The organism is Ruminococcus sp. Marseille-P328 (genome assembly GCF_964249465.1).
Classification (GTDB): domain Bacteria; phylum Bacillota; class Clostridia; order Lachnospirales; family Lachnospiraceae; genus Blautia_A; species Blautia_A faecis.
Genome location: NZ_CAXUBQ010000016.1, coordinates 57672 through 114279 on the forward strand (window position 1 = coordinate 57672; position 56608 = coordinate 114279).

A 56608-nucleotide genomic window follows, 5' to 3' on the forward strand; every position below is an offset into this window, starting at 1 on the left:
GGTCAAAACCGGCCCCCTCTTTTCGCAGATCAGCAGGTGCCAGATTCACCGTCACCTTCTTAGGCGGCAGACTGATCCCATTATTTTTTAACGCTGTGCGCACTCTGTCCTGTGCTTCTTTCACCTGGGTGCTGGGAAATCCAACCATGGTAAAACAAGGCAGACCGCTGCTTACATCAGCTTCCACCTGAACCGGGCAGACTTCCATTCCGGAAATCGCCGCTGATAAAACACTTGCAAACAATCTTATCCCTTTCTGCAGATACAGTCCTTCCCCATATACGAATCTGCTCTGCCATTTCAATGTATCTCTGGAATAAAAAAGAATAAAAGTAAAAAAGATATGATTAAAAGATATACAAAATTCATTATAGCCCATTTTGCTCTGAATTGCAATAGTGCATTTCGTTCTGATTTATACTTTCTGAAAGGATTCGGGGCCAGACGTTTTTCGTTGTTCGTTACATTTGGTCCCTGCAGACTCTACAGAAGAAAAAGAGGTGAACCTATGAAATTTCAGAGAATTCAAGACCTTCGGACAGACGCTGATCTGTCCCAGAAGCAGATCAGTGATATCCTTCACATCAGCCAGCGTTCCTACTCCCACTACGAAACTGGCTCCAGGAACATTCCAATCGAAATGCTGATCCGCCTTGCAAATTATTATGAAACCAGCATTGACTATCTGGTTGGCCGTACTGATAGTAAAAAAATGCCGTAATTGCAAAGGTACTGAACAGGTACAAAATGAGGGGGATGCGATTTCCCCCTCATTTTCTATACCATAAATAAAGTTATTACCATTCACTCGTAACATTCCGTAAAGTATTTTTCATATATCCGTTACTTTCCTTCACTTCGAAGCTTTCCTTCCGTATCTGCAATTTTCTGAATATTTGCGACTTCATATTCATTAAACACAGAAGTATCTGCATCAAAGGTCTCCGGCTCCACAGTTCCCTTATACCAGGATTTACTGTTAAAATAATCCGCAATTCTCTGTGTCACAAATTTCCTGCCATGTCGGGCGTAAATCTCATTTTTCGCCAGTTCCAGCTGGTCAGATGAATAGCCCGACAAATCCTCATCTGTAAGGTATCGGCTGTTGCTGTCCGGGAATATATAATCCTGGGAAGAGAGATCCGTTTTATCTGTATTATCAGCCGGAGTCACTGAAGGTGCCTGTGTCACAGAAGCGGCTTTCTCCCTTGTAAGGACCCCATCTACCTTTGGTGTCACCCCGGCACCCTCTGCAGGGGAAGCTGTATTAAGGCGCAGATAAAGTTTGCCCTGATCAAAGGTCATATTTCCACGCACCTGGTTTCCCCAGGAATCTGTAAAGGAAAGCTTTGCTGCATTTCCAGCCACTTTTGCAGTGTCCGAAGCTTCCGAAACCTTAGTGCCGGCATTGTCACCAGCCTGAGAAAAAGTAAAAGTAACAGACTTCAGGGTAAGGTCGTCTATAGACAGTGTCACCAGTCCATCCTTGCTGTACCAGGTACCCATATAATCATTTGCCACGAACGCCGGTGCCCGGGTGATCACAGGAGTCGGTGTCACTGTGGCCGTAGGCTCCGGTGTGGGCGTAGCTGTAGCCACTGGAGTCGGTGTCACTGTGGGCACCCTTTCCAAAGCCTCAATAGCAGCCTTCTTCTGCTGCTCCTTCTGAATCTTTTTCTTATGTTCGGCAAACAGAAGCCCCGCTGCTCCAATCATGATAAATATGGCAATCAGGGCAAACAGCGTTGCTTTTAGTACATCTTTGTTGTGCTTTTTCACAGGCAGTCACCTCCTGTTTATTCCTGTCCGTTCCAGCAATAAGTGCAAAGCTTGCACGGTTCAATATCAATTGACTTCTTCAGATCATCCAGACGATGATATTTCAGGGATGTAAAATTCAGTTCCTTGCGGATTTCTTCCAGCATTTCTTTGTAGTTTGTAGAATCCGGATTTGCATAATCCTGCAAAATCCTGTCTGATACATTGTCCCCTTCACGTTTCGCAATGATCCTTCTTGTGATCAGATCCATCTCTGACTTAGAGCGTGAGAAATTCAGGTACTTACATCCATATAAAAGCGGCGGGCAGGCAGGTCTGATATGAACCTCCTTAGCACCATTGTTATAGAGGAATTCTGTTGTCTCACGAAGCTGGGTACCTCTTACGATAGAGTCGTCAATCATAAGGAGGCTTTTATCTTTGATCAGTTTATGTACTGGGATCAGTTTCATTCTGGCGATAAGATTTCGCTGGCTCTGCTGAGTCGGCATAAAAGATCTTGGCCATGTGGGCGTATATTTAATAAACGGACGGGCAAACGGCACACCAGAGCGGTTAGCATAGCCGATGGCATGTGCAATACCGGAATCCGGTACTCCTGCAACCAGATCCGGATTCACTTCTCCGGCATCTCTTCCTGCCAGAATATCGCCGCATTTGTAACGCATTTCCTCTACATTTACCCCCTCATAAGTGGAGGTTGGATATCCATAATATACCCAGAGGAAAGAACAGATTCGCATCTTGTCTCCTGGCTTCTGCAGAACCTGGGCTCCCTCCGGGGTAATAAAATCAATCTCTCCAGGTCCCAGCTCTTTCAGGTCTTCATAGCCAAGATTAATGTAGGCATGACTTTCAAAAGAAGCACAGCATGCATCTTCCTTCTTGCCGATTACAAGAGGAGTTCTTCCATAACGGTCGCGTGCTGCGTAAATGCCCTCCCCTGTCATAAGAAGAAGGGTCATAGAGCCCTCGATCATCTCCTGTGCATAGCGGATTCCCTCAACAATACTATCCTTCTGATTGATCAGCGCTGCAGTCACCTCTGTAGGATTCACACTGCCACCGCTCATCTCCAGAAAATGGGTATGCCCGTCTTTGAAGCATTTCTCTACCAAAGCTTCTATATTATTGATCTTGCCTACTGTTGTAATTGCAAAATTTCCCAGATGGGAACGCACCAGAAGAGGCTGCGGTTCATTGTCAGAAATACAGCCTATTCCAAGATTGCCTTCCATCTCTGCCACATCTTTGTCAAATTTGGTACGGAACGGTGAGTTCTCAATATTATGGATCACGCGGTTAAATCCACTGCTCCTGCTATAAACGGTCATTCCGCCCCTTCTTGTACCCAGATGGGAGTGATAATCAATTCCAAAAAAAAGATCCATTACACAATCAGACTTTGACGCAACACCAAAAATTCCACCCATTTTTCCTTAGTCTCCTTATTTTTTCTCCTTTATAACGCCTTTTCTGTAGGCATCCAAAAGCTGTTTCAGCTCCTGAATTCGTTCTTTCAGTGCCTTACCGTTATCCGTATCTCCCACAAGGGCACGCCTTGGATTATAGCGGACAGCCACACGGTTGGACACAATGTCCCTCTCTGTTTCCACTGCATCTTCCGCCGAAGTAAAAGGCTCATGGGCAGTCAGGCTCAGACCATAGGAACTGTAAACAAGAGTATATCCGGCAATACCGGTCACATTCCGGTATGCCTCACAAAAACCACCGTCAATTACGATCACCTTGCCATCACATTTCACCGGATTCTCTCCCTCCAGCTGATGAACAGGCACGTGACCATTGATAATATGCCCCTCATCCGGATCCAGCCCGAATTCTTCCAGCATACGATTTACTACCTCTTCTTTTTCCCAGAGGTGATAGTAGGCATTCTTTTTCTCTTTGTGTGTCTCTTTATCTGCGATAAAATAACGCTCGAAGGTAGTCATTTTATCTTTTCCATAAAGGGGAGAATTAGGCCCGGCCCAGATATACCACAGAATATCCTGGCTTGCTTTCTTCTCCTTCTCATCTACGGTAAAAAAAGCTTTTCTTACGTAGGCTTCCAGTTTATCATAAAGTGCCTTGCCTTTACAAGTCTCACCGTAAATCTCAACTTCTTTCAGAGTTCCATCCTCGTTCAGCGGAATACTTCCATGGAAAAGAAGGTTCCCGTTATAGGTCTTATAAAGGCCGCCTTTATCCAGAAGCAGCTGCATGTGGTTCTGAAGCTTCTCGCAGTTTCGAAATGCTGAGCTCAGGCGCTCCACTACTTCTTTTTCCCCATCTGTCAGCTCATAAGGATGTTCCCAGTCAATGGTTGGAAAATGGGTGTCCAGAAGATTATGCATACTTCCATCCGGCAGCTGCACAGTGCCCTTCTCCGGATCAATCCCCTCCAGAACGCATCGATTCTCCATATGAAAATCCGGATGTTCTTTCGCCAGTACCCCTTCCAGCTTAAACTGGATAATGGAAATGGCTTTGTGCATTTTCCTGCTCAGCTCTTTCTCAAGAGCATTGTAATTGGAAGGATTGCCATGTACTTCAAATACCTGGCAGGGATCATCCCCGTAAACCTCCATGGCAAAAGCAGCAAGAGGCATCATATTGATTCCATAACCATCCTCCAGAATATCCAGATTGCCGTAACGGATACTGTTACGGATCACTGTGGTCATACAGGCAGCCTGTCCTACAGCGGCGCCCATCCATACCACATCATGGTTTCCCCACTGAATATCCAGAGAATGATAATCCATCAGTCTGTCCATAATAAAATGAGGACCGGGACCTCTGTCATATATATCTCCAAGCACATGAAGGTGGTCTACAACCAGTCTCTGGATCAGTTCAGCAAGAGCGATAATGAAGTTCTCTGCCCTGCCGATATCTATAATGGTATCCACAATGGAATCGTAATAAGCCTCTTTATCCAGAACTTCTGCTTTCTCCGTGATCAGCTCTTCGATCACATATGCATAATCCGAAGGCAATGCCTTACGAACCTTGGATCTGGTATATTTGGAGGCAGTTGTCTTGCACACTTCAATAAGACGGTACAGGGTGATCTTGTACCAGTTCTGCATATCAGACTCTTTTTTCTTCACATAGGCAATTTTTTCCTTCGGGTAATACACGAGAGTTGCCAGGGAACGCTTGTCACTGTTGCTTAAGGTATGTCCAAATACATCATCTATCTTCTTTCGCACAGCTCCCGAGCCGTTTCGAAGCACATGGGAAAAAGCCTCGTACTCTCCATGGATATCGGAAAGAAAATGCTCGGTGCCTTTTGGAAGATTGAGAATGGACTGAAGGTTGATGATCTCTGTAGAAGCCTTCCCGATGGTGGGGTAGAGCTCCGCCAGACGTTGTAGGTAGCGCAGTTCTTCTGTTTTCATGGAACCTCCTAAATTCATATTACTCTTATTTAACCAGCGTTAGAAATCAAACAATGAAATCTGGTTGGATTGTGGAATATCTCCAAATAATCCAAGTTTATCCATCAGATCAATTACGGTCTTGCTGACCTTGGTCCTGTCACGGAAATCATCCTTGGAAAGAAATCTTCCCTGTACAGCAGCATCCACTACAGCATCTGCCGCCTTATCTCCAAGACCCTCTATAGAATCAATGGACGGCATCAGTTTTCCTTCTATGATCTGGAAACGATGTGCCTTCGCCCGGTAAATATCAATGGGCATAAAATCATAACCTCTTGCATACATTTCCTGGACAATACGCATATCTTTCAGGGTATCCTGCTCTTTTTTGGATGCAGCGTCCCCTTTCTTGCGTATCTCTGCCATATAAAACTCCAGCTTTTCTTTTCCCATACACATCAGTTCATAGGAAAAAGCTGTGGCACGGATACTGAAATATGCACCGTAATAAGCCAGCGGCTGGAATACCTTGAACCAGGCGATTCTGTATGCCATCATAACGTAAGCTGCCGCATGGGCTTTCGGGAACATATATTTGATTTTTTTGCAGGACCAGATATACCAGTCCGGAACGCCGTGTTCTTTCATGGTGGTGATCCACTCATCCCGAAGGCCTTTTCCTTTACGGACGCTCTCCATAATAGTAAAGGCAAGACCACTTTCCACACCCTGACCGATCAGGTAGATCATAATATCATCTCGGGTACAGATTGCCGTGGAAATAGTAGCTTTTCCCTCTTCGATCAGTGTCTGCGCATTTCCCAGCCATACATCCGTACCGTGGGAAAGTCCGGCAATACGGACCAGATCAGAAAAATATTTCGGCTTGGTATCCACAAGCATCTGCATGGCGAAATCAGTACCAAATTCTGGAATTCCCAGACAGCCAAGCTTGCAGCCGCCGATATCCTTCGGATCAATTCCAAGAGCTTCTGTACTGGCAAAAAGTGACATAACCGCCTTGTCATCAAGAGGAACCTCTCTTGCATTCAGGTCTGTCATATCCTCAAGGGTACGGATCATGGTGGGATCATCGTGTCCCAGAATATCCAGCTTCAGCAGGTTTCCATCAATGGAATGGTAGTCAAAATGGGTGGTGATAAATCCACTGCTGGAATCGTTCGCCGGGTACTGGACCGGGGTAAATTTCTCTATTTCCTCTCCCATTGGGAGTACAATAATTCCGCCAGGATGCTGTCCGGTGCTTCGCCGGATACCGGTACACCCCTGTACAATACGGTTGATCTCGCAGGAACGCTTGTGCTGCCCCCGCTCTTCAAAATAGTTCTTTACATATCCGAATGCGGTTTTATCCGCAAGGGTACCGATGGTTCCCGCCTTGAAGGTCTGACCTTTTCCGAATATAACCTCTGTATAATGATGGGCATTGGACTGATACTCTCCTGAGAAGTTCAGGTCAATATCAGGCTCCTTATCTCCTTTGAATCCAAGGAAGGTCTCAAAGGGAATGTCAAAGCCCTGTTTGGTCATCCTGGTGCCGCACTTTGGACAGATCCTGTCTGGCATATCGCATCCCGCCATACCGGAAAAGGCCTTGATCTCCGGAGAATCAAAGTCACTGTACTTACACTCCGGATTGGGGCACAGATAATGGGGAGGCAGAGGATTTACCTCTGTAATACCAGACATGGTAGCCGCCAGGGAAGAACCTACAGACCCTCGGGAGCCCACCAGATAACCATCTGCATTGGACTTCCACACCAGCTTCTGGGCAATAATATACATCACCGCATATCCATTGGAAATAATGGAATTCAGCTCTTTGTCCAGACGGTCTTCTACGATCTTGGGAAGCACTTCACCGTACATTTCATGGGCTTTCTGGAAGCACATATCCTTTAAGTCCTGGTCAGAATTCTCAATAACCGGCGGATATTTATCCGGATGGATCGGTGACATTTTCTCTATCATATCCGCAATTTTCACTGTATTTGTAATTACCACTTCCTCTGCCTTCTCGCTTCCCAGATAGGAAAACTCCTCCAGCATTTCCTCAGTAGTGCGAAGATAAAGAGGTGCCTGATTGTCGGCATCCTTGAAGCCGCTTCCAGCCATGATAATACGGCGATAGATTTCATCCTGGGGATCCATAAAATGAACGTCACAGGTAGCAACAACCAGCTTGTTAAACTGTTCACCAAGCTTTACAATCTTTTTGTTGATCTCAATCAGATCCTCTTTCGAATGAACCGTATCATTCTTTTCATCCTCCACCATAAACATATTGTTCCCAAGGGGCTGGATTTCCAGATAATCATAAAAGCTTACCAGCCTTGCGATTTCCTGCTCCGGTGCATTGCGCAAAAGAGCCTGGTAAAGCTCACCAGCCTCGCAGGCACTTCCAATAAGAAGTCCCTCCCGATGTGCCTCAAACACGCTCTTTGGCACACGAGGTCTGTGGTTAAAGTACTTGATATGGGACTGGCTTACCAGCTTGTACAGATTGATACGGCCGGTCTCATTTCGCATGAAAATAACGGCATGGTAAGTAGGCAGTTTCTTAATGGTGTCCGGGGAAACCTTTCCCTGCTCATTCAGCTTGTCTACATCCGTAATATCTCTTTCCCTGCACATTCCCACGAATTTCTCGAAAATACGTGCCGTACACTCTGCGTCATCAACTGCACGATGGTGATGATCTAGGGAAACGCCAACTGCCTTGGCAACGGTATCCAGCTTAAAACGGTTCAGCGCAGGCAGCAGGAATCGTGCCATACCTACCGTATCCACATAGGTGAAATCATTTGGGATGCCCATGCGGTTACAATTCTCTATAATAAAACTCATATCGAAATCTGCGTTGTGGGCTACCATTGTAGCTCCTTCACAAAATTTCAGGAATTCCGGTAAAATTTCTTCAATTGGACGGGCATCCATAACCATGCTGTCATTAATACTGGTCAGCTGCTCAATTCGAAATGGAATTGGAACCTGAGGATTGACAAATGTGGAAAAACGATCTGTGATCTTTCCATTTTCCACCAATACAGCACCAATTTCAATGATCTTACAGGTAAGGGGGGAAAATCCTGTGGTCTCAATGTCGAAAACCACGAATCTGCCGTCCAGGGACTGTTTTTTCGGGTTGGTGACCATACCCTTTAAGTCGTCTACCAGATAGGCCTCCATACCGTAAAGCACCTTAAAATCAGAATCCTTTGGCACGCAGCCTCCCCACGCATCAAAGCAATGGTTTGCCTCCGGGAAAGCCTGCACCACACCATGATCTGTGATGGCAATGGCAGGATGCCCCCACTCGTAGGCACGTTTTACCAGCGCTTTTGCCTCGGTTACACCATCCATATCGCTCATTTTCGTATGACAGTGAAGTTCCACACGCTTCTGAGGGCTGGTGTCCACTCTGGAGCTGCGGAAATCGGAGATTTTCTTAATTCCGGAGATGGAGCCTATGGTAAGCTCACCATCGAAACGGTCAATAGAAGTAACGCCTTTGATTTTCAGGAAGGCACCTTTTTTCACATGCTCTTTGATCTCCGGCACCTGCTCGTTGCGCAGGAACATTTTTACTGTGATGGAGTCTGTGAAATCCGTAACCGGGAAAATCAGTATGGTCTTCTCATTTCGGATTTCTCTCGCTTCCACATCCATAACCTGGCAGCGGATGATAACCTCTCCCATTTCCTGCACAATATTTTCCAATGGAATAGGCTCGTCCTCAAAATCCCTTCCATAAATAACATCCGGATTTGGATCCTTGCGGAAGCCACCACGGAAATCGCCCCATTTGCCTTTCTTTTCGAATGGCTTTTTCTCGAAAGGCTTCTTTTCACTGGCTGCCTCTGCTTTTTTCTCCGGCCTGGCAGCGGCTGTCTTGCCGGCTGCGGCCTCTTTTCCTGTTTTTTCCTCAGCTGCAGGAGCTGGTGCTGCGCTCTCTTTTTCTGTGGAAAGTCTGGCATGCTTCAGCACATTAGCTACTTCCTGACGGATCTGGATAGCTGCATTTTTGCGGTACCTGCTCTCCTCCGTCTGCACATAATCCAGAGAAACTTTCAGGTCCATTCCACAACGCTCGCAGAATACTTTGTGAAGATATTCAATAAGTATCTCACTTTTCTGTCTGGAAATCACAGAATCCGGAAGTGCCATATTCAGGCAGTCATCTTCTGGAAATGTGATCTGTGCCTGCTTGAACAGATTGTATTCCAGCATGTTGTAATTGCGAAGCTCCAGTTCCATGCTGGAGCGGTAGGTATCCAGGAAATTCTTTGGCGTGTACTGTCTGGACAGATGGAACTTCTCGATTACCTTCACACTCACTTCAAGACCAGGAAAGCACTGTCTCTGAATCTGCTCTTCTAGGCTGAAAATATGCTTTTTATGGATCCAGCGGTCGCTTTTCAGGTAAACCCGGACACAGGTTTTGGCAGAGTTGCAGGCAACCTTGGTGACGATCACCTCTTCCAGAAGTTCACTTAATTCCTGTTTTAATTTTAAGTTTGGAAATACGTCAAAAAATTCTTTTTCCATTTATAGAATATACACCTTCTGTCATTTCTGTGTCTTATTGCTATCCCAGTTCATCAATTCTTCTCTCAAGGTATCCAGCAGCTGGTCTTCCGGCACTTTCTTCACAATCTCACCGCCTTTGATCAGAAGACCTACACCTACGCCGCCTGCAATTCCGATATCAGCTTCTTTCGCTTCTCCCGGGCCGTTTACCACACAGCCCATAACAGCTACTTTAATGTCAAGAGGGATATCCTGCACCATAGTTTCTACTTTATTTGCAAGACCGATCAGATCGATCTGGGTGCGCCCGCAGGTTGGACAGGATACTACTTCCACGCCGCCTTTGCGAAGTCCAAGGGTTTTCAGGATACGTCTGGCAGATTTTATCTCTTCCAGAGGGGCACCAGTCAGGGAGACGCGGATCGTGTCACCGATTCCCTGGTATAAAATAATACCAAGCCCTATGGCAGATTTGATATTTCCAGAATAAAGGGTTCCTGCCTCTGTAATTCCCACATGGAGAGGATAACTGGTCTGTTCCGCAATCAGTTCGTGAGCCCTGGCGCACATCATAACATCAGAAGATTTGATGCTGATCACCAGATTGTCGTAGCCAAGCTCTTCGATAATGTGCACCTTGTCAAGGGCGCTTTCTACCAGACCTTCTGCGGTAACACCGTGATATTTCTCCACAAGTTCTTTCTCAAGGGAACCGCTGTTTACCCCAACACGGATGGGAATATTCCGCTCCTTCGCCACATCTACAACTGCCTTGATACGCTCTGTGCTTCCAATATTTCCGGGATTGATACGGATCTTGTCGGCACCGTTCTCCATAGCCGCAATCGCAAGACGATAATCAAAATGAATATCTGCTACCAGCGGAATGTGAATTTGTTTTTTGATCTCTTTCAGAGCCTTTGCCGCTTCCATGGTCGGCACTGCACAGCGGATAATGTCGCAGCCAGCAGCCTCCAGGGCAAGGATCTGCTCTACGGTTGCCTGCACATCCTCTGTTTTTGTATTGGTCATAGACTGGATCAGAATGGGATTTCCGCCTCCAATCTTCTTATTTCCTATCTGAATTACTTTGGTATGGTCTCTGTACATACGAAATTCCTCCATATATTATGAACATGATATTCTTTGATTACTGTTCACTGATAGCATTCTTTGCAGTTCACTTTTACACCGCAGGCGCTTATCAAACTTTTCTATGCAAAAAGGCACAAAAGGGATGTCTCTGACACCCCTGCTGTACAGTTATTTTCACAGCATTCTGCAAGTATTTTCAAACAGGCTCCAGAGCCTGTTTTCTTTGCAATTTAATGCTGGATTTCCAACAATTTATTCTTCAAGTCTTCTTCCATCTTGCGCATTTCCAGTTCTGCCTGGGCTCTCTTGGCGCGGCCCTCTTTCTGAATATTCATGACATCATCCAAAGTAGCGATCAGCTCCTGATTGGTCTGCTTCAGAGTCTCAATATCCACGATTCCGCGCTCAGATTCCCTGGCAGTCTCTGTGGATGCAAGGTGAAGTGCCTCCGCATTTTTCTTCAAAAGTTCATTTGTCAGGTCTGTTACCTGGCGCTGGGCCTGGGCTGCTTCTGTGGAATGGGCGATTCCAAGTGCCAGCACCATCTGGCTCTTCCAAAGTGGAATGGTATTTACAATGGTTGTCTGGATTTTTTCTACCATAAGGGTGTCATTGTTCTGCACCAGACGAATCTGCGGTGCTGTCTGCAGGGAAATGGTTCTGGTCAGTTCCAGATCATGCAGCTTCTTCTCGAAACGATTGCACTTGCTGTCCAGATCCTTGGCTTCCTGCGCATCCTCCGGAAGTCCGCTGACTGCTGCTTTTGCCTCCAGATCTTTTAATTTTCCCTCCCGTACTTCCTGCAGCTTCTGTTTTCCTGCAAGGATGTACATGGTCAGTTCTTTATAATAGTTCAGGTTCTGGGCATACATTTTTTCCAGAACTGCGGAATCCTTCATGAGACGCATCTGGTGATCCTGAAGGGAGGTAGTGATCTTCTGCACATTTACCTCAGCCTTGGCGTAGCGGTTCTTCATATTTTCAATCTTGCTGCCCTGTTTCTTGAAAAAGCCAAGAAAGCCTTTCTCCTCCTCAGCAGCATCAAAATCGCGAAGCTCGCCTACCACCTGGGTGATCAGCTCTCCAACCTCACCCAGATCCTGTGTCCGTACATTTTCAAGAGCTGCATCGGAAAAATCAGCCATTTTCTTCTGGGTTCCGGCACCGTACTGGAGGATCTGGTTAGTATTCTCAATGTCAATTTTCTTAGCAAAGCTGTCTACCATCTGCTGTTCTTCCGGGGAGAGAACGGTCTGTTCCATTTCCTTTTTCACAGCTTCGGCTTCCGGCTCTGCTGCAATCTCTGCCTTTGGCTCTCCCAAATCCGGTTCTAATGTAAGTGTAGGTGCGTTATCTTCAAAACCTGTAAATTCGTTTCCCATAGCATCCTCCTTGTGTATAGGTCTGCCCATATTTATCAGCAGCCTTCAGTTTGGCATTTTCGTTATTTTTATAACACGCTCTAACCCCGCTGCAAATCTTATCTTTTCATATACTTAACATTCCGCACACTGCTAGAGCCTGTTTTTTTCAGCCTCTTTTCTCATACGGGTAAGCTCGTCCTCAGTCAGCCCTTCCTGTGCCAAAACTGTGTTAAGAACAGAAATATCACTGGATACATCCATAGCCGTGTCTTCAAATATGGAATCCAGAAGCTTCTCAAAAGCCACATTCAGCGTATCAATAGTCTCTTCGATTTCTTTCTTGGAAGAAGTAATATTCTCTCCCTGAACCGGCTGGCTGTCCATTTCTTCATATGCATTCAAAAGCTTCACAGTCATAGGAAGATAATAATCCATAAGGCGGTTCAAATCCGGAATAATCTCCGGATGAGCCTTGGCGCGTTCAAAAATCTTCGCTATGATCAGCTCCATACGGGAGATTTTTCTGGAAATCTCTTCTCCTGGAATGGCATCATTGCTGCGGTGGATTTTATCAAGAAAGTCATTTCCCTTATCCAGAACCTGCCGGACTTCCGGGGAAAGTCTGATTCTTTCCGCAGCATCCCGTTCTGCTTCCACACACGCCCGGGCATCTGCCTGTTCATGCTGGTTAAATTTCTGCCTTTCTTTTTCCTCTGCCTGCTGACGAAGCGCTGCCTCCTGGCGTGCACGCTCTTCATCCTGCTGATGATTTCTTTCTTCCAGCCGCTTCTGAGTGCTTACATATTGGTCGTAAGTCTCATTACTTGTGATCAGGCAGGTTTCCTGTTTATCAACATGTCCCTGAAGGAACCAGCCTTTGCTTATCATACGTTTGATATCTTTTTTTACAAATTTCACCGGCTTGCCGACTGCCTGTGCCAGCTGCTGGAAATTGCAGTAGGTGTGAGTGCCAAGAGCCTTGATATACTTGTTTCGGCGGCTTAAACTGGTAAGACTGCTGCAGCCCTGTCCAAGAAGAATACCTCCGCCGACCGTAAATGCCGCCAGAACAGCCGAAATTCCAAGCATTACACTGCTGCTAAAGCCAGCTCCAATTCCCCCAACTACCATTGTAGCAATTCCAAATGTTCCAGTAAGAATCCCACCAAACACTGTCTTCAGAATTCCCCCGACCTTGATTCCATTCGTCGGTAAATACAACGCCAGATCCGAATTCTGGTGATTGGTATCCTGCCTGCCTGTACCATTTTTCTGGAAGTTTCCATTACGCAAATCATTCCCTTTCGCACCGGCATATCCTTGATAACCAGTTCCATGATCCTCCCCGGTACTCCGGTTTTTCTTTCCATCCTTCTGAAAATCCCAGGATCGATTCTCTCTGTAATCATAAGAACTGCCGCTGCGGTAATTGGTATATTTCCCACTGCCCACAGTATTATTAAGCGCATCCCGAAGGGCATCACTCCCATTATCAATAGCCTTATTCAGCGCCTGATTAATACTCTTGCTCAGTTTCTGGTAATTTTTTTCATTTACTGCACTGTCAATGATGCTCTGGATCTTATCTCCAAGTTCATCAAATTCGTTATATCCCATCTTTTCCTCCGGATATTTTATTTCACAACGCTTGTTTTATCATTATACAAAAATCCCCCTCAAAAAACAAGACACCATAAAATATAAACACATTATACTTTTTGTAACCTTTTTCACAGGAAAATCACTTAAAAAATCTGCTTTTCCCATTGAATTTCACACGTAAAAGTTTTACAATAGTAAAAACATTGGGGATTCACAATAAGAATCTCCCCCCAAAAACCACGCTAGGAGGAAATTGTTATGGAAAAAAAGAACATTGACTGGGGCAACCTGGGCTTTGGTTATGTAAAAACAGACTACCGTTATGTATCCAATTATAAAGACGGCAAGTGGGATGAGGGAGGCCTTACCACAGATGATATGGTTACCATCAGTGAGTGTGCAGGTGTCCTTCAGTATGCACAGACTGTTTTTGAGGGTATGAAAGCATATACTACAGAAGACGGACATATCGTTACTTTCCGTCCTGACCTGAACGGTGAGCGTATGGAGCATTCCGCCGCAAGACTGGAAATGCCTGTATTCCCGAAAGACCGTTTTGTTGACGCAGTTGTTCAGACAATTAAAGCAAATGCAGCATATGTTCCGCCATATGGTTCTGGTGCTACTTTATATGTACGTCCGTACATGTTCGGAAGCGACGCTGTTATCGGTGTAAAACCTGCCAGCGAGTATCAGTTCCGTGTATTCACCACACCTGTCGGACCATACTTCAAAGGCGGCGCTAAGCCGATCACAATCCGTGTCAGCGACTTTGACCGTGCTGCACCAAATGGTACCGGTCATATCAAAGCTGGTCTTAACTACGCAATGAGCCTTCATGCGATCGTTGACGCTCATAAGAACGGATTCGATGAGAACATGTATCTTGATTCCAAGACTCGTACCAAGGTTGAAGAGACAGGCGGAGCAAACTTCTTATTCGTAACAAAAGACGGCAAGGTTGTTACTCCGAAGTCTGACAGTATCCTTCCATCCATCACACGTCGTTCTCTGATCTACGTTGCGAAAGAGTACCTTGGACTTGAGGCTGAGGAAAGAGAAGTATACTTCGACGAAGTGAAGGATTTCGCAGAGTGCGGTCTTTGCGGTACTGCTGCTGTTATCTCTCCTGTTGGAAAGATCGTGGACCACGGCAAAGAGATTTGCTTCCCAAGCGGCATGAACGAGATGGGACCGATCACCAAGAAGCTGTATGAAACCCTTACCGGAATCCAGATGGGACGCATCCAGGCTCCAGAGGGATGGCTGAAGGTTATTGAATAATTCCTTAAGCTTCCCATTTTTCGTATTTTTTCAAACACACTCTACACAGCATATAACAAAAATCAGTTCTGTCGTGATGGCAGAACTGATTTTTTTTAAAACACATTATATTTTCCCGCTTATTTATTTCTCTCATATCTCACAAACTTATATTCCAGATCAAAATATGTCTGCTCTTCGCTCTCTGCTGCCACATGCCACTGTGGATCTTCATCCAGATTCGGAAAATAACTGTCTGCAATATAGGCGAAATCGATCTTGGTCACTTGAGCAGCATCGCAATAAGGAAGAAGCTGCTTATAGATAGTGTCGCCGCCGATGCAGTATACATCTTCTGCCGGATACTTTTTCAATTCTTCCATAAGCTCTTCAATAGAATGAACGATTATGGCATCTTTCACCTTGTAATTCTCATTTCTGGTAAGAACGATGTTTATGCGGTTTTTAAGAGGAAGCCCTCCTGGGAAACTCTCCAGGGTCTTTCTTCCCATAACACAAACCTTGCCAGTGGTCTCCTGACGAAACATTTTCATATCCGCCGGAATGCTTACAAGAAGCTTATTGTCTTTTCCAATTCCCCAGTTTTTGTCAGCAGCTACTATTATTTTCATTTCTTATAATCTCCTTTATACGAACTCCTAGAGCGTGTCTAAAAATCATTCCCGCAATCTGCACGCCCCACTTTGCGGGAGATTTTGCCCAAATTCGGTTGCCGTAGCCCGCTACAGCAGCCTCACCATATCTGAAACGCATGCGGCATTGGAACCCTTTCTCATTTACTCCATGTTTAAATGGCAATCGGAATATTTTTAATCTGAGGCCAGGTCTGATAATTCTCCACGATCAGATCATCCGTGGTAAAATCATAGAAATTCTTCACATTCGGATTCAGTTTCACAGTCGGTGCCGGATAAGGTGTCCTGGAAATCAGCTCCTTGATAACCGGAACATGTCTGTCATAAATATGACAATCCGCGATCACATGTACCAGCTCACCGGCTTCCATGTCACAGCATTGTGCGATCATCATAAGAAGAAGGGAGTACTGGCATACATTCCAGTTATTTGCAGCCAGGATATCCTGGGAGCGCTGGTTCAAAATGGCATTTAAAGTCAGCTTGTCCTTTCCAGGCTCCTTTGTTACATTGAAGGTCATAGAGTAAGCACATGGGTAAAGATTCATCTCATGAAGATCTTCATGCACATAAATATTGGTCATAATACGACGGCTGTATGGATTATTCTTCAGATCATAAAGAACACGGTCTACCTGATCCATCATGCCTTCTTTGTACTGATGCTTCACACCCAGCTGATAACCATACGCTTTTCCAATGGAGCCATTCTCGTCAGCCCAGCTATCCCAGATATGGCTGTGAAGGTCATGAATGTTGCTTGATTTCTTCTGCCAGATCCAGAGGATCTCATCCATAGCGCTCTTTAATGCGGTCTTGCGAAGGGTCAGCGCTGGAAATTCCTTTCTCAGATCATAACGGTTCACAACACCAAAACGTTTGATCGTATAAGCAGAAGTGCCATCCTCCCACACTGGCCGGACCTTCTCCCCTTCTGTACTGGTTCCGTTCTCAATTACGTCTTTACACATATCTATAAAAATATGATCAGCTAAACTCATACCTGTCTTTTTCCTCCTGGTCTCCATTGTGCGTTCTTTATAGCAACACGATACCCGTCTGCAAGAGTCTCTCCACACCAAGTATCTCGCTGCTTTTCATACTTCAACAATTTTAGCATAGATTCCTGTAAATAACAAGTTCTTTGCCCTCCTGTCTCACTCCTGCTTGCTCTGGTTTTATTGTTTTTTCAAAACCTTGTCAAATCACCTTTTTCTTTACAATCTTATTTTCCCGTGTTATAGTAAACCCCATGAAGAAAATTTTAATCCATTTACTGAAACCTCTTTCTTTTCTTCCTGCAATTCTGATGATGTATCTGATTTATTCATTTTCAGCCCAGACAGGGGAGGTGTCCGGAGCCCTAAGCTATGAAGTCAGCTACCAGATTGTGGAAACCAAGAATGAAGTTCTCAACGAAAACAAAACTTATGACGAGCTCGCCTATTCTGCCAGCTCCATCGAATTTTATGTGCGAAAAGCCGCTCACATGACAGAGTACTGTCTGCTTGCCATTGCCATTTCTTTCCCACTTTATGTTTACGGAGTAAGAGGTATCTGGCTGATCCTGCTGGCAGGCGCCATATGCGTAGGCTTCGCAGGCTTTGATGAATACCACCAGTCCTTTGTGGCAGACCGCGGACCTTCTGTACGTGATGTGGGAATCGACAGCATCGGAGTCACAGCGGGAATCCTGTTGGTGCAGGCATTCTGCTGGTCCACTCTACATAACCCAAGCGGGAAACGCAGGCGTAGGAAACGGCGCTAGAGCGTGTATTTCAACAAAAAACAGACTTCTGATTGATTATCACTCATTCGGAAGTCTGTTTATTTTTTTTATATTTAGTATTGTATTCGTAATTTCGTGCTGTTATAATCATAAAACGCAAAAGTAACAGCCCGGTCTGCAAACTAGTACATCGTTCTCGAAATAACTACACCACTCATTTTTCATACATATATTAGCACTATCTAATATATCAATTTCTTTTCAAAAAACAATACTCTCTATTCTTCATCCTCTGTCGCATCCCCTAACTGGCTAACCAGATTAGCGCGGTCAGCAATAGACATTTTCTTATTCAAGGATGAAGTACTTTCCATTTTAGATTCAACTGTCCTTGAAGTTTCTGTCTCAGAAGCCTGTGCTTCACTTTCTGCATTCGACTCCTTCTGAATCTTGCCAGCCTTTATGCTGCCGCGGATTCCATTGATCACGAAAGCCACGCCAAGCACAATAAAAATCACTCCCGCAACCATAAAGCCAGGACTGCTGCCCTCAGCACCATTTATTACATTCTGGCAAAGTGAAACACCCAGATAAGCCACATAAACCCCTGCCAGAATCATAACCAGGCAGGTTCTCATAGGCATAGCAGACTTCCCATTTCTGGCTTTCTGCTTCTCATTTACATCAGTCTCTTCCAGATTCTTATTTTCCATATTCATCCCCCTTATGAAATAGCAAACTGACTCTCATACAGATTCGCATAGAAGCCCTTCTTCGCCAGCAATTCCTCATGTCTGCCCTGCTCGATAATATTTCCGTCCTTCATGACCAGGATCAGATCTGCCTCCTGAATAGTGGAAAGACGATGTGCTACAATAAAGCTGGTTCTTCCTTCCATCAACTCTGCAAAAGCCTTCTGCACCTTCACCTCAGTACGGGTATCAATGGAAGAAGTGGCCTCATCCAGAATCAGCATAGCCGGGTGCATCAGCATAACCCTTGCAATGCAGAGAAGCTGCTTCTGTCCCTGGGAAATATTTCCGCCTCCTTCTGAAATCACAGTGTCATAGCCGTTTGGCATACGCTTGATAAAACTATGGGCATGTGCGTGCTCAGCCGCCTCCATAACCTCTTCCAAAGTCGCATCCGGCTTTCCATAGGCAATGTTCTCGCGGATGGTTCCTGCCTTCAGCCAGGTCTCCTGAAGCACCATACCAAAGTTTCGTCTCAGGCTGTCTCTTGTCAGCTCTCTTACCGGATAACCGCTTACCTTAATCTGTCCCTTATCTACATCATAGAATCTCATAAGAAGGTTGATCATAGTGGTCTTACCGCATCCGGTAGGTCCGACGATGGCGATCCTCTGTCCAGGTTTTACGTCAATGGAAATATCAGTAAGAAGCGGAACTTCTTTTCTGTAAGAAAAGGAAACACTCTCCACGCTTACACGTCCGTCTGCTTTCTCCAGCTCCCAAGCATCTGGCGCATCTGGCTCCTGTGCCGGTGTATCAATAAAGTCAAAGAGACGTTTTGCACATGCCAGCGCATTCTCCAGCTCTGTGATAACGCCGGAAATCTCATTAAACGGCTTGGTATACTGATTTGCATAGTTCAGGAAGCTGGTCAGCTGTCCCACAGTCATACCGCCCTTAATTACTGTAAATGCACCAAAAATTCCAACTGCTGTGTAAACAAGACCATTTACAAAGCGTGTGGACGGGTTTGTAATAGAGGAAAAGAAAATCGCTTTGATTCCGCAGACGCGAAGCTCTTCATTTACTTTTCCAAACCTTTCATTAGCTCTCTCCTCATAGGAAAAAGCCTGCACGATCTTCTGATTTCCAACAAGCTCTTCCACAATAGAAGTCATCTCCGCTCTCTTCTCGGACTGCTCCTGAAACATGCGGAAGGTTCTGCCTGCGATAAAGCTTGCCACGAACAGGGAAATCGGAGTGAGCAAAATAACGATCACTGTGATCTTCACACTGATGGAAAGCATAAATCCAATGGTTCCAAAGATGGTCAGCACACCGGTAAACAGCTGGGTAAAGCCCATAAGGAGACCATCTGAAAACTGACTGACATCAGAAACAATACGGCTTAAAATATCTCCTGGCTGATTGGCATCTATATAAGATACCGGCACCTCCTGAAGATGGGCAAACGCCTGGCTTCGCACATCCTGCACCACGCTGTAGGTAACCTGATTGGTAAGAAGGTTCATCACCCACTGGGAAACTGCATTTCCCACAACGATCACAGCCAGAGCTCCAAGCACCTTCAAAAGTCCGGCTGTATTTACATTTCCCGGACCTACGATATTATCTACACCATTACCAATCAGAATGGGTGTATACAGGGTAAATCCAACGGTGACAAGCGCTGTCAGAAGCATAATGATAATTTTTGCTTTGTAAGGGCTGATAAATTTCAGTACCCTCTTCATAGTCTCTTTATTCCTTCCCATCAGCGGTTCACCTCCTGTTCGGAAAGCTGCGACAGGCAGATTTCTCTGTAGACCTCACAGGATTCCATAAGCTCTTTGTGTGTTCCCACACCAGCCAGCTCACCATCATCCAGAACCAGGATCTTATCTGCCTGCTTGATGGAGGTTGCTCTCTGGGAAACGATAAACACAGTCATTCCCTTTGTCTGCTCATGAATGGCATGACGAAGAGCCGCATCTGTGGCAAAGTCAAGGGCAGAAGCACTGTCATCCATGATCAGGATCTCCGGATCTCCCACCAGTGCTCTTGCTATGGTAAGACGCTGGCGCTGTCCGCCGGAAAGATTGGCGCCACCCTGACTTACCATGGTATTTAAGCCCTCCGGCTTACTTTTTACAAAACCACTTGCCTGCGCAATGGAAAGAGCCCGTTGGATTTCTTCTTCGGAAGCGTCCTCTTTGCCCCATTTCATATTGTCACGGATGGTTCCCTTAAACAGAACTGCCTGTTGTGGTACCATCCCCACCTTTTTACGAAGCTGTGAAAATGGATATTCTTTTACATTATTTCCATCAATTACCACATTACCGGAAGTTACGTCATAGAAGCGTGGGATCAGATTGACCAGAGTGGATTTACCACATCCGGTACCACCAATGATACCGATGGTCTCACCTGGTTTTGCCGTAAAGGAAATATGGGAAAGCGCCGGCTCCTTGCTGCCTGCATAGGTAAAGCTCACATCTTCAAAGACAACTCTTGCAGCGCCTGCATTTTCTTTCTGAACACTATTGCCCTGATCCGTGAGAGACGGCTGTGTATCCAGCACCTCATTCAGACGCACACCGGAAGCCATAGCCTTTGTCACTGCCACGATCAGGTTTGCAAGAGCGATCAGTGCGATCAGGATCTGGTTCATATAGTTTACAAGGGCAACCACTTCCCCCTGTGTAAGAATACCCACAGACACTTCCTTGCTTCCATACCAGAGGATTCCGATAATGGCAAAGTTCATGATAACCGTAGTGGCAGGATTCAGAAGTGCGGAAATTTTTCCCGCTCTTACCTGCACCTTGGTGTAATCGTCGTTTACTTCTGAGAATTCTTTATATTCTTCCTGCTGTCTTCCAAAAGCCCTTACTACTCTGGCACCCACATGATTCTCTCTGGTGATCAGGGAAATCCTGTCCAGGAATGACTGAGCCTTTTTGTAAATTGGCACTGTTGTGCGCATAATTCCGTAAATTACAATGGAGATCACCGGAACCGCAATCAGGAAGATCAGGCCAATCTTCACATCAATGGTAAAGGACATGATCACTGCACCCACAACAATAAAAGGAGAACGAAGGAACAGACGCAGCACCATGTTCACACCAGTCTGTGCCTGATTCACGTCATTGGTGATCCTTGTCACAAGGGTAGGAGTTCCAAGCATATCCAGTTCTCTGTAAGAAAGCCTGCTGATATGGGAAAAAAGCTCCTTGCGAAGGGCAGTGCTGAATCCCATGGCTGCCTTTGCAGAGAAATACTGTGCTGTCAGGGAACATGCAAGACCGATCACTCCAAGCAGTACCATGATCACACACTGGTGCCAGATATAGACATTGTCCTGATTCTTAATGCCGATATCCATGATTCTGGCAACAACCAGAGGCACGATCAGCTCAAAGGTGGCCTCCAGCATTTTGAACAAAGGAGCCAGAAAACTTTCTTTCTCATAGCCCTTCAAAAATATAAGCAATCTCTTCATCTTACTTCTTATTCTCCTGGATTCGTCCATATAATCTGGTCATGGCGTTAATTCTGTGAATGATCTCATCCGTAAGCTGACCTCTTGTAAGACGCCATTTCCAGTTGTCTCCCAAAGTAGAAGGCGTATTCATTCTCGCTTCATTTCCAAGACAGAGATAATCCTGCAAAGGTACTACGCACACTTCTGCTACTGAGGACTGTGCCGCCCGGATAAGCCCCCATACACATTCATCTGTGTCTTTCTCCTCACAGGCTGTGTACTGGTTCACGTAGGCTCTGTTTGACTGGGTAAGGTTCCCAAGCCAGCCCTTCGTAGTCTCATTGTCGTGGGTTCCAGTGTATACAATGCAGTTTTTGTCATATCGGAAAGGAAGATATACGCTCTCGCCGCTTTCATCAAAGGCAAACTGAAGCACCTTCATACCCGGATATCCGGATTCTACCAGAAGCTCCCTGACACTGTCTGTAAGGAATCCCAGATCCTCTGCGATCACATCCAGATCCTTAATTTTCTCCTCCAGGACCTTGAACAGTTCTATTCCAGGACCTTTTTCCCACTTTCCATTCTCAGCGGTCTCATCTCCATAGGGAACTGACCAGTACTCGTCAAAACCGCGGAAATGATCGATCCGGACCTTGTCGTACAGCTTCATACAGTGAGTCATACGAAGGATCCACCAGTTATAACCTGTTTTCTTATGATATTCCCAATTATAAAGTGGATTTCCCCATAGCTGACCAGTTGCGGAAAAAGCGTCTGGAGGACATCCTGCCACTGCTGCCGGTGTAGCCTCCTCATCAAACTGGAACAGATCCGGGTTCGCCCATGCATCTGCGCCGTCAAAAGCCACATAGATAGGAAGATCACCGATGATCTTAATACCTCTGTCATTTGCATATTTCTTCAGCCGGCTCCACTGGCGGTAGAACCAGAACTGCTGAAAGGCATAGAAGCTGATATCCTCCTTCAGCTCCTCTCTTGCCTTAGCAAGCGCCTCCGGCTTACGTGTCTTTAAGTCCTCCGGCCACTGATTCCAGGAAATTCCCTCCAGGCTGTCCTTTATTGCCATATAAAGACAATAATCTGCAAGCCAGAAGCCCTGCTCTTTCTCAAAGGCTTCCATCTCCTCACGGATCAGCTGAAGCTCCTTTTCTTTCCCATCCATCTGGTAAAAACGTCTGTAAGCCTTCCGAAGAAGGGAAAATCTGGAAAGATAAACCTTCTCATAGTCCACATAGCTTTTGCTGCCGCCCCAGTCACATTCTGCACATTCTGCTGCTGTGAGAAGGTCTCTCTGGATCAATTCCTCCAAATCAATGAAATAAGGATTTCCTGCAAATGTGGAAAAAGACTGGTAAGGGGAATCCCCGTATCCGGTAGGTCCAAGTGGCAGGATCTGCCAGTATTTCTGACCCGCTTCTGCAAGCTGATCTACAAAAGCGTAAGCTTCTTTAGAAAAACATCCGATTCCATAGTTGGAAGGGATACTGGATATAGGCAATAAAATACCGCTGGCTCTCATCATATGTTCCTCCTGTCTGGTTCAATAACCATTATCTGCTTATTATACCGCTATCATGCATAATCGGTCAACAGGATAAAATAGCTTCGCAAATTTTATCCTGCTTTCGTTGCTGCTCAAAAAAACAGGCACCCGGAAAAATTCCGAATGCCTGTCATTTTCTTCTGCATCACATTTAAGTAATAGCAAAAGACTTATATTCTTTTGACTTGATTATTTCTTACTTGTATAACCGAAGAAGAAGTATCCAAGTGGTGTGTAGTACATGCCGTCAATGTCTGGATTGAGCATATATGGCTGTGTATAGAAGTAGATTGGAGCAAGTACGCTGTCCTGTCCAATGAGGATATCCTCAGCTTCGTGGAATGCTTTCATACGCTCTTCCGGATCAGAAGTAGCTTTTGCTGCATCGATAGCTGCATCATAGTCTGGGTTAGAGTACTGAGCGTCGTTGTTACCGCCGTCTGTGTACCACATATCCAGGAATGAGCAAGGATCGTTGTAGTCTGCGATCCAGCCGTTACGGGCGATCTGGAAGTTACCATCTTTTCTGTTCTGAAGGAATACGTTCCAATCCTGGTTATTCAAGTTAACAGTTACACCAAGCTCTGTCTGCCACATGTTCTGAAGAGCCTCACCGATCTTCTTGTGGTTATCAGCTGTGTTGTACAGATACTCTACAGTCGGGAAGCCTTCGCCGTTCGGATAACCAGCGTCTGCAAGAAGCTGACGGGCCTCTTCGCAGTTAGCCTCATAATCCTCATCGGAAATGCTGTAGTAAGAACCGCCTACTGTACGGAAGTCATCACTACCAGCACCAGCTGCATCATTTACACCGTTCGGTACATATCCGTCAGCCGGAACCTCACCAGCCTGGGAAACGTTCTCTACGATGTAGTTACGGTCGATTACAAGTGAGAACGCTTTACGGATGTTAGGGTCAGAGAAAACTTCGTCCTCTGTGTTGAAGCATACATAGTAAGTTCCAAGATAGTCACCGATCTCAAGCTCGCCAGAAGCAAGGTAGGTCGGGATCTCGTCTACAGGAAGGTTCTCGATGAAATCAAGCTCTCCGTTGTTGTAACCTTTGAGCATTGCGTTGTTGTCATCAAGAAGTGTAAACTTGATAGTATCCGGTCCAAGATTCTCATAGTCATAGTAGTTCTCGTTTTTCTCCATGGAGATGTAAGCATTGTGAGACCACTCTGTCATTTTGTATGGTCCATTGCCAATGTATGTGCTTGGATCAAATGTCCAGTTGTCACTGCTCTCTACCATATCCTGACGAACCGGGAAGGTTGCCGGGAATGCCATGATTTCTTCGAAATACGGGCAGTCATAGGTAAGATCGATCTGAAGAGTCTGATCATCAACTGCTGTAATTCCAAGAGTGCTTGGATCCGCACTTCCGTCAGCAACTGCGTCATATCCTTTTACCATGTCGATCATGTAGCAGTAATCTGCTGCTGTCTCAGGATTTGCTAGACGCTGCCATGCATAAACGAAGTCACCAGCTGTTACAGCCTGTCCATCAGACCATTTGATTCCGTCACGAAGTTTAACAGTGTAAGTAACTGTACCATCTTCGTTCTCGGCCTTTTCCCAGGACTCAGCCTGTCCAGGAGCTGTGACAGCATTTCCTTCACCATCATTTACCCATTTAGCCAGACCTTCGAACATATGGTTGCACATGATAGCTCCATCAACTGCAGAGTTCAGTGCAGGGTCAATTGTCTGTGGTTCAGATGCGATACAAAGGTTCAGGTTGAATCCTTCGTCAGATGCTGTATCCTCGGCGAATACAGGAGTTGCTGCCATGCTTAATACCATAGCTGCAGTCAGTGCCATAGACATAAATTTTCTTCTCATTACATTTCCTCCTTTATGCTTTTTTGCGCCGCATGAGAGATGAGAATCGACGCTTGTATTCATCAGCTCTTCCGTGAAGAAGAACGAAATACCTAAACTTCCTTTATTTGTCCAGCAAATGGCAGGCTGCCCAGTGGCCCGGCTCATGCTCTCTGAACACAGGAGTTACCTGGCTGCACTTTTCAGTGGCATATGGACATCTGGTGTGGAAACGGCATCCGCTTGGCGGATTCATAGGACTTGGCACGTCTCCTTCCAGAATAATACGCTTTCTTGTCCGGCTCAGCTTTGGATCCGGAACCGGAACTGCGGAAAGCAGGGTCTGTGTATATGGATGGATCGGATGTCTGTTCAGCTCATAGCTCTCGCCCAACTCAACAAGAGAGCCAAGATACATAACACCGATTCTGTTGGAAATATGACGGACAACGGAAAGATCATGGGCAATGAACAGATAAGTCAGACCCATCTGCTCCTGCATGTCCTCCAGCATGTTTACCACCTGTGACTGGATAGAAACATCCAATGCGGAAATCGGCTCGTCACAGACGATGAACTCCGGTTTTACTGCAAGGGCGCGGGCAATACCAACACGCTGCTGCTGACCGCCGGAAAACTCATGTGGATAACGGTTTGCATGCTCTGTATTTAATCCAACCTGCGCCAGCAGCTCTTTGATCATGTCAGCGCGGTCTTTCTTACTCGCTGCAAGCTTGTGGATATCAATGGCCTCTCCAATGATCTCACCAACTGTCATTCGAGGATCCAGGGAAGCGGACGGATCCTGGAAAATGATCTGCATTTTTCTTCTGTAGGGAAGCATTTTAGCAGCTTTGGCTTTTCCAAGAGGTTTGCCGTCTTTATCCAGAGGATTGTCGTAAATGGTTTCGCCATCATAAATAATCTTTCCTCCGGTTGGCTCATAAAGGCGAAGAATCGTTCTTCCCAGTGTGGTCTTTCCACATCCGGACTCTCCTACAAGACCGAGTGTTTCACCTTTTTTGATATAAAGGGAAACATCCTGTACAGCCTGTACCCCCGGACCTTTTATGCCATTTACCGGAAAATATTTTCGTAAATTCTCAATTTCAAGAAGCTTCTTTTCTTCTGCCATTTATTTCTCCTCCTTGTTCATAAGCTCCTGAACCCGAAGCCAGCAGGCGGAACGATGTTTCTCGCCCACTTCCACGTAAGGAGGCATTTTCTTCAGACAGATCTTCATGCAATGCTCACAACGTGGAGCAAACGGACATCCTTCCGGCGGATTCAGCATATCAACCGGGGTTCCCTCGATTGGGATCAGTCTTTCATAGCTCTCGGCATCAACACGGGGCATGGAACGAAGAAGACCCTTTGTATATGGATGTGCAGGCTCGTAGAAAATGTCATCTACAGGTCCCTGCTCCACAATTTTACCTGCATACATAACGGATACCTTGTCACAGATATCTGCCACAACACCAAGGTTGTGTGTGATGAAAATGATTCCCATTCCGGTCTTTTTCTGAAGATCCTTCATCAAGTCAAGGATCTGTGCCTGAATGGTAACATCAAGGGCTGTGGTCGGCTCATCTGCGATCAGAAGCTGCGGATGGCAGATCAGTCCCATAGCGATCATGACACGCTGTCGCATACCGCCGGAAAACTCGTGTGGATACTGCTTCATACGCTTCTCCACATTATTGATTCCAACCAGTTCCATCATTTCCATGGCACGTTTCTGAGCTTCTTCTTTGCTGATTTTCTTATCATGGGCACGAAGAGCTTCCACAAGCTGATTTCCGATGGTGTAAACCGGATTCAGACAGGTCATGGGATTCTGGAAAATCATAGCTACTTTGTTTCCGCGGAACGCAGTCATCTCTTCCTTGGAAAAAGAAAGGACATCTTTTCCCTCGAAGGTAATGGAGCCTCCGATAACTTTACCTGGGGACTGAAGAAGCCCCATAATAGAATATGCCTCCTGGCTCTTTCCAGAACCAGATTCTCCAACAACTCCCATAACTTCGCCATAATCAAGGTCATAGGAGATACCGCCAACGGCTTTTACCTCGCCGGCCGGGGTAAAGAAGGAGACTTTCAGGTCTTTTACTTCCAGCAATTTATTTTTCTGTTCAGACATTGTTCTCCTCCTCTCTTATTTCTTCAGCTTCGGATCAAGAGCATCGCGAAGTCCATCGCCAAACAGGTTGAATGCAAGGATCATAATGCTCAGGATCACGGAAGGTACGATCAGTCTGTAAGTATAAGTGTACATACCGCTAAGTGCGTCTGTTGCCATGGATCCAAGGCTTGGAAGAGGTGCAGAAACACCAACTCCAAGGTAGGATAAGAAGGATTCCAGGAAAATTGCAGACGGTATCTGCAGGCAGGTAGTAACAACGATCTGTCCGATACAGTTTGGAAGCAGATGACGGCGGATGATTCTGCCGCCAGATGCACCAAGTGCTCTTGCTGCGGTTACATATTCCTGCTGTTTCAGCTGAAGTACCTGGCCACGGATAATACGACTCATGGTAACCCAGTATAACAGACCAAATGCAATAAACATGGAGATCAGGTTCGGTCCAAGTACATTGACAAAGGATTTCATAGGACTGGTTCCTGATGAATTCACATAGTCAGTAAGGATTGGTTTCAGTGCAGTTGCGATCAAAAGGACAACCAGCATCTCCGGAACTGCATAAATAAGTTCAACAATACGCTGCATCACTGCGTCCACCTTGCCGCCGCAGTAGCCGGAAATAGCACCATAAAGGGCGCCGATCACCAGTACCAGGATAGCTGCGAATACGCCGACAGACATGGAAACACGGGCACCATACATAACACGGACCAGAATATCACGGCCATACATGTCAGTACCAAATACATGTGGGAATACTTTTTCCCCATTTGCCTTGCGCTCAAGCTCTGCCTGGGAATAACCGAAAATATGTTTCTTGATTCCAAGCTCCTTGCGGACGGAATCCTCATCTACACTCTGCTCCTCAGAAGAGTCTTCTGAAGGTTTTGCAGCGACTTTTGCTTTTGCACGGATAACTGCTTCATCTTTCTTTGTAAATTTCTCGCCCTTTTTCTCAGCTTCTGCTTTCGCCTGGGCGATCATTTCATCTACATCCACTACATCGGACTGGGTTCTGGAAGCGATCTCGTCGTTCACACGCTGGGTGTCCTCCAGTGTGTAGTGATAGGGATAAAGGTTCTCAGCACCTTTGTTAAACTCGTCATAACCATATGGGATCAGAAGCGGGCCCACAAAGGCAAATAAAAACAGGAATACGATCACACCAAGTGCAACCATAGCCACCACATTTTTCTTTAATCTTCTCCAGGCATCTTTCCAGTAGGAAACACTCTGGCGGTCCTGAATGAAATCATCCTTCTCCTGTCTGGACGCAGATGCAAAATCATCCGGACTTAAATCCTGAAGGAGGTTCTCAATATCCGGCTGAAGACTCACCGGACATTTCTTAATCTTCTTATCTTCTGCCACGATCATTCTCCTCCTTTCGCAAGGCTGATTCTCGGGTCAGCAACCTTATAAAGGAGGTCTACAACCAGGTTCATCAGAATAATAAATGCTGCCAGGAAAATGGTAGTTCCCATAATAACCGGATAATCACGGTTCTGGATGGACTGTACGAAGTAACGTCCAAGTCCTGGAATTGAGAATACACTCTCTACAACAAAACCACCACAAAGAGTAAAGGCCACCTGCGGTCCTAAGTATGTAATAACCGGAATCAGTGCATTTCTAAGAGCATGCTTGAAAATAATCTTTTTGTTCTTCAGACCTTTGGCGCGGGCTGTCTTAATGTACTCCTGGCTTAAGGAATCCAGCATGGCAGAACGTGTCTGACGTGCTGTATAGCACATTGGGTAAAAGCCCAGGGCAAAGCATGGCAGTACATAGGCGCGCCATCCCTGCGACGGATCAAAAATAGACGGAAACAGATTCAGTGCATTGTTTCCGGTCAGGGTTACCAGAAGAACAGATGCCACAACGAAGCTTGGCATGGAGATTCCAAGTGTACAGATCACACGAAGAATGCTGTCTGTCAGCTTGCCTCTCTTAAATGCGGCAAGACAGCCAAGAGGTACACCCACCAGAATCGCCCATGCAAGTGCAAGTGCACCTACCTTGGCAGATACCGGGAACATATCCACGATAATGTCAAGAACTGCACGGTTCTTCTGCATCTTAAGTGATACACCGAAGTCACCGTGAAGAATATTTTTCAGATACATAAACAACTGTACATAGACCGGCTTATCCAGTCCATATTTGGCATTCAGCGCAGCCAGTGTGGTCTCAGAAGGTGTTTTTTCACTGAGCCATGGGCTTCCAGGTACAGCATTCATCAGCAGGAAGGTAAGACAGGCTACCAGAAAGATAGTCAGAATCGCCATTCCAAGTCTTTTTGCAAAATACTTTCCCATTTTTCCTCCTTATTTTTTCCGGTCGAAAACATTTATTTCGGTTTCCTTTATGAGCGATGCCGTCAAAAACGCCACACCCATATCAGACTGATTTCTGACCAGAGTTCATTTTTATAATATATGAAAAAAATTATAGCATTTCAATTCGCTTTATTCAAGTAACATTTTAAACTTTAGAACGGTGACGGTGCAATTTTTTAAGCTTGTACTATTTTTCAGTGCTATTATGGTATATTTTTTGTGTATTTTATACAAAGACATTTGTTTGTTTCACAAGCGCAGATTGTTTGTCATAACACTACAGCATGTTTAAAAAAGACTTGGGAGCCTGTTTCAAAAATCATTTCTGCAATCTATATAAAACTAATCTATTTTTTAGTTCAAAAAAGAAGGATACCAGCTTGGCATCCTTCTCTCTCAATTCTTACCAGTTCCCCTTTTGCTTCATCCGGCTCCATATCTTTGCCGCAGCTCATAAGAAAAGCCACACCCAGAAGAACCAGCAGCAGAATCCAGCCTTTTTTTCTCATATAGTTCTCCATTTCACACTGTATTTCTGTGAGTATGTGCAAAATAGAGCATATTATGCATAATGGACGTGTTTTCTCAAAAACCCTTTTTCTTTATATAGAAGGCAATGTCATGATAAACCCGCTTCCGGTCTGTCTCGTTCAGAATTTCGTGGCGCATTCCCGGATACAGCTTGCCTTTCACATCTACATAACCGGCGCGCCGCATATCCTGCACTGCTTTTGCAAAATGACGCACGTTGATCATACAGGGATCATCAGAACCACTGACAAAAAGCACGGGCATTTTCGGTCTGGTGCAGTGCCAGTGCTTTACGTCGTAAGCACGCTTCATCAGCTCAAAAAGTGCCAGATAGCCATCATCTGTAAACGTAAAGCCACAAAGTTCAGAATCGGAGTATTCCTGAGCTGCTGCCTTATTGGCACAGATCCAGGAAGTACAGTTTTTGTCCTTGCGGAAGCGCATCACATTTCCGGCAAAGGAAAGGGTTTCGATAACTTTACTCTTGTGGGCTGGTCCAAACACAGCACTTTCCATATGGGCAATTGCTTCTCCAAGAGATCTTGCCCCATTCTTGCTTGGAGAACCACAAACGATCAGCATGTCCATGCAGTCATCATGATCTCTTGCAAAAGCGCGCACGGCCAGCGAACCCATACTATGCCCGAATAAGATCAATGGCAGATCCGGAAGCTGCTGGTGCATTTCCCGGTTCACCACCTCAATATCCTTGAGGATCGCATCCGCGCCGCCGCCATACATATATCCCAGGTCATCCAGCGCCCGCACACTTTTCCCATGGCCACGGTGATCGTGGATCACGCATACATAGCCTTTTTTAGCCATGTATTCCATAAAGGGAAGATAGCGCTCCTTGTATTCGCTCATCCCATGAACAAGCTGCAGGATTCCTCTGTACGGTGTCTCATCCGGAACCACTGCCAGAACGGAAATATCAAGTCCATCCGCCTCTGATTCTATATAAGCTTCATACTTTGCACCCATAGTTTTTCCGCCTTTCTTCTTTTTTTATTATCTTAACATAAATACCCGGTATCCGTAAAGTTACTGGTTACTGTTCGCGACCTGACTAGTAACGTTCCGCGAGGTGTTTTTTGTGAACAAAGTTCACAGAAAACCCGAGAATTAAGTTTGCGCAGCAAACGCTACTTCTTGTGCTTGTCACAAGAAGGTTCGTTTTTCTGTGCATTGCGAAGCGCGTTACTGTGAACGGAGTGAGCAGTAACACTCTGTAAATACTTTGACACTCTCCCAAGAGTATACTATAATAAAAAAGATGTCACACAGATTTATATGTGAAATTTTTACAGACGGTCAATTTATGAAATTATAATATCATAGACATCACCAGAGCATGTTTGAAAAAGGCTTTCTGCAAGATGTGCGTCACAATTTGTGGGAAATTTTGTCTGGATGAGGGCGCCTTAATGGGCTACGCAGGCCGAATTCGGGCGAAATATACCGCAAAGTGGGACGTGCAGATTGTGGGAATGATTTTTCAAACAGGCTCTAAACTTAACAAGGAGGAAACATGGAAGAAAAACAACTAAATATGCCAGATGAACACCCTGTTCCGAAGAAAAAAAGAAAAGGAAAGGCCGGACGCATTCTGCTTCTGCTTATTCTTATCCTTGTCGCCGGCGCAGCCATTGGCTACTATTTCTACGAACGCAGCCAGCCAGCCAAAGAATTGGATAAATATCTTACCGGCATCCAGAGCCTTGATTTCGACACAATGGAAAGTATGCTCCAGAGCGCCGATCTTTCCGCTCTTGACAATGCAGATGTGCGAAACGCCACCTACGAAAGCTTCTTCAAATCCATCAACGCCAAAATGACCTGGAAGATCACAAAGACACGTTTCAGTTTTCAAGACGGCACTGCAGAAGTCACTGCGCGGATCCGCTATGTAGACGGATCTGACATCTACCGTGAAACTGTAACCGAATTCCTTCGTCAGATCGTTTCCAGCGCCTTTTCCGGAGAAAGTCTTACAGAACAGGAAACCCAGGACAAGCTTGCTGCTATTTTAATAGAAAAAGCCTCCAGCCTGGAAGACAAATTCAGTGAAACAGACATTGTTTATCCTATGATCAAAGTAAACGGCCAATGGAAGGTTACGGCTCTTGATGAGGAAACGGTAAAGATCATGTCCGCTAATTTCAAAAGTGTAGAAGATGAGATCAGCCAGACACTGGCGGCTTCCGATTCCATAGCGGAGGGAACCGATGGTCCAGCTGATTCTGCAGACCAGACGCCGGCCACATCCGCTGGAACCATTGATCTTTCCAACCAGCGTTTCTCTATCCACTATACCAGAAATGTAGTTTCCACAGACTTTGGCGGTGAGCCCTGTCTTCTCGTCTACTACGACTACACAAATAACGGAGAAAGTTCTTCCAGTGCTATGGTAGATGTAAATCTTACCGCTTATCAGAATGATGCGGCTCTTGAAGCAGCTATTCCGGCAAACAGTGATGAGGCTGTTGATGCATTTATGAAAGAAATCCAGCCTGGAGAAACGGTAAATGTATGTCAGGCTTTTTCCCTTAATGATATGAGCCCGGTTACCTTGCATGCTTCAGACGCATTTGGTCTGGATACTGGAATTACAGCAGCACAGACATTAAATCTCCAGTAAAAGAAGCAACCAGCACATCACCATATGGGAAGCACAATGAAATCTTTTATACGCGAAAGTTCCGTTTAAGGCTTTCGCGTATTTTTATGTCTCTCTTTGCAGTTTCAGACAGTCCCCCTGTTTTTTGCTGCTAAAATTCCATCTTTTACCACATTTTATACAGGCTTTTTCGTATAATTTCCACGATAAAAAGAAACACTATAGTTACGAAAGGATGGTGACTTATGGAAAATAAATTTTTAAATTGTTTCTGTCTGACTCTTACAATAATCGGCGCTGTCAACTGGGGACTGATCGGGTTCTTCAACTTTAATCTGGTAGCTCTCATCTTTGGCAGTATGAGCTGGATTTCCAGAATCATCTACGCGCTGGTCGGACTTTCGGGTCTGTATCTGCTCAGTTTCTATGGAACGCTCTGCTCCAATGAAAATAATGCGTCATAATTTAAAAAAGCCAGGAAACTTAATTCCTGGCTCAGACTGTAGACAAACTTGGTGTTGGGGATTATGCCCAGCACCATTTTTCTTTTAAAACTTCTTTTCTTTTTATTTTCTTCAAAATCAACAAAAATCTGGCTGTGTTCCAACCTCGTTTTTCAAGGATCTTTGCCAGTTTTTTCAAATTCATGCATGCAAAGGTAAGCCCGGCTTTCATTTCCATCCGTGCTTTTCCTACATACTGTGTATATCGAAATCCATGCTGTTCTTTCGCTGTACCGAAGATCCGCTCTATGGTTTCTTTTCTTAACTGGTAGATCTGTCTGTTTCCGATCGTGTGCCGAATGTCTTCTACCACTTCCATACATTCTTCCCATACATGACGTGTGATCAGTTTTACATGATCCTTACTTTCTGTGCATTTTGAAAGACATTGGCATTCAGTACAATGTTCACCGCAGCTTTTATACTCTTTATATCCACTTCTGTTTGTTGTACTGTATGTCAATATATGTGCTCCCGGACATATATAACAATCATAGTATTCATCATATGCGAATTCGTGTTTTCCGAAAAAGCCTTCTTTGGTCTTGGGACGGGTATACGGAAAAAGTGGTTGACTTCCATCTTCCAACAGCCGATGGGCGATTGCCGGAGTTTTATATCCTGCATCTGCAACTACCATCTGCGGATTCCGTTTAGATATCTTATCGTATAATGCTTTAAAAGTACGACTGTCATGCTCATTACCAGGATGTACTGTATATCCAAGGATCCAGCCATGTTTATCACAGGCAGTTTCTACTGCATATGCAAAAACGTGTTTATGTTCACCCTTTCGAAACCATCCACTTTCCGGATCGCTGATGCTGCATTTTTGTGTTTTCACATCTTCAGGAAGTTCTTCAGATATAGAATCCTTATCATTTCCGGTTCCACCGGATGCAGGTGGCTGGTTATCATCTTTTTTCTTTAATGGCTTTTTTCCATGTGCCAGGCGGTCTTTTTCAATCTCTTTATTTAATTCCTCTTCATACCAGAGAGCCTGTTCGTGTGCAACCCGCTTACGCATTTTTTTACTGTTTGCACAGGCTTTTACATGTGTTGCATCCACGAAGATCTGTTCTGTATTTACAAGCTTATATTTCATACAATCTTCCAGAATCTTTGAAAAGATCTGCTCAAAAAGGTCTGTATCTTTGAAACGGCGGGTATAATTCTTTCCAAATGTAGAGAAATGAGGTACTGGATCTAACATGTCTAGTCCGAGAAACCAGCGGTATGCAACGTTTATCTCGATCTCTTTCATGGTTTGACGCATGCTTTTTATCCCATAGAAATACTGAATGAATGGTATCTTTATCAGCATGACGGGATCCATACTGGGACGACCGTTATCCGGACAGTATTTTTCTTCAACCAGATCATAAATAAAATTCCAATCGATTGCCCTATCAATTAATCGCAGCATATGGTTTTGAGGTACCATGTCATTCATGGAAAACATCATCATTTGTTCTCTTTTTTTATCTGCGTTTTTGGTCATCATAAAAAAACACCGCCCTTCTGATATTTATTATATCAGAAAAGCGGTTCCAACAATAGCAAAATCCTGCAAAAGCAGGGCTTTGTCTACAGTCTGAGACACCCTTTCGGGTGTCCCAGCTTGGCGGCAAGGTTCTTGCTATGTGCGACTCCAACGGTTACATCTATGATCCGGAAGGAATCAAGCTTGACATCGTAAAAGATATCAAAGAAGTAAAACGTGGACGTATCAAAGAGTACGCTGACCGCGTTGAGAGCGCTACCTATACAGAAGGCACTGGAATCTGGAACATCAAATGCGATGTATATCTTCCATGTGCTACTCAGAACGAACTTGCACTTGATGGTGCCAAGACTCTTGTTGCAAACGGCTGCAAATATGTAGTTGAGGGTGCTAACATGCCTACTACACTTGATGCTACTACCTATCTCCAGGAGAACGGTGTTCTGTTCATGCCTGGTAAAGCAGCAAACGCTGGTGGTGTTGCTACTTCTGCTCTTGAGATGAGCCAGAACTCCATGAGACTTTCCTGGACAGCAGCAGAAGTTGATGAAAAGCTTCACGGCATCATGGTAGACATCTTCCACAAAGCTGATGACGCAGCTAAGCGTTATGGCATGAAAGACAACTATGTTGCTGGTGCTAATATCGCTGGATTTGAAAAAGTTGTAGATGCTATGAAGGCTCAGGGTATCTGCTAATTTACGTATACGATCTGCATATCCCAAAAGAACGTAACATCTGATTTTTAATATCTACCAAATAAGGCGTCTGCCAGGTTTTCTCCCAGGGCAGACGCCTTATCAATTTATTATCATATGATATGAGTGTCAAAAGGGTTTTTGCCACTCATTTGATACCCCGGATTGCTCCACGGCTACGCTGCTCCCGCAATCCTCCAAATATGAGAAATCCGCTGATTTACTGCGTAAATCGCTACTTTCTCATATTTGGCGTGTCCCAAGTTCAAACGCCTTATCGTGCAAGCATGAACGGCTTTTTGACCTTTTGACACTGGTATCATCATATATAGATTATTCAGTCTTTTGCAGCAGGATATTCTGTACACAGCAGTCTGTATGCAGGCTCATCCTCCTCAATGGTTGGGAATCTTCCCAGTGGCTCATAAAAGAAATTATCTGTATGATCATCATTAACCATCGATACTTCGCCGATCAGAGCCGGACCACCCTCAGGAATAATAAATTCATGATACTGGAACGGTACCAGTGTAATAGATTCTCCATTATGGATTCTTACCGGTTCTCCGGCTTTAACTTTATACTGACGACCATCTCTGTAAATAAGAACATCATTCACCAGATCCTTTTCATAGATATTTCTTCCGTCCTCTGTACGATGTACCTTTGACTGGTCTGCATTGTAGAAGGTAAAGACCACATCGTTTCCGCCACGGTTGATAATATCTTCTCTTTTATTTTCATGATAATGCATCGGCGAAACCTGTCCGCTGTCACACATCATAATCTTCTCTGCATATGTCTTCGGATATTTTGGATTATGAATATTTCCGTTACGAATCGTAATCAGAGCCAGACCCAGTGTATCAAATTTTCCTTCACCGTAATCTGTTACATCCCATCCAAGCTCACACTCTCGGATTTCATCATATTCGTGATTTTTATCAGCCCATTCTTCCGGTGTAAAAGAAAGATAAGGCGGCAGTTTAAATCTGCACTCATCTAACAAAGCTTCCATTTTTTTGATTGTTGCGTTAATTTCAGACCGTTTCATAATTATATCTCTCCTTTATTTTTTATTCTATTTCTGCTGTATTTTCTGAAACTCCCGGATTGCTTCCCGGATCTCTTCCTCACCGTCGAGGAGCGTAAAATTCAGTACATTCTTTTCTTTTGCAAAAGGTGCCAGTTTATGAACCGTACCTCTTTCCTCATGATAAGGCCTTCCGTATACACTGGAATTAGCAGGCTCCAAGCCGATCACATAATCTCCGGATGCAGTAGATTTCCATTCCATAAAATATGGCAGATATTTCATATTGTAAGAAAGACGAAGGCCAATGCCAAGAGGCTCATTCACCACCAAAACCTGGGTATTGCCTTCTATATCTGATTGCATATCATGGATAAATACATACTCCGGTTCATTGTCCTTTGGAGGATCCATTTTATCATAATCAGCTTCGTGTCCTTCCCCGTCTTTGTCACGGGCAGTCACTTTACCGGTGGGGATATAAAGCCTAGTGTTTTCATCCAGGAACGGATATCCCATATTAATATGATAAAGAAGCATTAACGGCTCCTCTCTGTAGCCTTCATTTTCAAATTCATCTGTAACAGTAAAGGTTTTACTCCCATAAATGGTGGAAATACTCCTGCGCAGAACCATGTTTTCTCCGAAAAGGGCTGCTTCTCGCATTTCACCTTTTACACACAGCTTATACTCGTCATCTTCCCAGTAGGCATCTGCCCCAAGATGCTCAGCCGGTGTTGTACGCATACGACCATGCATAGGGTAATCTACATGATTGATAGTACATGGCGCACAAATGCTCTCAATACCTGAAGTAAAAAATAGTCCTCCCATAATGGAGCGTATTGCCTCATCCCCGTTTGTATCATATGCATTTCTGCCCTGAAGTCCCGGCTTGGAAAGGAAATTAATATTGATTCCTTTATAGCTTAACTGATTCACATCAAGAGCCTTATCAGCCATTACCTGCAGTTCCATACACCCATTTTTGATCTCATAAGCAGAAAGCCCGTGGCTTCTGCCTTCTGTATAAGTCATAGGTCGTACATAAGCTACCTGCTGCAGGCTGCCTACATATTTCATTAAGTTCTCTTTTTTCATTTTGTACCTCCCGTAACCCATCGGTTACTCAAGATTTGCATGACACTGCCAGAGAGCCTTCATATCAATATTGCGGCTTTCTACGATCATCTTTGCCAGAATATCCCCAAGAAGCAATACACACTGTTCAAACAGAGAAGTCATGATTTGACAGGAATCAATTTCATCTTCCAGATACAGCTTTGTCCGCACCGGAATCCTTACCATATAGTCTGCAATTTCTTTCATCTCACTATTAGGATTGGAACCAATATGAACAATCTTGCAATCTACCGTTTTTCTTGCCTTTTTAGCAATTCCAAGTGGAAAAAGTGAACCGCCGGAACCAGAACCAACAATCAAAAGATCCTTCTTTGTGATAGCTGGTTCTGTGATCTCCCCAACATAATGAGCTTTGATTCCCAAGTGTGCCAGTCTTTTACATACACACTGGAGTGCCAACATCACACGTCCAACTCCAACAAAAAACACCTGGTCTGCATTTAAAATATCCTCAGTCAATTGTTCCAATGCTTCAGTATCAATACTGGCCATGGTTTTTTCCAGTTCTGTAAAAACATCTTTACAGGTTTTTTCATAATCCTCTTTGAATGTCATTTTTGTTTCCTCTCTTTATAATTTTAAGCCTTTTTCGCTTTACCAGTATCATAATATTTCCTTGCGGATCTGCTCTAATCTTGCAAAGCTTCCCAAAAGATCATTTCGATCCAGACAGGTTGTTCCTGTTACAAACACATCAGCCAGATCTTTTCCATAGGTACGGATATTATCCAGTGAAATACGTCCATCCAGTTCGATTTTGGTATCAAGCCCTCTTTCATTGATCATTTGGCGAAGCTGACGAATCTTCCGATCTGCATAGGCAACCTGCTTTTCCCCTTTCAGGAAAGCGTATCCCGGATTGATCAACATTAAAAGCACACTGTCACATTTATCCAATACATATTCTACTGTAGATAAAGGAGTGGACGGCTTCAATGCGATTCCTGCTTTTACTCCTTTTGCATGAATCCGGTTGATCATGCCGTCAATGTGAGGCTGTGTCTCTGCATGGAATACGATTTGCTGCACTCCTATGTCCAGAAGCTCATCTACAAAAAAATCCTGATTTTCCACCATAACATGACAGTCAAAAAACATGTCCGTTTTCTGACGCAGCTGCCTTACTGTGTCCAGCCCTAAAGGCATACTTGGACTAAAATGACCGTCCAGAATATCTACATGAAGCACATTGATCCCAGACTGCTCAAGAATACGGATCTGACTTTCCAGATTGCACATATCCAGACAAATCAAAGACGGCGATATAATACATTTTTCTTCCCAAACTGACATACAGTTTTCCTCCTGAATTTTATAATCTGGTACAGTAATTCTGCCTGCATCTATGTATTATTTATTTTCCCTGATATAAGCTTCGATTATTTCCCTAGTTGGAAGAGAATCAATAGCTCCCTTACTCTGTACACAAATGCATCCGGAAATGTTACCATATTCCATAGCATTTTTAACGATTTCAGGTGTAAGATCTGTATTTTTCTCCACTCCCTGAATTCGAAGAGAGGATAGAAATGCCCCCCAGAAAGCATCCCCTGCGCCGGTAGCGTCTACAGCCTTCACCTTACGGCCTGCTACTTGGATCACATTCTCCCCAAGGTATGCCAAAGCACCCTCAGAGCCCAGGGTTTCCACCACCATTGTAATCTGGTTCTCTTTCATAAGATTCTGAATATTTTCCTGTCCACCCAGCATTTCCACTTCTTCTTCTGAGATTTTCAGGATATCTACATAGGGAAGTATGGCTTTTACTGCATCTGCACAAGCCTGCTGATCATCTTTCCACATAAGATTTCGATAATTCACGTCAAAAGATACCAGTTTTCCAAGATTATGGCCTGTTTTCAATGCTTTAACAGTAGCTTCAGCCACAGGACTGGCAGACAAAGAGCAGGAACCTGCATGTACGATCACAGAGTCTGCAATATCCGATTCTTTTACTTCATCTGGGGAAAGCAGCATATCCGCTCCTGGCTTTCTGGCAAAAGTAAATGTCCTTTCCCCATCCTCCTGAAGCGTAACAAACGCAATGGTGGTGATTGCCTGATCCGTAAGTTCCGGCACATTCTGCTTCACCTTATTTTCTTTTAGTGTATCCATAAGAAAACGCCCGAAATCATCATTTCCAACCTTGCAGGTTAGAGATGCCTTTAATCCGTTTTTCACAACGGCAATAGCTACATTGGCAGGAGCTCCCCCAGCCCTGCGAAGATAACTGGCAGGCTCGCTTCCGGGTATCATATCGATCACCATTTCTCCGATAGAATATAAATCCATCATCCCATATACCGCCTTTCACATTATAATATATTCCATATATACAGATTCTATAGAGAACTCCCTATTAAACAATCCGTGGATACAGTTTTTTCACGCTGTAATACAAATCATGGAAAACTTCCTGTTTTTCATTATATATTTTCACATTTTCAAGGATTGGCTCCACAACTTCCGGACTCATGGTCACAGCTGCCTGACAGCCCTCTTTGATATCTTTAAAAAATCCAACACCCACAGCTGCAAGGATTGCTGCTCCCTGGCAGGCCTCTTCCTTGACGTTTGTGGAATATACCGGCATATTCAGCACGTCTGCCTGAATCTGCTTCCAAGTCACTCCTCTTGCAGCTCCTCCAGATGCAATCAGCCTGGATCTGTCCACCTTCATTTCATCCAGAATATACAGACATTCTTTCAGATTAAATAAAATTCCTTCCATTGCAGAACGTACCAGATGACCCTGCTGATGCATCATGCTTAATCCAAAGAAAACACCCTTTGCATAAGGATCATTATAAGGAGTTCTTTCACCGGCAAGATACGGAAGAAAATATAAACCGTCAGCTCCTGCAGGTGTAAGTCCAGCTTCCTGATCTAACTGAGCAAATGTCTCATCGGTTTTCAGCATATTATTTCGAAGCCAGCTTAATACACTTCCACCATTCAGCGTACCACTTTGTACCACCCAGCGCTTAGGAACTGTGTGACACCATGTCTGAATCCGCATTTTGGGATCAAAAATCGGCTTATCCACAACCACTGCCAGCTGAGAAGAAGTACCGATGTTACAAGTAATAAAACCGCTTTCAATAATCCCATTGCCAGTAAGAGCAGCCATACTGTCCCCGGCACCGTAAATCACCTTCGTACTAGTAGAAAGTCCCGTTTCCTCCGCTGCCTCAGCTGTAACATTTCCTGCAATCTCAAAGCTTTTATGCACAGGCGGCCAAATCTCTTCTTTCAGCTCCAATCGTTTAAATAATTCTGTGCACCAACGATAATTCTTAACGGAAAAACCTAAAGCTGCCCCTGCATCTGTATATTCTGTACCAATCTCTCCACAAAGCCGGAAGCTGATATAATCCTTTGGGGACATTACATAACGGATTCTATCATAGGTTTCCTTCTGATGCTTTTTGAGCCAATACAGACTGCTGATCATCATCCCTGCACTTGGCTGGTTTAAAAGCTCCTCTGTCATCAGATTCCCGGCTAGAGTACGGATTTCTTTAAGTTCTAAGCTGCTTCTCTGATCAAGATGGATAATCGCTTTGCATGCAAGCTGTTTGTTCTCATCCAATGCCACCATTCCATGCATCTGTCCGGAAAAACCAATGCCTGCTATGTCCCGGCCCTGGATCCCGGCCTCCTGCAAAGCTTTTTTAATGGACTTTTTAACAGCCTCCCACCATTCCAGCGGATCCTGCTCCGCATAAGAAATCTGCGGGATCTGTATCCCGTAACTGGCATTTCCGATCCCTGCTGTTTTTCCATTTTCCTCCATGATCAGTGTTTTTGTACTGGATGTTCCCAGATCAATACCCATGAAATAGCTCATAATTCATCTCCTATTTTTTTATTATTTCTATTTCAACACCGTTGGGATCTAAAACAAGCATTGTACTGCAGGAAAGCTTTTCTACATAGGATGGAGATTTACGAATCAAAACTCCACTTTCCTTACAGATATGTTCCAATTCCACAAGGTCATCTGTCTCCAGACAGAAATGACGGTATGTACCGATATCCGTTTCCCGATGTTCTTTTTGCGGATCTTTCTGCATATAATCAATCAATTCCAGTCTAACATTCTGTGGAAGATCAAAATAAGTCAGGGTATGATCTCCCATATTGATAAATCCACTCTGCTGTAAACCAAGAACTGTTTTGTAAAAAATAACCGATGTTTCCAAATCCACTACATTAATCGTTATGTGATTTAATCCTGTAATTTTCATGATTTATCCCTTACTTTTTATTAAAAGTAACCTTTCCTTCAAGAAATTCAAATACCTTTTTACTTGTCATCACTTCCCGTAATTCTTCCGGATCCATCTTCACCGCAGACTTATATTCATCTACATCTGAAAATCCTGCTGCCTCTGCCTGGGTCTTGATCCGCTCCTGCAGTTCTTCATCTGTGACAGCCAGATTTTCCGCATCTGCTACCGCCTGCATGGCAACTAACTTTTTACTGTAATCAGATCCTAGTTTTTGAATATACTCTTCGTAAGTGTCTTCCGTCAGACTTGAATCATAATATTTCATAAAATCTGCCAGAGACATCTTATAAGTGTCTGCATAATTCTGCAGTTCATCCTTTAAAGTAGACGTATTCCGATTCACAAAAGGGCTGGGAAGCTCTTTAACAAATGTACTGTTCTTCAGCAGATAATCTCCTATGTCATTCTCAATCCCGCTGGTATCCCCTTCATTGGCATCCACTGGAATGGAACTGTAATCAGCCAGTTCCACATATGTGCCTGCATTAAATTGTGACAGATAGGTTGCTTTTGAATCTGAGCCATCCAGCTGTTCTTCCTGACCTTCTTCCGCCTTCCCTGCTGCCGAAACCTGCACGGTTCCAAATAATGAAACTGTCATAGCGCAAATGATACAAAAACGAACTATTTTCTTCATTGTAATTCCTCCGATGTCTCAAAATCAAAAGTATTTTTTATGCTGCTCCAGAAATAAAGTGAGCAGGAGAAAACAATTTCTCCTGCTCTTTCAAGAAAATTATTTTACAATAATATCTCTGCCTTTTGTATCTGAATTCAGATATACGGCTACGATCAGGATGACACCAATAATAATATCTTTCCAGAGAGGATCCACTCCCATCATGTTAAGTCCTGATGTAATTGCGGTAATGGTAATAACACCAATTGTCGTACGGAGTACACTTCCACGACCTCCTGCCATAGAAGTTCCGCCAAGCGCTATAGAAGCAATAGCTGAAAGTGTAAGGGCGTCACCGATAGTAGGCACCGCTGATTTCTGTTTGTATGCATAAAGCGCACCTGCAAGGGAGCTGCATGCACCACTGACTACAAATGCCATAATCTGTGCTTTATCTGTATCCACACCTGCAAGCCTGGTAGAACGGATGTTAGCTCCTACTGCAAAAATTGCTCTTCCTGATGGTGTATACTGCTGGAAAATATAGAGAAGGATCACAACAACTACCGCAAAGAAAAAAATAACCGGGATCCCTGCAACCTTACTTGTCATCCAGCTAATTTCTTTTCTGTATTCCATTCCTACTGCCACAGAACCATTGGGACAAAAATACAAAGCAATAAATGCCCATAAGTTCTGCGTACAAAGAGTTACGATAAAGGACGGTATCTTCAATTTTGTTACGATCACTCCATTTAAAAGCCCAAGTCCCACACCGATCACCACCATGATAGGAATGATCCAGTTACCAAAACGGCTTACATAAAGACCTGAAATAACACATGTAGCAGATACCATGGCACCAGCTCCCAGATCAATACCACCAGTAAAGATGATAAAAGACAGGCCGCCTGCCAGCAGAATCAGCGGAGAAACCTCAACCAGAAGGTTCTGGAGACTGTATGCACTAATAAAGGTAGGATTTAAAATTGTAAATATTAAAAATACCAGCACAATACTGATAACTACCATGTACTGTGATAAATTAGATAAACTGAATTTTTTCTGCTTCATTTCTCTTCTGCCCTCCTACATCATAAAATGTACAACTTCCTGTTGGGAAGGTTTGAAGTCAACAGGGCAGTCAAAGAATCCGCTGATCAGACCGTCTCTGAAAACAATAACATTACTGGATAAACCAAGACATTCATCCAGAGTATCTCCGATTACAATGATCGCATGTCCGGCTGCTGTCATTTCACGTACCAGACGGTAAATCTCCTGCTTTGCCCCTACATCCACACCTCTGGTAGGATGATTCAGAATCAACACTTTACAGCCGCTCTCAAGAACTCTTGCAAAGATTACCTTCTGTGCATTACCGCCAGAAAGCTGTGAAATACGTTCCTTAGGGCTAGTACATTTAATACCTGCCTCTTTGATCCATTTCTGTGCGGTCTTACGGATCCGTTTTCCGGACAGAAAGCCTTTATTCTTCATATGTTCCCAGCTGGATATGGTAATATTGTCTTCAATTGAAAGAATGCTGACCATTCCTTCATCTCTTCGATCCTTTGGTACGGAAAGAATCCCCGCTTTCCTTGCCTGATAGGAGTTACCAAATCTGACCTCTTTTCCATCCATCAGGATACGCCCCTCTGTAGGTGCCACCTGACCAACCAGACAGTTACATACATCCTCTGCACCTGAACCGTCCAATCCTGCAAGTCCAAGCACCTCTCCTTCATGAAGCTTAAAGGAAATGTGATTAAATATACCAAAAAGACTTAAATCCTCTACCTCAAGAACAACTTTATCTGATGGCACTCTCTGCTGCGCCTCCACATAAAACTCTCCTGTGGTTGCTCTTCCTACCATTTTTTCATAAAGAACATCAATGTTCGCCTCTGCAGTAGGAAAAACAGCTGTCTCCTCTCCATCTTTGAATACATAAATCGTATCTGTGATTGCAAGGATCTCATCCAAATGATGAGAAATAAAGACAATACCATTTCCTGCTTCCTTCATTTTCCGGATCTGCACATACATCTCCTGAATCTCATCGTCAGAAAGCACAGTTGTAGGCTCATCCAGAAGGATAATCGCATGTCCTTCCGCTGCTTCCGTTACAACATCCAGCACCTTGGCAATCTCAACCATTTCTCTGGTTGCCATATCAATATCCCTAACTTTTTTTCCTGGCTCCAGTTTGATATCTACACGCTCCAATGCTTTCTTTGCATCCTTGTTCATTTCTTTCCAATTAACAAGTCCTGCTTTGGAATATTTTTTCTCGCGTCCCAGGTAAATATTCTGAGCAACTGTAAGATTAGCTACCAGTGACTGTTCCTGGAATACCATTCCGATACCCTGCTTGTTAGCATTAATAATGGATGTTGCTACATAGGGTTTACCCATATAAAACATCTCACCCATAGAAGGAGACTCAACACCACTGATCAGCTTCATAAGCGTAGATTTTCCAGCTCCGTTCTCGCCGATCAGGCCGATCACCTCGCCGCTGTGGATTTTCATATCAATATCATGCAAAACAGTATTGGATCCATATGTTTTGCCAACGCCTTTTGTTTCAAATAAAACTTCGCCCATATGTATCCCTCCGTTTACTTCACTACAGTCTTTCTGTTATGCTCTACTGTAAGCGTAACAGCGATAATGATGATAATACCCTGGATAACTTTTTTAAGGTTTGTATCAACGCCCATCAGAGTCAGCCAGTTTGCCAGTTCCGTGTAAATCAGCACACCTACAAAGGTCTGAAGGGAACCACCCTTACCGCCACTTACAGAGCCACCACCAAGTACGATAGCTGTAACAACCGGGAACATCTGGTTCAGTCCAAGATTAGACTGTCCAAGTTTTAATCTCATACACTGAAGTACACCTGCAATCGCTGCTGTACATCCGCACAAAGCAAATACTTTAATCTTGGTACGTGTAATATTAATTCCTGTAGAAGCTGCTGCCGCCTCATTGTCACCGATTGCAAATACTGCCCGACCAAATGCAGTATAGTTCATAATGATTGCACCTATGATAAACACAGCAAATGAAATCAACGTAATGTATGGAATCCCGAACAGCCTTCCCTGAGAAATAGCAATAAACATGGGATCCTTAACCTGAATTGGTGTACCTCTGTAAATTAACACTGCTGCACCTGTCATAATACAACCAACTGCATAAGAAACAATAAAGCTTGCGATTCTTCCTTTTGTATGAAGGAATCCAACCACTGCACCAACTGCCATCCCGATCAGGATGACTATGAGCACACCGAAAATACCGAAATTGTTTGAATTTGAATTGTTAACAACAAGAAAAGCAACCAGGGAACCGGCAAAGCCCATATTTCCCTCAATAGAAAGATCGATACTGCCAAGAAGAAGGACAAAACTCAGACCCACAGAAATGACCAGTGGAATAGACATCTGGAACATAATATTCACAATATTTGCCCAGGAGAAAAAATTTTTTTGGGAAATGCCTCCGATTGCAGTCATGATAACCAGCAGGATCAGTGGTGCATACCTTCTGACCTTATCCATTTTGGCATTGTCCTCTGCCTGGGTAACGAACTGCTGACTAACTGTCATTTTCTTTAATAAGTCACGTCGTTTATTATTCATAGAACATCCTCACATCCAGTTTTTAACAGAGGAGGCGAAATGCGGCCTGCATTTCGCCTCTCTTGTAATAATCCTATCTTGCTGCCGGATTCACCAAGCAGCCCGATTATTTATTCTGCTGCGTCAGTTGCCTCGTCTGCTGCACTGTCTTCCTGATATTTGTCAATGCAGAAGCTAAGGTCTGAATAATCATATCCAGGATCCTGAGTCTCAATGAACTTGGAAATAATGTCATCTACGTTGTCATTTGTTACAAGTGTAGTCTTGCAGAAAATCAGACGTTCTGCAGGATCCATACCTTCTACGTCAAGGCTTCCAAGAGCTGCCTGGATTGCATAGGATGCGCCATAACCAGCGATGCAATATCCATCGTTTGCGTTTGTGATAACAAGATCACCATCTTTAACTGCATTAAGAGCTGCCTCAATACCATCACATCCGCTGACTTTGATCTCGCCGTTCTTTCCAGCATTCTTAAGAGCTTCTACTGCACCAAGTGCCATTGTATCGTTTGCGGAGAAGATACCTTTCAGATCCGGATAATTAACGATCCAGTTCTCTACAAGTGTCATAGCATCTGACTGGCTCCAGCTTGCTGTCTGGCTGTCAACTACTTCGATGTTCGGATAATCCTTTAATGCTTCCTCAAATGCCGCATGTCTGTTGGTAGCAGAATCATCACCAAGAAGACCCTGAAGCTCTGCAACCTGTCCCTCACCACCGATGGCCTCAAACAGTGCAGATGCAGTAGCCTTACCAATTGCCATGTCATCCAGCATCAAAGATGTTACAAAATGAGGATAATCTGCCGGATAAAGGCCTTCAGCCCTATGTGCAAGGATGGATACATAAACGCCGGCATCTTCACATGTCTCAGCAATATTTACTGTATTAGCTGTGGAGGACGGGTCAACTACGAAGATTGCCTTATCTCCATACTGTGCAATATAATCCTTGATACCCTGGATCTGTTTATTGTCATCACTGTCACAGGTAAGGATATCTGCCCCAACTCCATAATACTCTGCTGCCAGCTGAGCACCCTTAGCCTCCTGAGCCCAGTACTCATTGTCCATGGAGTGGATACAGATTGCCAGATGATACTCGGATGGATCAACACCTTCCGGAGCTGTAAAGCCTGCTGCTGAAACTGTAGAAGCAGTAGCTCCCATTAACATTGTTGCTGCTAACATTGTTGCCAATACCTTCTTGCTCATAAAAAATACCCTCCTTAAATTTGCTACGGCATCATGTATGTCGTTGCTTTTGATAGTTATATCTTAATTCATTTAATTAATAATGTCAATAAATTTTTAATTCATTTGGTCATTTTATCGAATGTTACAATTAATTTCATTTCAATTTATTCATATTTGACAAAAAACTGTTATTTCAGCACAGCATAAGCATTCAACGCTGCTCCAATCACCCCTGCCTCCGGATCTGGCGATGCAAGAACAATCTGCAAAGAAGTCCTCGGTTCCGGCATCCGCAGGTTTTCTTTCACATTACGGACAAAGTACTCCAACGGAAAGCCCGGCATCTGTGTCACCCCACCGCCAAGCACAACACACACTGGATCCAGGATTGTTACCTCCGTAGCTGTAGCAAGAGCACACATACGTACCACATCCATCACATCTGACTGATCCCCGTACTTTACAAAAATCTCAGGCACCTGACATTTGTAGTGTTCTCTGGCAATATCTGCCAGGACTTTTCCGCAGGCACGCAGTTCAATACATCCTTTTTTTCCACAGCCGCACATCTTTTCAAGACCATCTACAGGAATATGCCCCAGTTCACAGGATGATCCGGTATAACCCTTGTATACTTTTCCATCAATACTCATGGCATTTCCAAGGCCAGTACCAATATACACACCAATTACAATTCCTTCCTGTCCCATATGGTTCTTCCACAGATCATATAAAAGAGAGGTATTCACATCCCGCTCCATAATGACAGGAAGTCCCCATAGTCTTTCCAGAATTTCTTTCAGAGGAAGATTATCAAAGCCCCTGATATTCGGGGAATTGTAGCATATTGTCCTGTCCCGGTCCATCAGAGAAGCAAGAGAAAGAGAAATACACCTAAAATTTGAAACTCCTCCATGTTCTTCCAATACCGGATCCAGCAGCTGCTTTAAATATTCTCCCTTATTTTTCGCATCTGACAGCCCTTTGGATGGAATCTTTTCAAACTCCTTTAATGTATAATTCTTTGTCACCACTCCATAGCGCAGATTGGTACCCCCGATTTCCACACAAAGAAAAAACTTTTCATCCATATCCTTCATATTTCACACCTGTCCTAAGATTTATGCCCGGTTTTCACTTCCCATAATTTCAATCTTATGAAGATACAGTTCTTTCATCAGCGGGCGGATCTTCAGCGTGAACGCACGACTGTCAATAGCCCCTGGCTCCTCATCCAGGATACGTCTGGTATTTGCCAGCCCGCAAATCCATCCATCTGTGGCAATATTAACTTTACACACTGCAAGCTTGGATGCCTTACGTACCTGTTCATCCGGTATTCCTACTGTCTTTTCAATATGTCCCCCATGCTCATTGATCATATCCACATACTTCTGGGAAATATTAGAACACCCATGAAGCACGATAGGGAAACCAGGCTCCTTGTCAGAAATATACTGAAGGATATCATAACGCAGTTCCGGCAAAGTTCCATCTTCATTGGGAACCATTTTCACCAATCCATGACAGGTTCCTATGGAAATTGCCAGGCTGTCACAACCAGAACGGCGGATAAAATCTACTGCCATCTCCGGATCTGTATACATACTTTCATCTGTACCTTCTGTTCCTTCTTCCTCCTTTCCCTTTAATATGCCAAGCTCTGCCTCCACGGTAACATGATGTGCATGTGCATACTCCACTACTTTTTGGGTCAATGCGATATTCTCCTCAAAAGGCAGCTTACTACCATCGATCATAACCGATGAAAAACCTCCCTCAATGGCCATCACGCACTGTTCGTAAGTCATGCCATGATCCAGATGCAGGGCGACTGGAATATGTAGTCCGGCTTCCTTGATCCGGTCTGTTGCTACCTGGGCAAGCCTTGCAGTCATCTCATGTCCCAGCTGACGGTGAAGATTAGGTGATACAAGTAAGATTACGGGAGATTTCTTCTCAATCACTGCATCGATCATACCATTCAGCTGTTCAATAGTTACAAAATTCAAAGCAGGGACTGCATAGCCTTCACGGTATGCCTTTGCAAACATCTCTTTTGTATTTACAAGTCCCAGTTCCTGATAAGTGTACATTGCTGTTTCCTCCTACTTTTTTATCATATATTTTCAGGCAGACCATTTTTTCTATCTGTCTTAATGTCTAAATCCTTTCAATTCCACATACTCCGGCAATGCACCGATCAACGGAAGAATATAATCCATATAAGACTCTCTGATCTGATGATGATTTTCTTCCAGGTATGACAGATCCATCACTCTTTCCACACCAGCCACTTGCTCCAGATCCAGGATCTGAATTTTTGTCCTGTATGGATAACTGCTGGTTCTGGTAAGCGTAACCATTTTTCTATTTTCTCCTGCGAAAGCATATTTCACAGCTTCACGTCCAAGTTGCTGTGCCTCTTTTTTATCAATTTCAGAGGCATCATGTGCACCACATCTCTGCATCAGTCCAAGATCAATACAACGGATCTTACAAGTAAAATATTTTTGCAGAAGATGATTCAGATAAGGGGTAATCCCTCCCATATTTTTGGACGGATCATCTGCTTTGTTAACGGTGGTATCTTCAAAGAGATATCTGCCGTCTGCTGTCTTTACTCCTTCTGCCACTACCGCAAAGCATTTGCCTTTTTTCTGTATTATTTCTGCTACATCTTTTACAAACTGTTCCGGATCAAAAACCACTTCAGGTACATAGATCAGATCCGGACCCCATCCTGTTTTCCCCGCTGCTGCTGCGGCGGCGGCAAGATATCCTGTATTACGCCCCATCACTTCCACTGCCATGATCAGATCCGTATCGTAGGTATACATATCATGAACCAACTCTGATATGGTAATCACAGTATGACGGGCAGCCGATGGAAAACCAGGTGCATGATCTACAATAGCAATATCATTATCCACAGTCTTTGGAATCACTATCAAACGGCATGCATATCCCACCTTTTTTAGGTTTTCAGACAAACGATATCCGGCAGCTACCGATCCATTTCCGCCATTAATAAAAATGTAATAAATATCATATTTTTTCAGTGTTGCAAGTATCCGGTCATAATCCTCGCCAGAATCCTCTCGCACTGTATATCTGCAGGAACCAAAAACCATAGACGGTGTATTCTCCAAACGCTGCAACTGCATTTCATCCATATCTGTACAGTCATATAGATGGTCATGAAGCAAACCATCAATTCCATGAAGACTTGCATAGAGTTTTCCACCTTTTTCCAAAAGCTCCTGGCATTCCCGAATTACGCCGCAGGCAGAACAATTGATCACTGCCGTAGGACCTCCGGATTGTATATACAAAGCATTTCTCATGCGTCAATCTCCCTGGCCTTTCTTCTTTTCCAAAACCAGTTCTCTTACTGTCTTTTCTATATGTTTTGCTGAAATTCCAAACTTATCTGCCAGGAATTCTTTATTCCCAACTTCCCCAAAAGTATCCGGTACTCCAACTCTTCGAAAAGCGGACGGACAGTTCTCTGCAAGCACCTCTGCTACTGCACTGCCAAGTCCTCCATAAATATTATGATTCTCAGCAGTCACGATAGCTCCAGTTTCTCTGGCACAGCGGATTACAAGCTCCTTATCCAGAGGTTTAATGGTAAACATATCAACCACTCGTACCTGGATATTTTCTTTTGCAAGATTCTCTGCCGCAGCCAGCGCATAACCCACTTCAATACCACAGGCAATCACTGTAACATCTGTACCATCCCGTACAATGTTTCCTTTTCCGATCTGAAATTCTTCTGTGCCGGAATAGTAGACTGTCTTTCCCTTTCTTGGGAAACGTAAATACATCACGCCATAAGTATGCGCCATTTCCTTCAGGATCTTCTGCAGAAGATATGGCTCATCAATATCCATAATTGTCATTCCCGGAAAGGATCTGTAGATCCCTACATCTTCAAATGGCATATGCGTACCGCCGTTGGTTTCTGCTGTGATTCCAGGATCTGAACCTATGATCTTCAGATTTGCATTATTGTAGCAGCCTGATAAGAAAGTCTGGTCTGCACATCTCCGGGAAGCAAATGGGCCAAAACTGTGTACAAAGGGAATTTTCCCTTTTATGGACATCCCAGCACCTACCCCAATCATATTGGCTTCCATAATTCCCATGTCAAAGGCCTGCTGTGGGAACTCCTGAAACAGTCCTGCTGTTCCCATAGCCCCTGCCAGATCCGCATCCAGGTATATCACCTGCTGATTTTCATGCATTAATTCTGCCATTGTATGATAAAAAACCTTTCTCAGTTCCTCCACAGTCACGCCTCCTCCTTTTCTTTCAGCCTTCTGTCAAGCTCCTGATAGAAATCCGGCAGATTGTCTTTTTTTACCTCTGTGGAATGACAATTTGCCATCTCCTCATAGTATCGGATGCCGGCTCCTTTCACGGTATGTAAAAGGATCACGGAAGGTTTGCCCTTCACTTCTTTTGCTTCCCGGATTGCCTGATAAATCTGCTCGGTGTCATTTCCATTCTGAACAGATACCACATAATAACCAAATGCCCCAAACTTATCCTCAAGGCTTCCAAGAAAACACACCTGGTCTGTAGTTCCATCCAGCTGTTTACCATTTACATCTACAAAAGTGATCAGATGATCCAGCTTGTGATGTGCTGCAAACAATGCTGACTCCCACACCTGGCCCTCATCCAATTCTCCATCCCCCAAAATCATATATGTATATGAAGTTTTTCCATCAATTTTATCTGCCAATGCTGCACCTGCTGCCAAGGATGCCCCTTGACCAAGAGAGCCTGTGGAAATATCCACTCCCGGTGTTTTTAATCTGTCTGTGTGGCTTGGAAGAATGGTATTCCCTTTGTTCAGCGTGTCTAATGCTTCTTCCGGGAAAAATCCTCTGGCAGCCAGCACAGCATACATAGCCGGTCCACAATGTCCTTTGGACATAACCACAAAATCCCGGTCTGCCTTCTTGGGCTCTTTAGGATCTACATTAGCCACTCCACTGTAAAGGACTGCAAAAGTGTCTGCAATCGAAAGAGAGCCTCCAATATGCCCTTTCCCTTCAGATGCAATAGCCCTTAAAATATTCTTTCTGATTTTGACTGCAAGACGGTCTGCCTGCGCTTTGTCAAAACTCATATATATCCCCCTTTCTGTTTTGAATACTATTTTGATTGTTTTTGAGCGTTTTATTATTTTCATTTATTAAATACTAACATATAAACCATTTAATATCAATATTTTTTTGCTTTTTTGTTCGTTTTTTTTATAATTTATATATTATCGCTCATTTTCGCTCATTCTTATTGACAAAACGATCACATAAATATATAATAATATCATAATTTAAGAATTGCGGGAGCAGCTTCGCTGCGAAGCAATTCGTGGATATCAAGATACCTTTTGACCCTAACTCATAGTTTAAACTGAATCCACAGAAAAAAAGTATAGAAAGGAGTATCACATGAAACATAGTGAAGTTTTAAAAATGGTAGACCACACATTACTGGCGCAGACAGCCACCTGGGAGAAAATTCGTCAGATCTGTGACGACGGGCTTCGTTACGGCACTGCTTCTGTATGTATTCCTCCCTGCTACGTTGCTGCAGCAGCAGAATATGTACAAGGCAAGATTCCCATCTGTACAGTGATTGGTTTTCCAAATGGTAATCACACCACAGAAGCAAAGATCTATGAAGCCCAAAACGCCATTGCAAACGGTGCATCCGAACTGGACATGGTGATCAATATCGGTGCTCTAAAGGCTAAAAATTATGAATATGTGCAAAATGAAATTGAAAAACTAAAAGAAGTATGTGATAATAGAATATTGAAAGTAATTATCGAAACCTGTCTGTTAAGTGAAGAAGAAAAAATTAAAATGTGCGAGATCGTCACTCAGACAAAGGCGGATTATATCAAAACTTCTACCGGTTTTTCAACTGGCGGTGCTACCTTTGACGACATCGCACTCTTTGCTAAATATGTAGGACCTGATGTTAAGATCAAAGCAGCCGGAGGCATCTCCTCTTTTGATGATGCGGAAAAATTCATTTCCCTTGGTGCTTCCAGGCTCGGCACAAGCAGACTGGTAAAAATAGAAAAATCCCTTTCCTGACGGGATATAAATTGGAGATGTTTATGCTAGCTACGGAACGAAAGAAATTAATATTGGATTATCTTGATCAGAATCATACTGCAACCACTCAGGCACTTTGTGATCTTACAGGCGCTTCCATTGCCACTACCAGAAGAGATCTCGCACACCTTGAAGAGAATGGTTTTCTGCAGCGTACTCATGGCGGTGCCAAGAAGCTGGAGCGGTCTGCTACTACTGAAAAGGACGATTCCAATTATTTCCAGGTTTTTTCCTCCATCAAAATGGCAGATGACCAATTTGAATGTAAGAATGCTATTGCTCAGAAATCCATTGATCTAATCCATTCTGGCGATATTCTTTTTGTAGGTGCCGGTTTTACCGGTTCTCTTCTCTGTCGTCACCTGAATAAAAGCGACAAGAAGGGAATCACAGTTGTTACTACCAACATCACCGGTGCACTGGAGCTTGCTTCCAATCATGATATCGGAGTTTTTCTCCTTGGGGGCAATATCCATCTTGGAAGCAACCATATTGAAACCCTGGACGAATCCATCATACAGAATCTCAAGAAGCTATATTTCGATAAACTGTTTTTCACAATTGATGGTGCCGACCTGGAATATGGCTACTCCATCACCAACCGGGCACAGCTTCCATTGTATAATTATCTCCTTCAGAATGTAAAAGACATTTATATGCTACTTAATGAATCCAAGTTCAACAAACGGGCATTTACCCATCTGTGCAGCCTGGACAGTATTCCTAATGTGATCACCAACCGTAATGTACCCCAGCAGTATATTGAATATTTTAAAGATCATAATGTAAATGTATATTTCGCGTGATCACTTCTTAAACCATTTTTCACAGCCGGATCATCTCAATTGATGAACCGGCTGTTTTTATGTCTTGCATCTGGTTTTTTTTTGCTATATAATACAATTGAATTAAGTAATAAATTGAAATAATAATTTCATAATTGTTCTTTATATGAACACTGCATTGATACATCACAAGGCAGTTCAGTGTTCATCTTATATAATATTTCGAGAGGTATTACTGATGAAAGAAACCATGCGAGGCCTAAACCAAGGAAATATCCAGAATCTGAATCGCAGCCTTTTATTGAATCTCCTGCGACGTGAAAAAATATGCGCCAGAACCACTCTTGCAGAACATTCCGGATTGAAACAGGCAACGGTTACACATATTATCAATGACTTTATGAATTGGAATCTTGTAAAGGAAGTAGGATTGCTTACCGGCGTGAAGGGACGCCGCTCCATTGCAATCTCCCTAAACACAGAAGATCTTGCAGTAGCTGGAATCCGGATTGCCAGGAAGGATTTCTCTGTAGGACTGTTCAATCTATACGGAGAGGCGGTTATGATCCGCCGAACAGGTATTAAACACGGACAGAATGCCCGTGAGATCATGGACATGGTTTTCCGTGAAATGGATAAAATCATTCATCAATTTCCTGATAAAAAAATCCTTGCACTGGGACTTGCTATTCCAGGCCCTTATAACAGTGTCAAAGGCAGGATCTCTGTTGTCACCGAAGTAGAAGGTTGGGCAGACATTCCACTGAAGGATGAATTTATGGAACACTACAGGATCCCGGTGATCATTGAAGAACACGCCAATGCAGCCGCACTGGCCCAGTTCTGGTACAGTAAAGAAACAAATAATACAGATGTACTGGTATATGTTGCCTTTGCCCAGGGTATTGGCGCTGGCATTGTAAACAATGGTACCCTGCTGAAAGGATCTACAGGTGCCGCCGGAGAGATCGGACATACAACTATTGATATCCACGGCCCACGGTGTTCCTGTGGAAATTACGGCTGTCTGGAACGCTATTGTTCTTCCATAACCTTTGTAAAAAAGCTGAATGAAGCCTTGGGAAAAAAAGATGAACTGACTTTCTCTGATGCGGTTCTGCTGGTAAAAAAAGACAATCCGATTGCGGTAAAGCTTTATACGGAAATGTGTGATTATCTGTCTATCGGCATTATTAACGTGATCAACAGCTTTAACCCGAGAACAATCGTAATCGGAGATGAAATGGCCCATGTGAACCCAAATTTGATGCTGGAGCGGGTGATCTCCAATGTACAAAAAAGAATCGTTTCCCAGACAATGGAAACCACTTCCATCCGTTTAAGCTCCTATAAACAGGATTCCATGGTATATGGTGCAGCTATTATTGCTATCAATGATATCTTCCAAAATCCGGCTTATTATTTTTCATCTGCCCCTGATTCCGAAGACACAGATGGTGCATTGCGCAGTCATTTCCGAAATGTACGTTTTCCTCTATAAAACTGAAACTTTGCTTTCGCGAACTTTGCGTAGCGAAACATCCTCGCTCTACGGCGAGGATGTCAGGCTGTAGACAAACTTGGTGTTGGGGATTATGCCCAGCACCATTTTTCTTTTAAAACTTCTTTTCTTTTTATTTTCTTCAAAATCAACAAAAATCTGGCTGTGTTCCAACCTCGTTTTTCCAGGATCTTTGCCAGTTTTTTCAAATTCATGTATGCAAAGGTAAGCCCGGCTTTCATTTCCATCCGTGCTTTTCCTACATACTGTGTATATCGAAATCCATGCTGTTCTTTCGCTGTACCGAAGATCCGCTCTATGGTTTCTTTTCTTAACTGGTAGATCTGTCTGTTTCCGATCGTGTGCCGAATGTCTTCTACCACTTCCATATATTCTTCCCATACATGACGTGTGATCAGTTTTACATGATCCTTACTTTCTGTGCATTTTGAAAGACATTGGCATTCAGCACAATGTTCACCGCAGATTTTATACTCTTTATATCCACTTCTGTTTGTTGTACTGTATGTCAATATATGTGCTTCCGGACATATATAACAATCATAGTATTCATCATATGCGAATTCGTGTTTTCCGAAAAAGCCTTCTTTGGTCTTGGGACGGGTATACGGAAAAAGTGGTTGACTTCCATCTTCCAACAGCCGATGGGCGATTGCCGGAGTTTTATATCCTGCATCTGCAACTACATCTGCGGATTCAGTTTAGATATCTTATCGTACAATGCTTTAAAAGTACGACTGTCATGCTCATTACCAGGATGTACTGTATATCCAAGGATCCAGCCATGTTTATCACAAGCAGTTTCTACTGCATATGCAAAAACGTGTTTATGTTCACCCTTTCGAAACCATCCACTTTCCGGATCGCTGATGCT

48 protein-coding genes and 4 pseudogenes (1 of these 52 running past the window's edge) are annotated in these 56608 nt (G+C 44.0%); 11 read left to right on the forward strand and 41 right to left on the reverse strand.

Features of this window, described 5'->3' with window-relative positions; genetic code table 11:
* Window positions 1-304: the 5' portion of a YifB family Mg chelatase-like AAA ATPase gene (locus ACESTK_RS12380; protein WP_373119870.1), read on the reverse strand. It extends 1292 nt beyond the left edge of the window; only the first 304 of its 1596 coding nucleotides appear in the window; it begins with the start codon at window positions 302-304; its stop codon lies beyond the left edge, outside the window.
* 204 nt (window positions 305-508) lie between these two features.
* Here ACESTK_RS12380 and ACESTK_RS12385 point away from each other — a divergent pair, with 204 nt between their 5' ends.
* Entirely contained in the window at window positions 509-721 is a 213-nt protein-coding gene (locus ACESTK_RS12385; RefSeq protein WP_373119871.1) for a helix-turn-helix domain-containing protein, read from the forward strand.
* Window positions 722-843: 122 nt separating this feature from the next.
* Here ACESTK_RS12385 and ACESTK_RS12390 read toward each other — a convergent pair whose 3' ends face one another.
* The 7 genes from ACESTK_RS12390 to ACESTK_RS12420 form a co-directional block, all read right to left on the reverse strand.
* On the reverse strand, window positions 844-1779 hold the full coding sequence (locus tag ACESTK_RS12390) for a YARHG domain-containing protein (RefSeq protein WP_373119873.1): 936 nt from the start codon (window positions 1777-1779) through the stop codon (window positions 844-846).
* Window positions 1780-1796: 17 nt separating this feature from the next.
* Entirely contained in the window at window positions 1797-3212 is a 1416-nt protein-coding gene (locus ACESTK_RS12395) for an amidophosphoribosyltransferase (RefSeq protein WP_148462780.1), read from the reverse strand.
* A 15-nt stretch (window positions 3213-3227) separates the two neighbouring features.
* Window positions 3228-5204, reverse strand: coding sequence for a fructose-1,6-bisphosphatase (locus ACESTK_RS12400; RefSeq protein ID WP_373119874.1), 1977 nt, complete (start codon window positions 5202-5204; stop codon window positions 3228-3230).
* 21 nt (window positions 5205-5225) lie between these two features.
* Window positions 5226-9737, reverse strand: a complete 4512-nt coding sequence (locus tag ACESTK_RS12405) for a PolC-type DNA polymerase III (RefSeq protein WP_373119876.1) — start codon at window positions 9735-9737, stop codon at window positions 5226-5228.
* 21 nt (window positions 9738-9758) lie between these two features.
* Window positions 9759-10829: a flavodoxin-dependent (E)-4-hydroxy-3-methylbut-2-enyl-diphosphate synthase gene (gene ispG, locus ACESTK_RS12410; protein WP_118579186.1), complete on the reverse strand. Its 1071-nt coding sequence runs from the start codon at window positions 10827-10829 to the stop codon at window positions 9759-9761.
* A 215-nt stretch (window positions 10830-11044) separates the two neighbouring features.
* Complete coding sequence (locus tag ACESTK_RS12415; protein ID WP_173773358.1) at window positions 11045-12196, reverse strand: toxic anion resistance protein; 1152 nt, start codon at window positions 12194-12196, stop codon at window positions 11045-11047.
* A 132-nt stretch (window positions 12197-12328) separates the two neighbouring features.
* The gene (locus ACESTK_RS12420) at window positions 12329-13795 is read right to left on the reverse strand and encodes a 5-bromo-4-chloroindolyl phosphate hydrolysis family protein (protein WP_373119879.1); all 1467 of its coding nucleotides are present in this window, start codon (window positions 13793-13795) and stop codon (window positions 12329-12331) included.
* A gap of 243 nt (window positions 13796-14038) precedes the next feature.
* On the opposite strand from ACESTK_RS12420, the gene ACESTK_RS12425 reads away from it, so the two are divergent.
* Window positions 14039-15064: a branched-chain amino acid aminotransferase gene (locus ACESTK_RS12425; protein WP_148462786.1), complete on the forward strand. Its 1026-nt coding sequence runs from the start codon at window positions 14039-14041 to the stop codon at window positions 15062-15064.
* A gap of 119 nt (window positions 15065-15183) precedes the next feature.
* Here ACESTK_RS12425 and ACESTK_RS12430 read toward each other — a convergent pair whose 3' ends face one another.
* Window positions 15184-15675 (reverse strand): dihydrofolate reductase, encoded by a 492-nt coding sequence (locus tag ACESTK_RS12430; protein WP_173718256.1) that lies wholly within the window; start codon window positions 15673-15675, stop codon window positions 15184-15186.
* A pseudogene (locus tag ACESTK_RS12435) lies at window positions 15653-15805 on the reverse strand (DUF6783 domain-containing protein); the annotation flags it as partial. The gene ACESTK_RS12430 and the pseudogene ACESTK_RS12435, both read right to left, overlap by 23 nt.
* On the opposite strand from ACESTK_RS12435, the pseudogene ACESTK_RS12440 reads away from it, so the two are divergent.
* A pseudogene (locus tag ACESTK_RS12440) lies at window positions 15755-15877 on the forward strand (hypothetical protein); the annotation flags it as partial. The pseudogenes ACESTK_RS12435 and ACESTK_RS12440 overlap by 51 nt on opposite strands.
* On the opposite strand, the gene thyA reads toward ACESTK_RS12440, so the two are convergent.
* Window positions 15852-16700: a thymidylate synthase gene (gene thyA / locus ACESTK_RS12445; RefSeq protein ID WP_368368683.1), complete on the reverse strand. Its 849-nt coding sequence runs from the start codon at window positions 16698-16700 to the stop codon at window positions 15852-15854. The pseudogene ACESTK_RS12440 and the gene thyA overlap by 26 nt on opposite strands.
* Window positions 16701-16951: 251 nt before the next feature.
* On the opposite strand from thyA, the gene ACESTK_RS12450 reads away from it, so the two are divergent.
* Entirely contained in the window at window positions 16952-17467 is a 516-nt protein-coding gene (locus ACESTK_RS12450; RefSeq protein WP_118579198.1) for a VanZ family protein, read from the forward strand.
* Window positions 17468-17706: 239 nt separating this feature from the next.
* On the opposite strand, the gene ACESTK_RS12455 is transcribed toward ACESTK_RS12450, so the two are convergent.
* The 11 genes from ACESTK_RS12455 to ACESTK_RS12505 form a co-directional block, all read right to left on the reverse strand.
* Window positions 17707-18141, reverse strand: a complete 435-nt coding sequence (locus ACESTK_RS12455; protein WP_173718255.1) for a hypothetical protein — start codon at window positions 18139-18141, stop codon at window positions 17707-17709.
* Window positions 18142-18152: 11 nt separating this feature from the next.
* Window positions 18153-19895, reverse strand: coding sequence for an ABC transporter ATP-binding protein (locus tag ACESTK_RS12460; RefSeq protein ID WP_373119882.1), 1743 nt, complete (start codon window positions 19893-19895; stop codon window positions 18153-18155).
* The gene (locus ACESTK_RS12465; RefSeq protein ID WP_148462791.1) at window positions 19895-21628 is read right to left on the reverse strand and encodes an ABC transporter ATP-binding protein; all 1734 of its coding nucleotides are present in this window, start codon (window positions 21626-21628) and stop codon (window positions 19895-19897) included. Before ACESTK_RS12465 ends, ACESTK_RS12460 begins: the two co-directional genes overlap by 1 nt.
* 1 nt (window position 21629) lies before the next feature.
* Entirely contained in the window at window positions 21630-23156 is a 1527-nt protein-coding gene (gene malQ, locus ACESTK_RS12470; RefSeq protein ID WP_373119883.1) for a 4-alpha-glucanotransferase, read from the reverse strand.
* 210 nt (window positions 23157-23366) lie between these two features.
* Window positions 23367-25022, reverse strand: a complete 1656-nt coding sequence (locus ACESTK_RS12475; protein WP_118579210.1) for a peptide ABC transporter substrate-binding protein — start codon at window positions 25020-25022, stop codon at window positions 23367-23369.
* Between the two features lie 103 nt (window positions 25023-25125).
* Entirely contained in the window at window positions 25126-26136 is a 1011-nt protein-coding gene (locus ACESTK_RS12480; protein ID WP_118579213.1) for an ABC transporter ATP-binding protein, read from the reverse strand.
* Window positions 26137-27144 carry an ABC transporter ATP-binding protein gene (locus ACESTK_RS12485; protein ID WP_118579216.1) on the reverse strand — a complete coding sequence of 336 codons (1008 nt, stop codon included), beginning with the start codon at window positions 27142-27144 and terminating at the stop codon, window positions 26137-26139.
* Window positions 27145-27159: 15 nt separating this feature from the next.
* On the reverse strand, window positions 27160-28518 hold the full coding sequence (locus ACESTK_RS12490; RefSeq protein WP_148462792.1) for an ABC transporter permease: 1359 nt from the start codon (window positions 28516-28518) through the stop codon (window positions 27160-27162).
* Between the two features lie 2 nt (window positions 28519-28520).
* Window positions 28521-29465 carry an ABC transporter permease gene (locus tag ACESTK_RS12495; RefSeq protein WP_118579219.1) on the reverse strand — a complete coding sequence of 315 codons (945 nt, stop codon included), beginning with the start codon at window positions 29463-29465 and terminating at the stop codon, window positions 28521-28523.
* Window positions 29466-29845: 380 nt separating this feature from the next.
* Window positions 29846-29995 carry a hypothetical protein gene (locus ACESTK_RS12500; protein WP_173773360.1) on the reverse strand — a complete coding sequence of 50 codons (150 nt, stop codon included), beginning with the start codon at window positions 29993-29995 and terminating at the stop codon, window positions 29846-29848.
* Window positions 29996-30071: 76 nt separating this feature from the next.
* Window positions 30072-31001 carry an alpha/beta fold hydrolase gene (locus tag ACESTK_RS12505; protein ID WP_148462793.1) on the reverse strand — a complete coding sequence of 310 codons (930 nt, stop codon included), beginning with the start codon at window positions 30999-31001 and terminating at the stop codon, window positions 30072-30074.
* A gap of 374 nt (window positions 31002-31375) precedes the next feature.
* Here ACESTK_RS12505 and ACESTK_RS12510 point away from each other — a divergent pair, with 374 nt between their 5' ends.
* From ACESTK_RS12510 to ACESTK_RS12520, 3 genes are all read left to right on the forward strand, one after another.
* Window positions 31376-31567, forward strand: coding sequence for a DUF6783 domain-containing protein (locus ACESTK_RS12510; protein WP_373119887.1), 192 nt, complete (start codon window positions 31376-31378; stop codon window positions 31565-31567).
* Window positions 31549-32658, forward strand: a complete 1110-nt coding sequence (locus ACESTK_RS12515) for a DUF5067 domain-containing protein (RefSeq protein ID WP_226840997.1) — start codon at window positions 31549-31551, stop codon at window positions 32656-32658. The genes ACESTK_RS12510 and ACESTK_RS12515 overlap by 19 nt, the downstream gene beginning before the upstream one ends.
* 224 nt (window positions 32659-32882) lie before the next feature.
* The gene (locus ACESTK_RS12520; protein WP_148462795.1) at window positions 32883-33101 is read left to right on the forward strand and encodes a DUF378 domain-containing protein; all 219 of its coding nucleotides are present in this window, start codon (window positions 32883-32885) and stop codon (window positions 33099-33101) included.
* A gap of 61 nt (window positions 33102-33162) precedes the next feature.
* Here ACESTK_RS12520 and ACESTK_RS12525 read toward each other — a convergent pair whose 3' ends face one another.
* Window positions 33163-34644: an IS1182 family transposase gene (locus tag ACESTK_RS12525; RefSeq protein WP_373119889.1), complete on the reverse strand. Its 1482-nt coding sequence runs from the start codon at window positions 34642-34644 to the stop codon at window positions 33163-33165.
* A 104-nt stretch (window positions 34645-34748) separates the two neighbouring features.
* Between ACESTK_RS12525 and ACESTK_RS12530 the strand changes: the two are divergent.
* A pseudogene (locus ACESTK_RS12530) lies at window positions 34749-35342 on the forward strand (NADP-specific glutamate dehydrogenase); the annotation flags it as partial.
* A gap of 337 nt (window positions 35343-35679) precedes the next feature.
* On the opposite strand, the gene ACESTK_RS12535 reads toward ACESTK_RS12530, so the two are convergent.
* The 17 genes from ACESTK_RS12535 to ACESTK_RS12615 form a co-directional block, all read right to left on the reverse strand.
* Window positions 35680-36396, reverse strand: a complete 717-nt coding sequence (locus ACESTK_RS12535; RefSeq protein ID WP_187566528.1) for a D-lyxose/D-mannose family sugar isomerase — start codon at window positions 36394-36396, stop codon at window positions 35680-35682.
* 27 nt (window positions 36397-36423) lie between these two features.
* Window positions 36424-37476, reverse strand: coding sequence for an aldose 1-epimerase family protein (locus ACESTK_RS12540; protein ID WP_187566531.1), 1053 nt, complete (start codon window positions 37474-37476; stop codon window positions 36424-36426).
* Between the two features lie 24 nt (window positions 37477-37500).
* A complete protein-coding gene (hxlB, locus tag ACESTK_RS12545) occupies window positions 37501-38073 on the reverse strand; it encodes a 6-phospho-3-hexuloisomerase (protein WP_187566533.1) in 573 nt (190 codons plus the stop codon).
* A 48-nt stretch (window positions 38074-38121) separates the two neighbouring features.
* Window positions 38122-38811: a ribulose-phosphate 3-epimerase gene (locus ACESTK_RS12550; RefSeq protein WP_187566535.1), complete on the reverse strand. Its 690-nt coding sequence runs from the start codon at window positions 38809-38811 to the stop codon at window positions 38122-38124.
* A 57-nt stretch (window positions 38812-38868) separates the two neighbouring features.
* The gene (locus tag ACESTK_RS12555; protein WP_187566538.1) at window positions 38869-39813 is read right to left on the reverse strand and encodes a carbohydrate kinase; all 945 of its coding nucleotides are present in this window, start codon (window positions 39811-39813) and stop codon (window positions 38869-38871) included.
* A gap of 64 nt (window positions 39814-39877) precedes the next feature.
* A complete protein-coding gene (xylB, locus tag ACESTK_RS12560; RefSeq protein WP_187566540.1) occupies window positions 39878-41368 on the reverse strand; it encodes a xylulokinase in 1491 nt (496 codons plus the stop codon).
* A gap of 10 nt (window positions 41369-41378) precedes the next feature.
* Window positions 41379-41768, reverse strand: coding sequence for a VOC family protein (locus ACESTK_RS12565; RefSeq protein ID WP_187566542.1), 390 nt, complete (start codon window positions 41766-41768; stop codon window positions 41379-41381).
* A 10-nt stretch (window positions 41769-41778) separates the two neighbouring features.
* Complete coding sequence (locus tag ACESTK_RS12570) at window positions 41779-42450, reverse strand: hypothetical protein (RefSeq protein ID WP_187566544.1); 672 nt, start codon at window positions 42448-42450, stop codon at window positions 41779-41781.
* 99 nt (window positions 42451-42549) lie between these two features.
* Window positions 42550-43506 carry an ABC transporter permease gene (locus ACESTK_RS12575; RefSeq protein WP_187566546.1) on the reverse strand — a complete coding sequence of 319 codons (957 nt, stop codon included), beginning with the start codon at window positions 43504-43506 and terminating at the stop codon, window positions 42550-42552.
* A gap of 15 nt (window positions 43507-43521) precedes the next feature.
* A complete protein-coding gene (locus tag ACESTK_RS12580) occupies window positions 43522-45042 on the reverse strand; it encodes a sugar ABC transporter ATP-binding protein (RefSeq protein ID WP_373119893.1) in 1521 nt (506 codons plus the stop codon).
* A gap of 14 nt (window positions 45043-45056) precedes the next feature.
* Window positions 45057-46082: an ABC transporter permease gene (locus ACESTK_RS12585; RefSeq protein WP_373119895.1), complete on the reverse strand. Its 1026-nt coding sequence runs from the start codon at window positions 46080-46082 to the stop codon at window positions 45057-45059.
* A gap of 110 nt (window positions 46083-46192) precedes the next feature.
* Entirely contained in the window at window positions 46193-47299 is a 1107-nt protein-coding gene (locus tag ACESTK_RS12590; RefSeq protein WP_187566554.1) for a sugar ABC transporter substrate-binding protein, read from the reverse strand.
* Window positions 47300-47469: 170 nt separating this feature from the next.
* Window positions 47470-48381: an allose kinase gene (alsK, locus tag ACESTK_RS12595; RefSeq protein ID WP_373119897.1), complete on the reverse strand. Its 912-nt coding sequence runs from the start codon at window positions 48379-48381 to the stop codon at window positions 47470-47472.
* Between the two features lie 21 nt (window positions 48382-48402).
* Window positions 48403-49377 carry a ketose-bisphosphate aldolase gene (locus tag ACESTK_RS12600; protein ID WP_373119898.1) on the reverse strand — a complete coding sequence of 325 codons (975 nt, stop codon included), beginning with the start codon at window positions 49375-49377 and terminating at the stop codon, window positions 48403-48405.
* A 60-nt stretch (window positions 49378-49437) separates the two neighbouring features.
* Complete coding sequence (locus ACESTK_RS12605; protein ID WP_373119900.1) at window positions 49438-50628, reverse strand: diphosphate--fructose-6-phosphate 1-phosphotransferase; 1191 nt, start codon at window positions 50626-50628, stop codon at window positions 49438-49440.
* A 3-nt stretch (window positions 50629-50631) separates the two neighbouring features.
* Window positions 50632-51579: a transketolase C-terminal domain-containing protein gene (locus ACESTK_RS12610; RefSeq protein ID WP_330608548.1), complete on the reverse strand. Its 948-nt coding sequence runs from the start codon at window positions 51577-51579 to the stop codon at window positions 50632-50634.
* A 2-nt stretch (window positions 51580-51581) separates the two neighbouring features.
* Complete coding sequence (locus ACESTK_RS12615) at window positions 51582-52427, reverse strand: transketolase (RefSeq protein WP_187566562.1); 846 nt, start codon at window positions 52425-52427, stop codon at window positions 51582-51584.
* Window positions 52428-52752: 325 nt separating this feature from the next.
* On the opposite strand from ACESTK_RS12615, the gene deoC reads away from it, so the two are divergent.
* From deoC to ACESTK_RS12630, 3 genes are all read left to right on the forward strand, one after another.
* The gene (gene deoC / locus ACESTK_RS12620) at window positions 52753-53406 is read left to right on the forward strand and encodes a deoxyribose-phosphate aldolase (protein ID WP_187566565.1); all 654 of its coding nucleotides are present in this window, start codon (window positions 52753-52755) and stop codon (window positions 53404-53406) included.
* A gap of 23 nt (window positions 53407-53429) precedes the next feature.
* On the forward strand, window positions 53430-54233 hold the full coding sequence (locus tag ACESTK_RS12625) for a DeoR/GlpR family DNA-binding transcription regulator (protein WP_187566567.1): 804 nt from the start codon (window positions 53430-53432) through the stop codon (window positions 54231-54233).
* 217 nt (window positions 54234-54450) lie between these two features.
* Window positions 54451-55713 carry an ROK family protein gene (locus tag ACESTK_RS12630; protein WP_187566570.1) on the forward strand — a complete coding sequence of 421 codons (1263 nt, stop codon included), beginning with the start codon at window positions 54451-54453 and terminating at the stop codon, window positions 55711-55713.
* A gap of 92 nt (window positions 55714-55805) precedes the next feature.
* On the opposite strand, the pseudogene ACESTK_RS12635 reads toward ACESTK_RS12630, so the two are convergent.
* Window positions 55806-56608 (reverse strand): annotated as a pseudogene (locus tag ACESTK_RS12635) (transposase); the annotation flags it as partial.

What these genes read in the sequence shown, in the direction of transcription:
- ACESTK_RS12385 (WP_373119871.1), top strand. Translation starts at nt 509, where the DNA reads ATGAAATTTCAGAGAATTCAAGACCTTCGGACAGACGCTGATCTGTCC.
- ACESTK_RS12395 (WP_148462780.1), bottom strand. Translation starts at nt 3,212, where the DNA reads ATGGGTGGAATTTTTGGTGTTGCGTCAAAGTCTGATTGTGTAATGGAT.
- ACESTK_RS12400 (WP_373119874.1), bottom strand. Translation starts at nt 5,204, where the DNA reads ATGAATTTAGGAGGTTCCATGAAAACAGAAGAACTGCGCTACCTACAA.
- ACESTK_RS12405 (WP_373119876.1), bottom strand. Translation starts at nt 9,737, where the DNA reads ATGGAAAAAGAATTTTTTGACGTATTTCCAAACTTAAAATTAAAACAG.
- ispG (WP_118579186.1), bottom strand. Translation starts at nt 10,829, where the DNA reads ATGTACAGAGACCATACCAAAGTAATTCAGATAGGAAATAAGAAGATT.
- ACESTK_RS12415 (WP_173773358.1), bottom strand. Translation starts at nt 12,196, where the DNA reads ATGGGAAACGAATTTACAGGTTTTGAAGATAACGCACCTACACTTACA.
- ACESTK_RS12420 (WP_373119879.1), bottom strand. Translation starts at nt 13,795, where the DNA reads ATGGGATATAACGAATTTGATGAACTTGGAGATAAGATCCAGAGCATC.
- ACESTK_RS12425 (WP_148462786.1), top strand. Translation starts at nt 14,039, where the DNA reads ATGGAAAAAAAGAACATTGACTGGGGCAACCTGGGCTTTGGTTATGTA.
- ACESTK_RS12430 (WP_173718256.1), bottom strand. Translation starts at nt 15,675, where the DNA reads ATGAAAATAATAGTAGCTGCTGACAAAAACTGGGGAATTGGAAAAGAC.
- thyA (WP_368368683.1), bottom strand. Translation starts at nt 16,700, where the DNA reads ATGAGTTTAGCTGATCATATTTTTATAGATATGTGTAAAGACGTAATT.
- ACESTK_RS12450 (WP_118579198.1), top strand. Translation starts at nt 16,952, where the DNA reads ATGAAGAAAATTTTAATCCATTTACTGAAACCTCTTTCTTTTCTTCCT.
- ACESTK_RS12455 (WP_173718255.1), bottom strand. Translation starts at nt 18,141, where the DNA reads ATGGAAAATAAGAATCTGGAAGAGACTGATGTAAATGAGAAGCAGAAA.
- ACESTK_RS12460 (WP_373119882.1), bottom strand. Translation starts at nt 19,895, where the DNA reads ATGGGAAGGAATAAAGAGACTATGAAGAGGGTACTGAAATTTATCAGC.
- ACESTK_RS12465 (WP_148462791.1), bottom strand. Translation starts at nt 21,628, where the DNA reads ATGAAGAGATTGCTTATATTTTTGAAGGGCTATGAGAAAGAAAGTTTT.
- malQ (WP_373119883.1), bottom strand. Translation starts at nt 23,156, where the DNA reads ATGATGAGAGCCAGCGGTATTTTATTGCCTATATCCAGTATCCCTTCC.
- ACESTK_RS12475 (WP_118579210.1), bottom strand. Translation starts at nt 25,022, where the DNA reads ATGAGAAGAAAATTTATGTCTATGGCACTGACTGCAGCTATGGTATTA.
- ACESTK_RS12480 (WP_118579213.1), bottom strand. Translation starts at nt 26,136, where the DNA reads ATGGCAGAAGAAAAGAAGCTTCTTGAAATTGAGAATTTACGAAAATAT.
- ACESTK_RS12485 (WP_118579216.1), bottom strand. Translation starts at nt 27,144, where the DNA reads ATGTCTGAACAGAAAAATAAATTGCTGGAAGTAAAAGACCTGAAAGTC.
- ACESTK_RS12495 (WP_118579219.1), bottom strand. Translation starts at nt 29,465, where the DNA reads ATGGGAAAGTATTTTGCAAAAAGACTTGGAATGGCGATTCTGACTATC.
- ACESTK_RS12500 (WP_173773360.1), bottom strand. Translation starts at nt 29,995, where the DNA reads ATGAGAAAAAAAGGCTGGATTCTGCTGCTGGTTCTTCTGGGTGTGGCT.
- ACESTK_RS12505 (WP_148462793.1), bottom strand. Translation starts at nt 31,001, where the DNA reads ATGGGTGCAAAGTATGAAGCTTATATAGAATCAGAGGCGGATGGACTT.
- ACESTK_RS12515 (WP_226840997.1), top strand. Translation starts at nt 31,549, where the DNA reads ATGGAAGAAAAACAACTAAATATGCCAGATGAACACCCTGTTCCGAAG.
- ACESTK_RS12520 (WP_148462795.1), top strand. Translation starts at nt 32,883, where the DNA reads ATGGAAAATAAATTTTTAAATTGTTTCTGTCTGACTCTTACAATAATC.
- ACESTK_RS12525 (WP_373119889.1), bottom strand. Translation starts at nt 34,644, where the DNA reads ATGATGACCAAAAACGCAGATAAAAAAAGAGAACAAATGATGATGTTT.
- ACESTK_RS12535 (WP_187566528.1), bottom strand. Translation starts at nt 36,396, where the DNA reads ATGAAACGGTCTGAAATTAACGCAACAATCAAAAAAATGGAAGCTTTG.
- ACESTK_RS12540 (WP_187566531.1), bottom strand. Translation starts at nt 37,476, where the DNA reads ATGAAAAAAGAGAACTTAATGAAATATGTAGGCAGCCTGCAGCAGGTA.
- hxlB (WP_187566533.1), bottom strand. Translation starts at nt 38,073, where the DNA reads ATGACATTCAAAGAGGATTATGAAAAAACCTGTAAAGATGTTTTTACA.
- ACESTK_RS12550 (WP_187566535.1), bottom strand. Translation starts at nt 38,811, where the DNA reads ATGTCAGTTTGGGAAGAAAAATGTATTATATCGCCGTCTTTGATTTGT.
- ACESTK_RS12555 (WP_187566538.1), bottom strand. Translation starts at nt 39,813, where the DNA reads ATGATGGATTTATATTCTATCGGAGAAATGGTGATCGATATGATACCC.
- xylB (WP_187566540.1), bottom strand. Translation starts at nt 41,368, where the DNA reads ATGAGCTATTTCATGGGTATTGATCTGGGAACATCCAGTACAAAAACA.
- ACESTK_RS12565 (WP_187566542.1), bottom strand. Translation starts at nt 41,768, where the DNA reads ATGAAAATTACAGGATTAAATCACATAACGATTAATGTAGTGGATTTG.
- ACESTK_RS12570 (WP_187566544.1), bottom strand. Translation starts at nt 42,450, where the DNA reads ATGAAGAAAATAGTTCGTTTTTGTATCATTTGCGCTATGACAGTTTCA.
- ACESTK_RS12575 (WP_187566546.1), bottom strand. Translation starts at nt 43,506, where the DNA reads ATGAAGCAGAAAAAATTCAGTTTATCTAATTTATCACAGTACATGGTA.
- ACESTK_RS12580 (WP_373119893.1), bottom strand. Translation starts at nt 45,042, where the DNA reads ATGGGCGAAGTTTTATTTGAAACAAAAGGCGTTGGCAAAACATATGGA.
- ACESTK_RS12585 (WP_373119895.1), bottom strand. Translation starts at nt 46,082, where the DNA reads ATGAATAATAAACGACGTGACTTATTAAAGAAAATGACAGTTAGTCAG.
- ACESTK_RS12590 (WP_187566554.1), bottom strand. Translation starts at nt 47,299, where the DNA reads ATGAGCAAGAAGGTATTGGCAACAATGTTAGCAGCAACAATGTTAATG.
- alsK (WP_373119897.1), bottom strand. Translation starts at nt 48,381, where the DNA reads ATGAAGGATATGGATGAAAAGTTTTTTCTTTGTGTGGAAATCGGGGGT.
- ACESTK_RS12600 (WP_373119898.1), bottom strand. Translation starts at nt 49,377, where the DNA reads ATGTACACTTATCAGGAACTGGGACTTGTAAATACAAAAGAGATGTTT.
- ACESTK_RS12605 (WP_373119900.1), bottom strand. Translation starts at nt 50,628, where the DNA reads ATGAGAAATGCTTTGTATATACAATCCGGAGGTCCTACGGCAGTGATC.
- ACESTK_RS12615 (WP_187566562.1), bottom strand. Translation starts at nt 52,427, where the DNA reads ATGAGTTTTGACAAAGCGCAGGCAGACCGTCTTGCAGTCAAAATCAGA.
- deoC (WP_187566565.1), top strand. Translation starts at nt 52,753, where the DNA reads ATGAAACATAGTGAAGTTTTAAAAATGGTAGACCACACATTACTGGCG.
- ACESTK_RS12625 (WP_187566567.1), top strand. Translation starts at nt 53,430, where the DNA reads ATGCTAGCTACGGAACGAAAGAAATTAATATTGGATTATCTTGATCAG.
- ACESTK_RS12630 (WP_187566570.1), top strand. Translation starts at nt 54,451, where the DNA reads ATGAAAGAAACCATGCGAGGCCTAAACCAAGGAAATATCCAGAATCTG.